This window comes from Shimia haliotis (genome assembly GCF_900114415.1).
Classification (GTDB): domain Bacteria; phylum Pseudomonadota; class Alphaproteobacteria; order Rhodobacterales; family Rhodobacteraceae; genus Shimia; species Shimia haliotis.
On sequence record NZ_FOSZ01000001.1, the window covers coordinates 169,400 to 226,016 of the forward strand.

The 56,617-nt window shown below is 58.6% G+C and carries 52 protein-coding genes and 1 tRNA gene (2 of these 53 cut by a window edge); 30 read left to right on the forward strand and 23 right to left on the reverse strand.

What is annotated here, in order from left to right; genetic code table 11:
* The 8 genes from ptsP to BM069_RS00845 all read right to left on the reverse strand — a co-directional run.
* On the reverse strand, window positions 1-1,200 hold the 5' portion of the coding sequence (ptsP, locus tag BM069_RS00810) for a phosphoenolpyruvate--protein phosphotransferase (RefSeq protein ID WP_093319089.1). The gene continues 1,044 nt to the left of window position 1, outside the view; the window shows 1,200 of its 2,244 coding nt (coding positions 1-1,200); the start codon lies at window positions 1,198-1,200; the stop codon falls past the left edge of the window.
* A gap of 203 nt (window positions 1,201-1,403) precedes the next feature.
* On the reverse strand, window positions 1,404-2,639 hold the full coding sequence (locus BM069_RS00815) for an aspartate kinase (protein WP_093319091.1): 1,236 nt from the start codon (window positions 2,637-2,639) through the stop codon (window positions 1,404-1,406).
* Between the two features lie 100 nt (window positions 2,640-2,739).
* Complete coding sequence (locus BM069_RS00820) at window positions 2,740-3,699, reverse strand: alpha-L-glutamate ligase-like protein (RefSeq protein ID WP_093319094.1); 960 nt, start codon at window positions 3,697-3,699, stop codon at window positions 2,740-2,742.
* Complete coding sequence (locus BM069_RS00825; protein WP_170846638.1) at window positions 3,699-5,231, reverse strand: UUP1 family membrane protein; 1,533 nt, start codon at window positions 5,229-5,231, stop codon at window positions 3,699-3,701. The genes BM069_RS00820 and BM069_RS00825 overlap by 1 nt, the downstream gene beginning before the upstream one ends.
* A 1-nt stretch (window position 5,232) precedes the next feature.
* On the reverse strand, window positions 5,233-5,769 hold the full coding sequence (locus tag BM069_RS00830) for an ATP-dependent zinc protease family protein (protein ID WP_093319099.1): 537 nt from the start codon (window positions 5,767-5,769) through the stop codon (window positions 5,233-5,235).
* Window positions 5,770-5,923: 154 nt separating this feature from the next.
* On the reverse strand, window positions 5,924-6,568 hold the full coding sequence (locus BM069_RS00835) for an SDR family NAD(P)-dependent oxidoreductase (protein WP_093319102.1): 645 nt from the start codon (window positions 6,566-6,568) through the stop codon (window positions 5,924-5,926).
* A gap of 42 nt (window positions 6,569-6,610) precedes the next feature.
* Entirely contained in the window at window positions 6,611-7,081 is a 471-nt protein-coding gene (locus BM069_RS00840) for a DUF1178 family protein (protein WP_093319105.1), read from the reverse strand.
* Between the two features lie 63 nt (window positions 7,082-7,144).
* Entirely contained in the window at window positions 7,145-7,630 is a 486-nt protein-coding gene (locus tag BM069_RS00845) for an NUDIX hydrolase (RefSeq protein WP_244503489.1), read from the reverse strand.
* Between the two features lie 672 nt (window positions 7,631-8,302).
* Between BM069_RS00845 and mraZ the strand changes: the two genes are divergently transcribed.
* From mraZ to BM069_RS00890, 9 genes are all read left to right on the forward strand, one after another.
* Window positions 8,303-8,794 carry a division/cell wall cluster transcriptional repressor MraZ gene (gene mraZ / locus BM069_RS00850; protein ID WP_093319107.1) on the forward strand — a complete coding sequence of 164 codons (492 nt, stop codon included), beginning with the start codon at window positions 8,303-8,305 and terminating at the stop codon, window positions 8,792-8,794.
* A gap of 2 nt (window positions 8,795-8,796) precedes the next feature.
* Complete coding sequence (rsmH, locus tag BM069_RS00855; protein WP_093319110.1) at window positions 8,797-9,783, forward strand: 16S rRNA (cytosine(1402)-N(4))-methyltransferase RsmH; 987 nt, start codon at window positions 8,797-8,799, stop codon at window positions 9,781-9,783.
* The gene (ftsL, locus tag BM069_RS00860; RefSeq protein ID WP_093319112.1) at window positions 9,783-10,130 is read left to right on the forward strand and encodes a cell division protein FtsL; all 348 of its coding nucleotides are present in this window, start codon (window positions 9,783-9,785) and stop codon (window positions 10,128-10,130) included. Before rsmH ends, ftsL begins: the two co-directional genes overlap by 1 nt.
* Entirely contained in the window at window positions 10,127-11,911 is a 1,785-nt protein-coding gene (locus BM069_RS00865; protein ID WP_093319115.1) for a peptidoglycan D,D-transpeptidase FtsI family protein, read from the forward strand. Before ftsL ends, BM069_RS00865 begins: the two co-directional genes overlap by 4 nt.
* Window positions 11,912-11,929: 18 nt before the next feature.
* Window positions 11,930-13,411 carry a UDP-N-acetylmuramoyl-L-alanyl-D-glutamate--2,6-diaminopimelate ligase gene (locus tag BM069_RS00870; RefSeq protein ID WP_093321157.1) on the forward strand — a complete coding sequence of 494 codons (1,482 nt, stop codon included), beginning with the start codon at window positions 11,930-11,932 and terminating at the stop codon, window positions 13,409-13,411.
* Window positions 13,408-14,850 carry a UDP-N-acetylmuramoyl-tripeptide--D-alanyl-D-alanine ligase gene (locus BM069_RS00875; RefSeq protein ID WP_093319117.1) on the forward strand — a complete coding sequence of 481 codons (1,443 nt, stop codon included), beginning with the start codon at window positions 13,408-13,410 and terminating at the stop codon, window positions 14,848-14,850. The genes BM069_RS00870 and BM069_RS00875 overlap by 4 nt, the downstream gene beginning before the upstream one ends.
* Window positions 14,851-15,933 carry a phospho-N-acetylmuramoyl-pentapeptide-transferase gene (mraY, locus tag BM069_RS00880; protein WP_093319120.1) on the forward strand — a complete coding sequence of 361 codons (1,083 nt, stop codon included), beginning with the start codon at window positions 14,851-14,853 and terminating at the stop codon, window positions 15,931-15,933.
* Between the two features lie 163 nt (window positions 15,934-16,096).
* Window positions 16,097-17,503, forward strand: coding sequence for a UDP-N-acetylmuramoyl-L-alanine--D-glutamate ligase (gene murD, locus BM069_RS00885; protein WP_093319122.1), 1,407 nt, complete (start codon window positions 16,097-16,099; stop codon window positions 17,501-17,503).
* Window positions 17,504-17,662: 159 nt separating this feature from the next.
* Complete coding sequence (locus BM069_RS00890) at window positions 17,663-17,983, forward strand: HPF/RaiA family ribosome-associated protein (protein ID WP_244503490.1); 321 nt, start codon at window positions 17,663-17,665, stop codon at window positions 17,981-17,983.
* An 86-nt stretch (window positions 17,984-18,069) separates the two neighbouring features.
* On the opposite strand, the gene BM069_RS00895 is transcribed toward BM069_RS00890, so the two are convergent.
* Window positions 18,070-19,254, reverse strand: a complete 1,185-nt coding sequence (locus BM069_RS00895; protein WP_093319124.1) for a BaiN/RdsA family NAD(P)/FAD-dependent oxidoreductase — start codon at window positions 19,252-19,254, stop codon at window positions 18,070-18,072.
* A gap of 188 nt (window positions 19,255-19,442) precedes the next feature.
* Between BM069_RS00895 and ftsW the strand changes: the two genes are divergently transcribed.
* From ftsW to BM069_RS00970, 15 genes are all read left to right on the forward strand, one after another.
* Window positions 19,443-20,609 (forward strand): putative lipid II flippase FtsW, encoded by a 1,167-nt coding sequence (gene ftsW, locus BM069_RS00900; RefSeq protein ID WP_093319126.1) that lies wholly within the window; start codon window positions 19,443-19,445, stop codon window positions 20,607-20,609.
* On the forward strand, window positions 20,606-21,700 hold the full coding sequence (gene murG, locus BM069_RS00905; protein ID WP_093319129.1) for an undecaprenyldiphospho-muramoylpentapeptide beta-N-acetylglucosaminyltransferase: 1,095 nt from the start codon (window positions 20,606-20,608) through the stop codon (window positions 21,698-21,700). Before ftsW ends, murG begins: the two co-directional genes overlap by 4 nt.
* A gap of 4 nt (window positions 21,701-21,704) precedes the next feature.
* Window positions 21,705-23,111, forward strand: a complete 1,407-nt coding sequence (murC, locus tag BM069_RS00910) for a UDP-N-acetylmuramate--L-alanine ligase (RefSeq protein WP_093319131.1) — start codon at window positions 21,705-21,707, stop codon at window positions 23,109-23,111.
* Between the two features lie 159 nt (window positions 23,112-23,270).
* A complete protein-coding gene (locus tag BM069_RS00915; protein ID WP_093319134.1) occupies window positions 23,271-23,528 on the forward strand; it encodes a DUF2484 family protein in 258 nt (85 codons plus the stop codon).
* Window positions 23,525-23,770 (forward strand): DUF2484 family protein, encoded by a 246-nt coding sequence (locus BM069_RS00920; protein ID WP_093319136.1) that lies wholly within the window; start codon window positions 23,525-23,527, stop codon window positions 23,768-23,770. The genes BM069_RS00915 and BM069_RS00920 overlap by 4 nt, the downstream gene beginning before the upstream one ends.
* Complete coding sequence (locus BM069_RS00925; protein ID WP_093319138.1) at window positions 23,770-24,081, forward strand: hypothetical protein; 312 nt, start codon at window positions 23,770-23,772, stop codon at window positions 24,079-24,081. Before BM069_RS00920 ends, BM069_RS00925 begins: the two co-directional genes overlap by 1 nt.
* Window positions 24,082-24,150: 69 nt before the next feature.
* Window positions 24,151-25,077 (forward strand): UDP-N-acetylmuramate dehydrogenase, encoded by a 927-nt coding sequence (gene murB / locus BM069_RS00930; RefSeq protein WP_093319140.1) that lies wholly within the window; start codon window positions 24,151-24,153, stop codon window positions 25,075-25,077.
* 160 nt (window positions 25,078-25,237) lie between these two features.
* The gene (locus tag BM069_RS00935; RefSeq protein ID WP_244503491.1) at window positions 25,238-26,116 is read left to right on the forward strand and encodes a D-alanine--D-alanine ligase; all 879 of its coding nucleotides are present in this window, start codon (window positions 25,238-25,240) and stop codon (window positions 26,114-26,116) included.
* Complete coding sequence (locus BM069_RS00940; RefSeq protein WP_093319145.1) at window positions 26,104-26,973, forward strand: cell division protein FtsQ/DivIB; 870 nt, start codon at window positions 26,104-26,106, stop codon at window positions 26,971-26,973. The genes BM069_RS00935 and BM069_RS00940 overlap by 13 nt, the downstream gene beginning before the upstream one ends.
* A gap of 1 nt (window position 26,974) precedes the next feature.
* Window positions 26,975-28,309 (forward strand): cell division protein FtsA, encoded by a 1,335-nt coding sequence (ftsA, locus tag BM069_RS00945; protein WP_093319148.1) that lies wholly within the window; start codon window positions 26,975-26,977, stop codon window positions 28,307-28,309.
* A gap of 354 nt (window positions 28,310-28,663) precedes the next feature.
* On the forward strand, window positions 28,664-30,307 hold the full coding sequence (gene ftsZ, locus BM069_RS00950) for a cell division protein FtsZ (RefSeq protein WP_093319151.1): 1,644 nt from the start codon (window positions 28,664-28,666) through the stop codon (window positions 30,305-30,307).
* Window positions 30,308-30,517: 210 nt separating this feature from the next.
* Entirely contained in the window at window positions 30,518-31,441 is a 924-nt protein-coding gene (lpxC, locus tag BM069_RS00955) for a UDP-3-O-acyl-N-acetylglucosamine deacetylase (protein ID WP_093319153.1), read from the forward strand.
* Window positions 31,442-31,550: 109 nt separating this feature from the next.
* Complete coding sequence (locus BM069_RS00960) at window positions 31,551-32,405, forward strand: outer membrane protein assembly factor BamD (RefSeq protein ID WP_093319156.1); 855 nt, start codon at window positions 31,551-31,553, stop codon at window positions 32,403-32,405.
* Window positions 32,406-32,431: 26 nt separating this feature from the next.
* Window positions 32,432-34,078, forward strand: a complete 1,647-nt coding sequence (gene recN, locus BM069_RS00965) for a DNA repair protein RecN (protein ID WP_093319158.1) — start codon at window positions 32,432-32,434, stop codon at window positions 34,076-34,078.
* 98 nt (window positions 34,079-34,176) lie between these two features.
* The gene (locus BM069_RS00970; RefSeq protein ID WP_093319161.1) at window positions 34,177-35,865 is read left to right on the forward strand and encodes a chloride channel protein; all 1,689 of its coding nucleotides are present in this window, start codon (window positions 34,177-34,179) and stop codon (window positions 35,863-35,865) included.
* Window positions 35,866-35,871: 6 nt separating this feature from the next.
* Here the strand turns inward: BM069_RS00970 and BM069_RS00975 are convergent, their stop codons facing one another.
* The 7 genes from BM069_RS00975 to metF form a co-directional block, all read right to left on the reverse strand.
* Window positions 35,872-36,525 carry a DUF3299 domain-containing protein gene (locus BM069_RS00975; RefSeq protein WP_170846640.1) on the reverse strand — a complete coding sequence of 218 codons (654 nt, stop codon included), beginning with the start codon at window positions 36,523-36,525 and terminating at the stop codon, window positions 35,872-35,874.
* Window positions 36,526-36,561: 36 nt separating this feature from the next.
* The gene (locus BM069_RS00980) at window positions 36,562-37,812 is read right to left on the reverse strand and encodes an ABC transporter permease (protein WP_212611501.1); all 1,251 of its coding nucleotides are present in this window, start codon (window positions 37,810-37,812) and stop codon (window positions 36,562-36,564) included.
* Window positions 37,806-38,546: an ATP-binding cassette domain-containing protein gene (locus BM069_RS00985; protein WP_093319166.1), complete on the reverse strand. Its 741-nt coding sequence runs from the start codon at window positions 38,544-38,546 to the stop codon at window positions 37,806-37,808. Before BM069_RS00985 ends, BM069_RS00980 begins: the two co-directional genes overlap by 7 nt.
* A 5-nt stretch (window positions 38,547-38,551) precedes the next feature.
* Entirely contained in the window at window positions 38,552-38,893 is a 342-nt protein-coding gene (locus BM069_RS00990) for a DUF427 domain-containing protein (RefSeq protein WP_093319168.1), read from the reverse strand.
* A gap of 66 nt (window positions 38,894-38,959) precedes the next feature.
* Window positions 38,960-40,768: an aminopeptidase P family protein gene (locus BM069_RS00995; protein WP_093321165.1), complete on the reverse strand. Its 1,809-nt coding sequence runs from the start codon at window positions 40,766-40,768 to the stop codon at window positions 38,960-38,962.
* A 169-nt stretch (window positions 40,769-40,937) separates the two neighbouring features.
* On the reverse strand, window positions 40,938-41,432 hold the full coding sequence (locus BM069_RS01000) for a PaaI family thioesterase (RefSeq protein WP_093319170.1): 495 nt from the start codon (window positions 41,430-41,432) through the stop codon (window positions 40,938-40,940).
* A gap of 70 nt (window positions 41,433-41,502) precedes the next feature.
* On the reverse strand, window positions 41,503-42,369 hold the full coding sequence (gene metF, locus BM069_RS01005) for a methylenetetrahydrofolate reductase [NAD(P)H] (protein ID WP_093319173.1): 867 nt from the start codon (window positions 42,367-42,369) through the stop codon (window positions 41,503-41,505).
* Between the two features lie 98 nt (window positions 42,370-42,467).
* On the opposite strand from metF, the gene BM069_RS01010 reads away from it, so the two are divergent.
* Together BM069_RS01010 and BM069_RS01015 are read left to right on the forward strand one after the other, a co-directional pair.
* Window positions 42,468-43,373 (forward strand): LysR family transcriptional regulator, encoded by a 906-nt coding sequence (locus tag BM069_RS01010; RefSeq protein ID WP_093321168.1) that lies wholly within the window; start codon window positions 42,468-42,470, stop codon window positions 43,371-43,373.
* 151 nt (window positions 43,374-43,524) lie between these two features.
* A complete protein-coding gene (locus BM069_RS01015) occupies window positions 43,525-44,559 on the forward strand; it encodes a Hint domain-containing protein (RefSeq protein WP_093319176.1) in 1,035 nt (344 codons plus the stop codon).
* 128 nt (window positions 44,560-44,687) lie between these two features.
* Here BM069_RS01015 and BM069_RS01020 read toward each other — a convergent pair whose 3' ends face one another.
* Complete coding sequence (locus BM069_RS01020; protein WP_093319179.1) at window positions 44,688-45,728, reverse strand: NADP-dependent oxidoreductase; 1,041 nt, start codon at window positions 45,726-45,728, stop codon at window positions 44,688-44,690.
* A gap of 182 nt (window positions 45,729-45,910) precedes the next feature.
* On the opposite strand from BM069_RS01020, the gene BM069_RS01025 reads away from it, so the two are divergent.
* A complete protein-coding gene (locus BM069_RS01025) occupies window positions 45,911-46,702 on the forward strand; it encodes an inositol monophosphatase family protein (protein WP_093319182.1) in 792 nt (263 codons plus the stop codon).
* 71 nt (window positions 46,703-46,773) lie between these two features.
* Here BM069_RS01025 and BM069_RS01030 read toward each other — a convergent pair whose 3' ends face one another.
* Genes BM069_RS01030 through putA form a run of 3 tightly spaced genes read right to left on the reverse strand, consistent with a single transcriptional unit; the run spans window position 46,774 to window position 51,342 of the window.
* Entirely contained in the window at window positions 46,774-47,139 is a 366-nt protein-coding gene (locus tag BM069_RS01030; RefSeq protein ID WP_093319185.1) for a GFA family protein, read from the reverse strand.
* Window positions 47,136-47,882 carry a rhomboid family intramembrane serine protease gene (locus BM069_RS01035; protein ID WP_093319188.1) on the reverse strand — a complete coding sequence of 249 codons (747 nt, stop codon included), beginning with the start codon at window positions 47,880-47,882 and terminating at the stop codon, window positions 47,136-47,138. The genes BM069_RS01030 and BM069_RS01035 overlap by 4 nt, the downstream gene beginning before the upstream one ends.
* Window positions 47,883-47,913: 31 nt before the next feature.
* Window positions 47,914-51,342 (reverse strand): bifunctional proline dehydrogenase/L-glutamate gamma-semialdehyde dehydrogenase PutA, encoded by a 3,429-nt coding sequence (gene putA, locus BM069_RS01040; RefSeq protein ID WP_093319191.1) that lies wholly within the window; start codon window positions 51,340-51,342, stop codon window positions 47,914-47,916.
* Window positions 51,343-51,446: 104 nt separating this feature from the next.
* Between putA and BM069_RS01045 the strand changes: the two genes are divergently transcribed.
* From BM069_RS01045 to BM069_RS01055, 3 genes are all read left to right on the forward strand, one after another.
* A complete protein-coding gene (locus BM069_RS01045; RefSeq protein WP_093319193.1) occupies window positions 51,447-51,920 on the forward strand; it encodes an Lrp/AsnC family transcriptional regulator in 474 nt (157 codons plus the stop codon).
* Between the two features lie 36 nt (window positions 51,921-51,956).
* A complete protein-coding gene (locus BM069_RS01050) occupies window positions 51,957-52,511 on the forward strand; it encodes a tetratricopeptide repeat protein (protein WP_093319196.1) in 555 nt (184 codons plus the stop codon).
* Between the two features lie 66 nt (window positions 52,512-52,577).
* Window positions 52,578-52,665: transfer RNA gene (locus BM069_RS01055), tRNA-Leu, on the forward strand.
* Between the two features lie 47 nt (window positions 52,666-52,712).
* On the opposite strand, the gene BM069_RS19600 is transcribed toward BM069_RS01055, so the two are convergent.
* The 3 genes from BM069_RS19600 to metG form a co-directional block, all read right to left on the reverse strand.
* Entirely contained in the window at window positions 52,713-54,755 is a 2,043-nt protein-coding gene (locus BM069_RS19600; protein ID WP_139216111.1) for a calcium-binding protein, read from the reverse strand.
* A 233-nt stretch (window positions 54,756-54,988) separates the two neighbouring features.
* Window positions 54,989-55,135, reverse strand: coding sequence for a hypothetical protein (locus BM069_RS19725; RefSeq protein WP_170846641.1), 147 nt, complete (start codon window positions 55,133-55,135; stop codon window positions 54,989-54,991).
* A 151-nt stretch (window positions 55,136-55,286) separates the two neighbouring features.
* On the reverse strand, window positions 55,287-56,617 hold the 3' portion of the coding sequence (metG, locus tag BM069_RS01070) for a methionine--tRNA ligase (protein ID WP_093319201.1). 385 nt of this gene lie beyond the right edge of the window; only the last 1,331 of its 1,716 coding nucleotides appear in the window; its start codon lies off the right edge, out of view; it ends in the stop codon at window positions 55,287-55,289.

The following is a 56,617-nucleotide window of genomic DNA, read 5'->3' on the forward strand; positions in this document are numbered from 1 at the left end:
GCCTTGATCGCCGTCCACCATGACGTGGTCGCCGTTGAGCGCCTCGGTGGTGATGCGGTCGGCATGGATCACCAACGGGATCGCCAGGGCGCGGGCGACAATGGCGGCGTGTGAGCCGACGGAGCCTTCCTCAAGGATAATGCCGCGCAGGTTCCGACCATATTCCAGAAGCTCACCGGGACCGATGTTGCGGGCGACCAGAACTGGATCGGCGGGCATGTCGGCACCGGTCTCATTGCCCTGACCAGTCAAAATGCGCAGCAGGCGATTGGAGAGATCATCCAAATCATGCAGGCGCTCGCGCAGGTAGGCATCGGTGACTTCTTCCATGCGTTTGCGGGCGGAAGATTGTTCTTTTTCGACAGAAGCTTCGGCGGACAGGCCGCGTGAGATGTCCTGCTCCATCCGGCGCATCCAGCCTTTGGAGTTGGCAAACATCCTGTAGGCTTCAAGAACTTGAAGCTGTTCTTTGTCGCCGGTGTTGGCGCCTTCAAGCATGCGGTCCACGCCGACGCGCAAGGTTTCGACCGCCTCGTTGAGGCGTTGAAGTTCGACTTCGGGGTCATCGGCCACAGGGTTTGTGACCACGACGCGGGGTTCATGCAGCCAGATATGGCCTTCGGCCGCGCCTTCTTGTGCGCAGGCACCGCGGAACATGACCGATTGCTGGTGCAGGGCCGACATGGCCGCGCCTTCGCCGACAAAAGCGCCGAGTTCCGTCATTTCCGCCAGAACCATTGCCACCACTTCGAGGGCGTAGACCTCGTCAGGCGAATAGGTGCGTTTGTCTTTGGACTGCACCACCAGAACACCGAGGTTGTCCCCTAGCCGCTGCACCGGAACGCCGCAGAAAGACGAGTAAATCTCTTCGCCGGTTTCCGGCATGTAGCGAAACCCCTTGGCGGAAGGGGCGTCGTCGGTGTTCACCACTTTGGATGACTTGGCCACGCGACCCACAAGGCCTTCGCCGATGCGCATGCGCGTCTGGTGGACGGCTTCGGCGTTCAGGCCCTCTGTGGCACAGAGTTCGAGTGTGTCGTCGTCGCGGAATAGATAGATCGAGCAGACCTCTGTGCCCATGGATGTGGCAATCAGATGTGTGATTTTGTCCAGACGCGCCTGTCCGGCGCTGTCCTCGGCCAGCGCGTCGCGCAACCGTTGGAGCAGTTTACGGCTTTCGGTTTGCGTGTCTTGCGCCATGTGGGTTCTTCCCGGTCCTTGCTGCCGGTCGAATAGAACACAAGCAGGGGAAAAGAAAAACGGAAAATACCAGATGCCTCCGCGACAGGAGGTGTTTTCGCCTCTCGCAAAGTGGCGTGTTGCTTAAATTTTTGTCTGTCACGCCACAATGAGAAAGGCTCCCGCCGTTTCGGGCGGGAGCCTGTTCTTGCAAAAGGGTCGGTTCAGGCTTTTTCGAGTTCGAACGCGTCGTGCAAAGATTGCACTGCCAGTTCCATATACTTGCGGTCGATCAAGACGGAGATCTTGATTTCCGAGGTGGTGATCACCTTGATGTTGATGCCTTCATCCGAAAGCACCTTGAACATTTTGGCCGCCACACCGGACTGGGAGCGCATGCCGATACCGACAACTGAGACTTTGGCGACGTCTTCGTCGATCACCAATTCCTGGAAGTTCAGTCCGCCGTCGTTTTTCAAAACGTCCAGCGCCTGTTCGGCGCGTTTCACCTGATCGGTGGGCAGGGAGTAGGTCATGTCGGTGCGGCCATCTTCGGAGATGTTTTGCACGATCATGTCGACGTTCACTCCGGCGTCGGACAGGCAGCCGAAAATGATGGACGCGATGCCCGGACGGTCGGCAACCGAAAGAAGGGTCATTTTCGCTTCGTCGCGGGAGTAGGCCACACCGGCCACAACATTGGATTCCATGATTTCCTCCTCATCGCAGACCAGCGTGCCGGCCTCGTCGGATTGTTCTTCAAATGAGCTGAGTACGCGCAGTTTCACTTTGTAGCGCATGGCAAGCTCGACAGAGCGGGTTTGTAGGACTTTGGCGCCAAGCGAGGCCAGTTCCAGCATTTCCTCAAAAGCGATCTTGTCCAATTTGCGCGCTTTGGGAGAGATGCGCGGGTCGGTGGTGTAGACGCCGTCCACATCTGTGTAGATGTCGCAGCGCTCGGCCTCGAACGCGGCTGCAAAGGCCACGGCCGTCGTGTCAGAGCCGCCACGGCCCAGCGTGGTGATGCGGCCTTCGGGGCTGAGACCCTGAAAGCCGGCCACGACAGCGACACGCATACCTTCGCCGAATTTGGCGTTCAGGTTGTCGGTCGGGATTTCTTCGATGCGTGCCTGAGAATGGGCGGAGGTGGTCAGAAGTGGCACCTGCCAGCCTTGCCAGCTGCGGGCGGGCACATCCATTTCCTGCAACGTCAACGCCATCAGGCCGGCGGTGACGTTTTCGCCGGAGCTGACAATCGCGTCGTATTCGCGGGCATCATAGAGGGGGCTGGTTTCGTCCACCAAACCGACAAGTTTGTTGGTTTCTCCCGACATGGCAGAGACAATGACGATCACGTCATAGCCCTTGGCCACCTCCACGCCCACACGTTTGGCGGCGCGGCGGATGCGGTCGAGATTGGCGACAGAGGTGCCGCCGAATTTCATCACGAGAACGGGCATAATCTATACCTTGGTCTTTTGTTCGGTGGCGGTGTACGCGGTTGGCTTTGGTGACGCAAGCGCGGATACGTCGCAGGTGCAGGCACTGAGTTGTTGCGCGTCAGAGTTTTGCGAGCACATCCATCGACCATTGGGCTCTTCCGGTCGGTGTATTGGGGGCGCCTTCTGTGCGCAACAAGGCCTCGATGGCTGCCACACGTGGCGCCATTCCACGCCCGTTTGCGACCTGAATCGCCAACCCCGGGCGGGCGTTGAGTTCAAGCACTTGCGGCCCCTGCGTGCGGTCCAGAACAACATCGACGCCGAGATAGCCCAATTGGCTGCTTTGATAGCATTGCGCGGCCAGCTCGACGATGTCGCGCCAAAGCGGCACGGCGATCGATGTGAGGTCGGCGCCGGTGTCGGGGTGAGTGTGGACGGGGCGGTTGAATTGCACCGCGCGCATCGCGAGTCCGGTGGCAATGTCGAGGCCAACGCCGACCGCGCCTTGGTGCAGGTTGGCCTTGCCATCAGATTGCGCGGTGGAGAGGCGGGTCATGGCCATCATCGGGAAGCCTTTGTAGACGATGACCCTGATGTCGGGCACCCCTTCAAAGGAGTAGTCGTCAAACACCGGATCAAAGTCGATCATGGCCTCAATCATGGCTGCGTCGGGTTTGCCACCCAGAGAAAACAGGCCTGAAAGGGTGTTGTTCACGTGACGCGCGACTTCGGCGAAGGGCACTGTCTTGCCCGAAGGTTTGACGTAGCTGTCTCCGTCGCGTCCAGTGATCACAAGGATGCCTTTGCCGCCGCTGCCCTGAGAGGGTTTCATGACAAAGCTTGGAAAGGCTTTCAGAAAGGCTGGCAGCTCTTTGATCTGACCGGTTTGGCGTACCACGCCCAGTAGTCTAGGCGCAGCAATGCCATCTTTGCGCAGCAGCGCTTTGGTTTTGAGCTTGTCATCCACCAGTGGAAACATGGACCGCGGGTTGTTTTCTGCGATCAGTTCCACGTTGCGGCGGTTCATGCCAACGATGCCCGCGCGCTTCAGGCGCAAAGGTGAGGCCAGCCGCAGCATCACTCTTTCTCCGAGGCCAGAGGCTCAAACCGGCGCAGTTCTGACAGGCGGAAACCGGTGTATTGGCCGATCACCAGAATGATTGCCAGAACCACCAGCAGAAGCTCGGGGAAGGCAAAGGTGAGGAAGCTGACTTGTTGATTGATCATCAGCAGGTAGGCAATCGTTGCGGTCAGCAAGCTGCCGAAGCTTTGTACAAACACATCCCACATGCCTTCTTCTTCGGCCAGAACGGACATGCGCTCGATGGTCCATGCGATGATGATCATCGGGAAGAAGGTTACGGACAGCGCGGCTTCGATGCCGAGTTTGAAGCCGACAACGGCCAAAAGCAGATATAGCGTGGTGACAACGATTAGTACCGCCGCGATCCTTGGCACAAGGAGCAGGTTAAGCGATGTCAGATAGCCACGGATCACAAGGCCAGCGCCCACCACAACAATGAAGAGGGCCAGCCCCACCAGCAGATCGGTTTGCACAAACACCATAGCGATCAGAATTGGCATGAAGGTGCCTGACGTTTGCAGGCCGACAAGGTTGCGCATCACGACCACAACGAGTGCTCCGATTGGGATCAGCAGCAGCGTGGCGAAGGTGTTTTGCACATCCACAGGCAAGGCGAAGACGGAGAAATCGATCAGGCCTGCACCGGTTTGCTGTCCCATTTGCACCGCAAGCTGGCGCGAGGAAATCTTGTCAACAATCGTGGCAAAGGACACTTTGGAGTCCGTGCCCCCGTCCACTTGCATAAGAAATTCGCCATTGGATTGCCACGGTAGGAAATCCTCGGGCATGCCTTTGATGCCTTCTTTGGGCACCACCACCTGCCATTCGGTTCCGTCCCAGAGTTCAATCAGATGCTCCATCGTGACAGAGCGGCTGTTGTCTGTCAGATAAAAGCCGGTGAGCTCATGTGCAGGCACGTCGCTGGCGTGCAGGAGTTTCAAAAGAAGTTTTGTGCGGCTGGCGTTGGTCGATTTTTGTCCCAAAAGGGTTTCACGCACAGGTTTTGCCGCATCGCCCCAAAGCGACCTTGCCAAGCGCAGGGCAAGTCCTGTGGCGTCTGCGGAATGGGCATAAGCATCGGCCAGAAGCGCGTCGGCGGCCGCGGCCTCGGGCTCGGCAAATATCGGTTTGGCTGGCGGGTCAGATGGCGGTGGAAGCTGCGTCGCAATACCGCCGCCTTTGTAGACGCGCGCGCGGAAAAACAGGCGCTGGTCACCGGTGGGTGCGCGGGCTTCCCAGACGGCCATGCGTTGGGAGCCGACCTGTTCCACATGATAGCCATAGCCGCGTGGCGCAATGCCCTCGGGCACCACATAGAGGTGTCGAGTCATGTCAGGCAGGTTGAGCTGCGCTTTGACCGGATCGCCCTGAGCGCGGAAGGTCATCTGAGCCTGAACAGTCCAGATGCGGGAGCTTTCTCCGGGTGTCAGTGGAAAGCCGAGAACGAGATGTTTGTAGGCCGTGGCGCCCAGGCCGATGATCAGCAGGACTGCGACAAGAATGCGAAGCTGTGTTTTGGCTGTCATATCAGCGCTCTTCCTTGGCTGGCGCATGGACGTAGGCGCGGCTCACATCAATCAACATCTTGCCGGAGAGCACATTGCGTCCGATCAGGACCGGAAATTCGAAATCTGTTCGGTCGGTCAGGTTGACCTCGGCCATTTGGGAAACACTACCGATTTTGATTTCCATCAGGACAACAGGGCGGGAGGACACGGCTTCGCCGCCGCGCCGTTTGATTTGGGCTGTGCGGACCACCTTTCGTTCCAGAGCGATTTCGCTGCCGAGGGCTTCGTTTCGGGTTTTGAAACGGATCCATTTGTCGCCGTCGCGCTCAAATTCCTCGATGTCGATCGCATGGAGAGAGGTGGTGGTGGCGCCGCTGTCAATGCGGCCGCGCCACGCAACGTCCAGTTCGGGCATTGTGATCAACTCGGCCTCGCCAACCACGAGAAGGTCGCCGAATTCGAGACCATCCTCAAGTCGCGCGACTGTCGGCGCGTTCTCGGCGATGGCCGGAAGGCTTGTTATAAGGGCGAGTGCTAAGGCGACGACTTTTTGCATAATGCCTCTTTTCCGTGTGTCCGAGCGGCGTTGTTCATAATACAATTACTATTGCTCGGGGCGAAAATGTCCACTGTTGAGGGCATTTGTGCTGTGCCGGCGGCAGATTACCGCAAGCAGGAAATTGGAGCTGGGGCACGGATTTTGTCGCCTATCAGTAGGGATGCGCGCGCCCGTCCCAGGTTTCAAAACAACCGGTGGTCTCGAGGCTCAGTGCTTGGAAGCGGTTAGCGAGGCCTTCAGCGCTTTCGGTGACGGTGATGTCACCGTCGGGGCCGCCCATGTCCGTTTTTACCCAGCCCGGATGATACACGCCCACGGCGATGCCGATGTGTTTCAGGTCAGTTGCGAGGTTGCGTCCAAGGTTGAGGGCGGCGGCCTTTGACGCGCGGTAGATGTAGGAGCCGCCGGGTGCGCGGGTGTCGCTGCCCATTTGCGAGGAAATGATCGCGATCTTGGGGGTGGCGGAGAGTTGCAGATTGGGTAGCAGTGATTGCACGGTCAAAAACACGCCGGTGACATTGGCCGCGAAACTTTGGGTCCACATGTCGGCCGGAAATCCGTCTGCGAGGTTTTGGCCCTTGTCCAAGTAGACGCCGGCGTTGCACACCAGAAGGTCGATCGGCTTGGCATCCAATGCGCGGGCGGCTTCTGCCTGACTTTCAGGCGAGGTAACGTCGAGTTTGAGGAATTCCGCCTCATTTCGGGCGGTGCCGGTCACGTCATGGCCGAGCGCGCGAAAGCGGTGATCAAGGGCCTGTCCAATGCCTCGATTGGCACCTGTGATAACGACGTGCATGAGAGCCTCCTGATTTGTCTCGTAAATTCCGTTTAGGACAAATCAGTTGGTTTTGCGACCAATATTGAACGGGAGGGGAGCCACGGGAACACCGTCTTCGATCAAGGCCTTGGCCTCGTCAAGCTTGGCTTCTCCGTAGATGGCGCGCTCCGGTGCTGTGCCCTCATGCATGGCGCGGGCTTGGGTGGCAAAATCTTTGCCAACATAGTCGGAGTTCTCTTCCACCTGTTTGCGCAGTTTGGCGAGCGCGGCCTCGGCCTTGGTTGCAGGCTGTGTCAGAGAAGTTGGCTCGGGCGCCGCTGGCTCGGCGTTTACAGGCTTCTCGGAGGGTTTTACCGCAGCCGATCGGGCAGGGCGAACGCGAGGGGCCATCATGGCCTTTTCCACCTGAGTGTCTCCGCAGGTGGTGCAGGTGACCATGTTGGCACCTTTGAGTTTGTCAAAGGCGTCCGCGGATTTGAACCAGCTGTCAAAGCGGTGGTCGTTTGAGCATTTTAGCGTGTAGTTGATCATGCCTGCGTCGTATCCTGCGTGGTCAGCCGAACATATGGAGGCGCGGGCGCGGGATCAAGCGGCTCAGTCGCCAAGCCTGGGATCAAATTTGCGCACGATTTTCGCGAGTTCGGGCATGACGATGCGCTTGGCGGCCTTCTTGGGAGACAGCCACTTGCGCTGGCGTTGCCCGCGTTCGGGGAATTTTCCGGTGCTGTTGGCCACTTCCAGCGGAAAGACCAATACCGTGAATTTCTTGCCGCGATGGGCGCCGCGGGATTTGCGGTAGGTGTAGATGCCAACGCAATGCTTAGAAGGCTTGCCGGTGACACCGGCCTCTTCCCAAGCTTCTTGAGCGGCTGCCTTGTGCGGTTTGAGATTTTCCATCGGCCAGCCCTTGGGCAGTAGCCATTGTTTGGTGCCGCGTGAGGTTATTAGCAGGATCTCCGGTTTGCCCTTGCGCAGACGATAGGGCAGCGCCGCAAATTGAATGCGGGAGCCTGATTTGGAGGCTTTGCGCAGCATGGTAGCCACGGCTTTGGGATCTTGAAGGCCCATAACGGTGCTCATTTTGCCTCTGCTCTTTGTCTTAGTTTAACGGATTGGTGGGCGGACTTCCACGGTTTGCCGTCTGAAATGTGAGGCGATTTGGGAAATCTTGGGGGATGTGGGAAATCATGGGACCCATTTGGAAAAATTTGGATTTGTCGGTGAATCTTGCTGGATTCCTTTTCTAGAATCGCAGTAATCGTGCCATCTGGCTAGAATCGAGAAAGTTTTTTGGGATTTTCTGGCCTGCGCGAAATTTTCTTGGTTTTGTCGATATGTGGGGCAAATTTTGCCATCAATACCTATATGTGGTGTTTCGAGGTGGCCTATTGACCACATCATCTTGTTTTTGGGGTCTCTTCAGAACAAGATTTAGGGTCTGGTGGCGAAAATTCCTGTTGATTTCCATGATTTCCCATGGCATCCCTAGTTACACGATGAGGACGGGAATTCAGGGGCACCAAACGACCCCGCATAAAAATTCCAAAGTCAGGTTTCATACAGGCCCCGCCTTCATCGAAATTAGAGATCCGGCGCGCGGGCGAGCAGAACATCCCCCCAGGTGGCGCGCGCAGCTGGACACCCGCAAAAAGCGGGACGAGGGCGGCGGATTGATCAGTGGCAGCAGATCAATCCGCCGTTTCGCTTCCCGCACCCAGTTAGGCAGAGAGAAGGGCCATATCAGTGGCGCTTATGTTCAGAGGCGAGAGCCGCAACAAGGTGGATACGAAAGGTCGGATGTCGATTCCGGCCAAGTTTCGCCGCGTGCTCGAAGCTGGTGATCCTGACTGGAAAAGCGGTGAAAACCCAAACATTGTGATTGTATACGGCGGGCGCACACGGGAGTTCCTTGAGTGCTTTACCGTTGAGGCGATGGACGACGTTGTGGCTCGCATCATGAAGATGCCGCGCGGCAGCAAGAAACGTCTGGCGCTGAGCAAGCTTTATCTGACGCAGTCGATCGAGGCCTCGGTGGATGACACCGGCCGTTTGGTCCTGCCGAAAGAGCAGCGTGACAAAATCGGCCTTGAGGACATGGCGTTTTTCGCCGGCAAGGGCGACACCTTTGAAATCTGGAACCCCGAGACCTATGACGCCGCAGAGGCCGAGGCTTTGGAGGCGGATGACGACTTTGATCCGGATGCTGATCCGTCGATCTATCTGGACGGGGATGAGGATTTCTGACGATGAGCGGACAAGAAGGTTCAGCGCGTCCTCACATTCCGGTTCTTCTGGCCCCACTGCTACGTGAAGTTTCTCCAGTTTTTGGCACATGGCTTGACGGCACTTTTGGGGCCGGTGGCTATAGTCGTGGGTTGATTGAGGCGGGGGCGACAAAAGTAATTGGCGTGGATCGTGATCCATTGGCCTTTGAGATGGCGAAACCCTGGATTGGCGACTACGACGGTAAGATCGAGATGGTCGCGGGCGTGTTTTCCAAGATGGACGACTATGCTCAGGGCCTTGATGGTGTCGTTCTGGACCTCGGGGTGAGCTCGATGCAGCTTGATCTGGCCGAGCGCGGATTTTCGTTCATGCGGGACGGGCCTTTGGACATGCGCATGAGCCAAGACGGGATGTCGGCGGCGGATATCGTGAATGAGGCGACCGAGGTCGAGATTGCAGATATTCTTTATCAATATGGTGAGGAGCGGGCGAGCCGGCGCATTGCGAAGGCAATTGTGCGCGAGCGTGCGATCGAGCCGATCACCAACACGCTGCGGCTGACCGAGATTGTCGAAGGCTGCCTGCCGCGCCCGAAACCGGGGCAGAGTCATCCGGCGACGCGCTCCTTTCAAGGGCTGCGGATCGCGGTGAATGACGAATATGGAGAGCTGTTTCGCGGGCTGATGGCGGCGGAGCGGGCGCTTAAACCCGGTGGGCTGTTAGCGGTCGTGACGTTTCACTCGGTTGAAGACCGGATGGTGAAGCGGTTCATGCAGGCCCGCGCGGGCAAGCAGGGCAACGTCAACCGATATGCGCCGGAAGCTGAGAAAGTTCAGCCGGCATTCGAACTGATCACACGCAAGGCTGTGGGACCGGATCCGGAGGAGTTGGACGACAACCCGCGGGCACGGTCGGCGAAGTTGCGCGTAGCGCGGCGCACAGATGCGCCAGCGGGAGATGTGAGCGGCAAGGCCATTGGAATGCCAACGGTTGGGGGAAAGCAGTGATGCGGACACTTATGTTCATTGTGACCGTGATTGGCGTGATTTGCGTGTCTGTCTGGGCGTATCAGGAAAACTACTCTACCCAGCGGATCATCAAAGAAACAGAGAAACTGGAACGTGAGATCGGGGCAGCACAGGCGCGCTTGGCGGTGCTTCGGGCCGAATGGGCGTATTTGAATCGCCCCGACCGCCTACGCGATCTGGCCGAGATCAACTACAACGATTTGCAGCTGCTGCCGTTGCGCCCTGACCAGTTCGGCATTGTCGAGCAGGTGGCTTATCCCTCTGATGACCTTCTTCAAGGGGTTGAAAACGCAACAGAAGTTATTGCCGATGGAGAGCGTCCATGACCCGCAAACCGCTTCGGCCTCTGGCGTCGATCCTTAAAGCGCGCAAAGACGGTGAAAGCGCCGAGGCGATTGAGCGCGCCAATTTGCGTGAACGTCATGACGAAATGCAGAACAAGGCGCGTGTGCGGGCTGAAGGGCGGCTTTTGGTGATGTCGTTCCTGTTCCTTGCGGCCTTTGGCGCTGTGGGAACGCGGATGGGCGCGGTTGCGATGACCGACGCCACAGAACCGCGTCGGAGCTATTCTGCGAGCCATATTCAGGCCGAGCGGGCGGACATTGTTGACCGCAAGGGGCGCATTCTGGCGACCAACCTTGAGACACATGCGCTTTATGCTCAGCCGCCGCATATGATCGACAAGGAACGTGTGGCGCGGGAATTGGCGGCGATTTTCCCTGATCTTGATGAAGACCGGCTGGTGAAGGATTTCACCGGCAAGCGTAAGTTCCTTTGGGTGAAGAAAAAACTGAGCCCCGAGCAAAAACAGGCTGTGCACGATATTGGCGACCCGGGGTTGCAGTTTGGTCGCCGCGAGATGCGGCTATATCCCAACGGGCAACTGGCGGCGCATGTTTTGGGCGGCTCTACGTTTGGCGAAGAAGACGTTCATGCGGCGGAGTTGGTCGGTGTGGCCGGTGTCGAGAAGTACTTTGACGAAGTGCTGCGGGATCCGGCCAATGGCGGGCGCGCACTGACGTTGTCGCTGGATCTGACGGTTCAGGACGCCAGTGAGCGGGTGCTTTATGGCGGCATGAAGCTGATGAACGCCAAAGGCGCGTCTTCGGTTTTGATGGATGTGCACACGGGTGAGATCATTTCGATGGTGTCGTTGCCGGATTTTGATCCCAACGATCGCCCGCGCGTTTTGACCGAAGGCAATGCCGGCGACAGCCCGTTGTTCAACCGGTCTGTGCAAGGGCTTTATGAGCTTGGCTCTACCTTCAAGATTTTCACAGCGGCGCAGTCGATGGACCTTGGGTTGGCCAACCCGTCGACTTTGATCAATACGGCAGGGCCGTTGCGGTGGGGCAAGTTCAAAATTCGTGACTTCCGCAACTATGGTTCTGAACTGACCGTCACAAAGATCATTGTGAAGTCTTCCAACATCGGCACCGCACGTATGGCGCAGGTGATTGGCGCGGTGCGGCAGCAAGATTTCCTTGGCAAGCTGGGCTTTCTTAAGCCAACCGAAGTGGAGTTGGTTGAGGCCAAGGGGGCGCAGCCGCTGTTGCCCAGAAACTGGTCGGAACTGTCCACTATGACGATTTCTTATGGCCACGGCATGTCCGCGAGCCCGCTGCATCTGGCGGCTGGCTATGCGGCGATTGCAAATGGTGGCACTCAGGTGTCACCTACGATCCTGAAGCGGGATCGTGTTCAGGAGGGTGCGCGCGTCATGAGTGCATCGAGCGCTGCTGCGGCGCGCAAGATGCTGCGCAAAGTGGTCAGCGAAGGCACAGCCTCTTTTGGCGAAGTGCCGGGCTATGCGGTGGGCGGGAAAACCGGCACGGCGGACAAACCCAAAGAGCGCGGCGGCGGATACTATGAAGACAAGGTGATCGCGACCTTTGCGGCAATGTTCCCAGCGCACGCACCGAAATACGTTCTGATTGTTTCGTTGGACGAGCCGGTTGAAACATCCGGCACTGAGCCACGCCGCACGGCGGGTTGGACTGCTGTACCGGTGGCCGCCGAAATGATCGCACGCGTGGCGCCTTTGTTGGGGCTGCGGCCTCAAGTTGAACCGGCGGAGCTTGCTGATATAACGCTGACATCAAACTAAGCCGGAAAGGCGATGCAGATGGCAGCGGGCAAAAAACAGCTTTCGGATCTAGGACTTGCGGCCACTGGCGGTGCGAATCCCGAAATTTCAGGTTTGGCGGTAGACAGTCGCGAGGTGCGTGACGGGTTCTTGTTTGCCGCCCTTCCGGGCACGCGCGTGCATGGGGCCGAGTTCATTCAATACGCTTTGAGACAGGGCGCGGTTGCGGTTCTGACCGACGCCGAAGGAGCGCGGATCGCGTCTGAAGAGATGGCGGCCAATGGCACTGTGGTTGTTGTCACCGAAGACCCGCGCATGGCGTTGTCTTATGCCGCTGCGCTGTGGTTTGGCGCGCAGCCCGGTGTGATGGCAGCGGTCACTGGCACCAACGGCAAAACCTCGGTGGCAACCTTTTTGCGGATGATCTGGCAAGCCTTGGGGCTTGAGGCAGTGAACCTTGGCACAACCGGCGTTGAGGGCGATTTCACCGCACCGTTGAACCACACCACACCGGAGCCGATCACCCTGCATCGCACGCTGGCCGCGGCGGCCGAGGCGGGGATTGCCTTTGGCGCGATGGAAGCGTCGTCACACGGGTTGGCGCAACGGCGGCTGGACGGGGTGCATCTGAAGGCGGCGGGGTTCACAAACTTCACGCAGGACCACCTTGATTACCACACGACCTTTGATGAGTATTTTCAGGCCAAGGCGGGGCTGTTTGACCGCGTCCTTGCCGATGACGGTACGGCTGTGATCAACATTGATGATCCGCGTGGGCCCGAGATGGCCATGATAGCACAGAGCCGTGGTCAGCAGGTGATCACAGTTGGGCGCCAAGGCGCGGATCTGGAACTGCTTGGGCAGAGATTTGACGCGACCGGACAAGACATCCGTTTCGCCTTCCGTGGAAAAACCTATATGGCGCGGCTGAATCTTCTGGGCGGGTTTCAGGCGGAAAATGTGCTGCTCGCCAGTGGGTTGGCGATTGCTTGCGGGGCAGAGCCCGAACGGGTGTTTGAGGTCTTGGGAGAGTTGAGCACAGTGCGCGGCCGGATGCAGCTTGCGGCGACGCGGGAAAATGGCGCGGCGGTTTTCGTCGACTATGCCCATACGCCGGATGCGGTTGAGACCGCATTGAGGGCGATGCGGCCGCATGTGATGGGACGGCTGATTGCGATTGTCGGCGCGGGCGGAGATCGTGATCCGGGCAAGCGGCCTTTGATGGGCGCAGCGGCGGCGGAAAACGCTGATGTGGTTTTTGTGACCGATGACAATCCGCGCACCGAAGATCCGGCTTTGATCCGCGCTGCTGTGATGTCTGGCGCGCCGGAGGCGACCGAAGTTGGGGACCGGGCCGAAGCGATTTTGCGTGCGGTGGATGCTTTGCAAGCGGGAGATACATTGTTGATCGCGGGCAAGGGGCATGAGAGCGGGCAGATCGTAGGTGACGATGTTTTGCCGTTTGATGATGTCGAGCAGGCAAGCGTGGCTGTGGCTGCTTTGGATGGAGGCTTCGCATGAGCTTGTGGACAGCAGCGGAGGCGGCAGAGGCCACGGGCGGGCGTGCGGTCGGGAATTGGGCCGTTGACGGCGTGTCAATTGACACCCGCACGATAGACGCGGGTGATCTGTTTGTGGCCTTGAAGGCGGCGCGCGACGGGCACGAATTTGTCGCTCAAGCGCTGGAGAAAGGCGCGGGGGCGGCCTTGGTGAGCCGAGTGCCCGAAGATGTTGCGCAAGATGCGCCTCTGTTGATTGTGGATGACGTGCTGGCGGGGCTTGAGGCTTTGGGGCGGGCGGGACGTGCGCGCACGGCTGCGCGGGTTCTGGCGGTGACGGGCTCGGTCGGCAAGACCTCGACCAAAGAAATGCTGCGGGCAATGTTGTCGCCGCAGGGGCGGACGCATGCCTCTGTCGCGAGCTATAACAACCATTGGGGTGTGCCTCTGACGTTGGCGCGGATGCCTGCAGACACAGAGTTTGCCGTGATCGAGATCGGCATGAACCACCCGGGTGAGATCGGTCCGCTGGCCAAAATGGCGCGGCCACACGTGGGATTGGTGACAACGGTTGCGGCGGTGCATCTGGAGGCGTTTGAGAACGTCGCGGGGATCGCGGCCGAGAAGGCCGCGATTTTTGACGGACTGGAGCCGGATGGCGTGGCCGTTTTGAACGCGGATATTGAAACCGCAGATGTATTGCGTGCGCATGCCGATGCGCTTGGCTTTGCCAAGGTGGAGTTTGGCGAGAGTTCGGACACATGGACGTTGCGAGATGTTCAGTTGAGCGGCGATGTGACCGTGGCGCGGGCTTCGGTTGAGGGTGCGCCTTTGGTGTTTAAGGTGCAAAGCGCGGGTCGGCATTTCGCGATGAATGCGCTTGGCGCTTTGGCGGCTGTGGACGCGCTGGGTGCGGATCTGGCGTTGGCGGCGGCGGATCTTGGCAAATGGACGCCTTACGTGGGGCGCGGCGCTCGTGAGATCATTGTGCTTGATCCGGTGGAAACCGATCGGGTGATCGACCTGATAGATGATGCGTATAACGCGAACCCGACATCGCTTGGCGCAGCGTTGGAGGTTCTGGCGGCGGCAGATGTGCAACATGACATTGGCCGGATTGGCAAAGGACGCCGGATTGCTTTTGTCGGGGACATGAAAGAATTGGGGCCGCAAGAGGCCGCAATGCACGCGGCCTTGGCGCTACATCCCGCGATTGAGAAAATCGACACGGTGCATTGTGTTGGCCCACTGATGCGGCACCTTTATGAGGCGTTGCCTGAGATTAAGCGCGGGCGGTGGAGCGAAACCAGCGCTGAAATGGCTGCCGATGTGCGCCGACTTGTAGACGCTGGCGATGCGGTTTTGGCCAAGGGCTCTCTCTCGATGGGGCTGGCCAAGGTGGTTGACGCTGTGCGCAAACTGGGTCATCCCGCCGCGATCACTGAGAATGAGGACGTTTAAATGCTGTATTGGTTGACCCAACTTTCGGAAGGCGGGGATTTTTTCAACCTGTTCCGCTATATCACTTTCCGTGCGGGCGGGGCGTTTATGACGGCCTTGATTTTCGGGTTCCTGTTCGGGCGACCGCTGATTGATGTGCTGCGCCGCAAGCAGGGCAAAGGTCAGCCGATCCGCGATGACGGACCTGAGGGGCATTTCGTCAAAGCAGGTACGCCGACGATGGGCGGTTTGCTGATTGTGGGGGCCTTGGTGACATCGACGCTTTTGTGGGCGCGCTGGGACAACGGCTTTGTCTGGTTGGTGTTGTTTGTCACGCTGTCCTACGGCCTGATCGGGTTTGCCGATGACTATGCCAAGGTAAGCAAGCAAAACACCAAGGGCGTGTCGAGCAAGGTGCGCCTGCTGTTGGGCTTTCTGATTGCGATGGTGGCGGGCGTCTGGGCGACTTATTTGCAGCCTGATCTCTTGCAGAACAAGCTGGCGGTGCCGGTCTTCAAAGAAGTGCTGTTTCATATGGGCATTTTCTATGTGCCCTTTGCGATGTTCGTGATTGTTGGTGCGGCCAATGCGGTGAACCTGACAGACGGTCTGGACGGCCTTGCAATTATGCCGGTGATGATCGCGGCCGGAGCACTTGGCGTGATTGCCTATGCGGTCGGACGGGTCGACTTCACGGAATATCTGGATGTGCATTATGTACCTGGCACCGGGGAGATCCTGATCTTTGTGGCCGGATTGATCGGCGGCGGTCTCGGCTTTCTGTGGTACAACGCCCCTCCCGCTGCGGTGTTTATGGGCGACACAGGTTCGCTGGCTTTGGGCGGCGCTTTGGGCGCGATTGCGGTGGCCACCAAGCACGAGTTGGTGCTGGGCATCATTGGCGGTCTGTTTGTGGTTGAGGCGCTCTCGGTGATCATTCAGGTGCTGTACTTCAAACGCACCGGAAAGCGCGTTTTCCTGATGGCGCCGATCCATCACCACTATGAGAAAAAGGGTTGGTCTGAGCCGCAGATCGTGATCCGGTTCTGGATCATCGCGGTTATTCTGGCGATGGTTGGGCTGGCAACACTGAAGTTGCGCTGAGGCTTTGGCGGGCGCTCCCGCCATCTTCGAGGCCTAACGGCCTCTGCCAGATGTTGGGCCGGGCCCGCGCGATGCGCGGGCTTTGGTCGTTTCAGGAGGCACGGCTTGTGTGTGAGCGCTGGCCAAGGCAGTCTGTGCGCAAAGACGAAATGGGGTATGAGCGATGATTCCGGTTCAGGGATATGAAGGTGCGCAGGTGGCGGTGCTGGGGCTAGGCCGTTCGGGTTTTGCCACGGCGCGGGCGTTGCGAGACGGTGGGGCCGAGGCGATCTGTTGGGACGACAACCCTGTTGCGCGAGAGAAGGCGGAGGCCGAAGGATTTGTCTGTCGGGATTTGCTTAAGCAGGGAGCGTTCGAAGGCGTGGCGGCGTTGATTGTCAGCCCTGGCATTCCACATCTTTACCCAGAGCCGAACCCAGTGGTGAAGGCCGCACTGCTGGCAGGGGTGCCAGTGGACAATGACATTGGTCTTTTCTTCCGGTCGTTTGCGACGCGGGAGTGGGATATGTATGAAACCACGCCGCAGGTTGTGGCAGTGACTGGCTCAAACGGCAAATCGACCACCTCGGCGCTTATTCATCACGTTCTGACCGAGGCCGGGCGGCGCACGCAATTGGCGGGCAATATCGGGCGTGGTGTGCTTGATTTGGAACCAGCTGAAGACGGCGAAGTCGTGGTGCTGGAGCTGTCGAGCTATCAGACCGATCTGGCGCGCAGTCTGACGCCGGACATCTGCGTCTTTACCAACTTGAGTCCAGATCATCTGGATCGACATGCGGGCATGGGTGGGTATTTTGCCGCCAAGCGGCGCCTGTTTGCTGAAGGCGGGCCGGATCGGGTCGTTGTGGGGGTGGATGAGGACGAGGGGCTGTATCTCGCGGGGCAGTTGAGCGAAGGCGCGGCGGATGATCGGGTGATCCGCGTGTCGATTGAGCGCAAGCTGACCGCGGCGGGGTGGAACGTGTTCGCCCGCAAAGGGTTCCTGAGTGAATACCGCAAGGGTCGACAGGCAGGTTCGATTGATTTGCGCGCGATCAAGGGGTTGCCCGGTGCGCACAACCATCAGAACGCCTGTGCTGCCTATGCCGTGTGTCGCGCGTTGGGATTGGCCCCCAGAGTGATCGAGGCGGCCTTTGCCAGCTTTGGCGGCTTGCCCCATCGCAGTCAGATCATCGCCGAAGCTAACGGCGTGACTTTTGTAAATGACAGCAAGGCAACAAATGTAGATGCCGCAAAGATGGCGTTGTCTGCCTTCAAGCGGATCCGCTGGATCTGTGGCGGGCTTGAGAAGGAAGGTGGGCTCGGGGATCTCGGTGCCAGCGCGTCAGAGGTCGAGAAAGCCTATGTCATCGGACGAGAAGCGGCGGGCTTTGCCATGCAGCTCAAGGGGGTTGAGACCGAGGTTTGCACCACAATGGGGAAGGCTGTGGCACGGGCCATTGAAGACGCTCAGGAGGGGGAGGTTGTTTTGCTGGCCCCAGCGGCGGCGAGCTTTGACCAATATGACAGTTTCGAGAAACGCGGAGATGATTTCTCGGCCCGCGTGAAAGGGTATTTGGCTCAAAGGTGACGCGTTTTTGAATGACAATGTCCGTGGCGTTTTGACCTCGGTCAAAGTGGTTGAAATGGCGGAAAAATAACATCGGATCGAACAGAAAATTTCCCAGTTCAAACCTTGTTTTGGCAAGGGCCTGACCATAGGTCAGTAGGGAAGCAAAGAAAGGATCTGATGATGCAAATTCAGGTGAACACCGACAACTTCATTCATGGTGACGCGCGGGTGATCGAAGTGGCCGAACAGGCCGTTCAGAACGACCTTGAGCACTTGGGTGAACGGTTGACCCGCGTGGAAGTTCATTTGAAGGATCAGAATGCGGACAAGCACGGTCCGGATCATATCCTGTGCACCATGGAAGCGCGTCCCCGCGGCGAGGGCCCGATGTCGGCGCACCACGAAGCGGAAGATATACAGGCGGCTCTGAAAGGCGCGGCGAAGAAGCTGAAAACCCGTTTGTCGAGCCATTTTGACAAGGCAAACGCGCACCGTTAAGGCGGCGTGGAACTTAGACGAAGTGACGGCCTCTCTGGATCGGAGTGGCCGTTTTTATTATTGCGTGGTAGGAATTGGGGGCGGGGTTAGCTTTGGGCTTCGCGAATGGCTTGGCCCGCGGCCCAGCCGGAACTCCAGGCCCATTGGAAGTTGAACCCGCCAAGCCACCCTGTGACGTCGGCCGCTTCGCCAATAACGTAGAGGCCGGGGACGGTCTTGGCTTCCATGGTTTTTGACGAGAGGCAGTCGGTATCGATGCCGCCAAGTGTGATTTCGGCGGTGCGGTAGCCTTCGGTGCCGGAGGGACGCAAATGCCAGTTTTGCAACCCGTCACACAGCGCGCGCAGGGCGGTGTCGGATTGATCGGCGAGATTTCCTGTGAGGTCGATGGTCTTGGAAAGGTGCTCGACCAGTCGTGCGGGCAGGAGCGTGGCGAGTTCTGTGGTGAGGTTGCGGCGGCCTTGGGCTTGCCGGCGGGTGCGGAGTTCCTCAAACGGATCGCTGTCGGGGAAGAGGTTGATCGATATGTCCTCGCCCTCGTGCCAAAAGGAGCTGATTTGCAGCATCGCGGGGCCAGAGAGGCCGCGGTGTGTAAAGAGCATGGCCTCGTCAAAGGTGGTGCCGCCCGAGGTTGCGCGCACCGGATGGGCAACACCGGAGATGTCTTTGAACCGCTGATCGGAGAAGGTGAACGGCACAAGCCCCGCGCGGGTGTCGGTGATCCGCAGGCCAAATTGGCGGGCGATGTCGTAGGCAAGGCCAGTGGCCCCCATTTTCGGAATGGATTTGCCGCCGGTTGCCAGCACGAGGTTGGCGCAGGTCAGGCGCTGCCGATTGCCGTTGCGCTCAACGTCCACGGAGAAGGTGGTGCCGTCATGGGAGACAGCGGCGATTGTGGTTTCCAGCCAAAGATCCGCGCCGGCCTTGGCCATTTCCGCCCGCAACATGGCGACGATGTCTTTGGCGGAGGTGTCGCAAAAGAGTTGGCCGAGGGTTTTCTCGTGGTAGTGGATGCCGTGGGCGGCCACCATGTTGATGAAATCCCATTGCGTGTAGCGGCTAAGTGCGGATTTGCAGAAGTGGGGGTTGCCGGACAGAAAGTTCTCGGGGCCGGCGTACATATTGGTGAAATTGCAGCGCCCGCCGCCGGAGATGCGGATCTTTTCCCCCGGTGCCTTGGCATGGTCAAGAACCAGCGTGCGCCCGCCGGTTTGCGTCGCGCACATCATGCCAGCAGCACCGGCGCCCAAAATGATCGTGTCCCATGTCATGCCTGCGAGGTGCCTCAACGGTGGCGGGGCGTCAAGAGGAGCGCAATGATCAACTTATCGGGTTCTCTTTACTTTCCTTGAAAGGTTTTGAGTGTTAGAGTCCCGCCTAGACCCGGCAAACGGGCAGCTTGTGGAGAGGGCTTAAGTCATCCCATGGGCAAACAGAGGCAGAGTTCGGCGGTTATCCGATGACAGAGATGGTGTATGGTGCGCTTCCGGCGCACGAGCGTGAGCCCGTATTGCCCAAGTGGTGGCAGACGTTGGACAAATGGACGATGACGTCCATTCTTTTGCTGTTTGTGATTGGCATTATGCTTGGCATGGCAGCCAGCCCGCCTCTTGCGGCAAAAAATGGCTTTGAGCCTTTCCACTATGTAAAAAAGCAGGCGATTTTTGGTGGCGCGGCTTTGGTGGCGATGATGCTGACGTCAATGATGTCACCGAAGCTGGTGCGACGTTTGTCGGTGCTGGGCTTTGGCGTGACCATGGTCGCACTGGTGATGTTGCCATTCTTTGGCACCGATTTCGGCAAAGGCGCGATGCGGTGGTATTCGCTGGGGTTCGCCTCGCTTCAGCCGTCCGAGTTCCTGAAACCCGGGTTCGTGGTGGTTTGCGCCTGGATGATGGCGGCAAACGAGGAGATCAACGGACCTCCCGGGCGGATGTGGTCATTTCTGCTCATGGTGACGATCGTTCTGATCCTTGCGTTGCAACCGGACTTTGGTCAGGCCTGTCTGATCCTGTTTGGCTGGAGCGTGATGTATTTTGTGTCCGGCGCGCCGATGATGCTGATTGGTGGCATTCTTTTGGCTTTGGTGCCTGCGGCACAGTTGGCCTATTCCAGTTCGGAACACTTTGCGCGCCGCATTGACGGATTTCTGGATCGCTCGCTCGATCCCACAACCCAGATCGGCTATGCCACAAATGCGATCCGCGAAGGCGGCTTGTTTGGTGTGGGCGTGGGCGAGGGTACGGTAAAATGGTCGCTGCCCGATGCGCATACGGATTTTATTATCTCGGTGGCGGCTGAAGAATACGGATTGATCCTCGTTCTCGTGATCATCGCGCTTTATGCGACCGTGGTTCTGCGCAGCTATTTCCGTTTGATGCGGGAGCGTGACCCCTTCATTCGTCTGGCTGGCACAGGATTGGTGAGCATTTTTGGCGTGCAGGCGATGGTCAATATGGGCGTTGCTGTGCGGCTTTTGCCGTCCAAAGGCATGACTTTGCCGTTTGTGAGCTATGGCGGGTCTTCCTTGATTGCAGGGGGGATTGCAGTCGGCATGATTTTGGCGTTTACCCGCAGCCGGCCTCAGGGCGAGATCGGTGATATTCTGCGGGGACATGTGAGATGAGTAAACAGCCACTTCTGGTGATTGCAGCCGGCGGAACGGGCGGACATATGTTCCCTGCGCAGGCTCTGGCCGAGGTGATGTTGCGCAAGGGGTGGCGGGTGAAACTGTCCACGGATGCGCGCGGTGCACGGTATACGGGCGGCTTCCCCCATACGGTTGAGATTGAACAGATGAGTTCCGCGACGTTTGCGCGGGGCGGGGTGTTGTCCAAGCTGGTGGTGCCGTTCAGGATTTTGGGCGGCGTGCTGGGCGCGGTGGTCAAAATGCGCAAAGACCGGCCCGATGTCGTGGTCGGCTTTGGCGGATATCCGGCCATTCCGGCAATGGGCGCCGCTTGGCTGATGAAGCTGCCGCGGATGATCCATGAGCAAAATGGCGTTCTGGGGCGGGTAAACGAAGTTTTCGCAAAGCGCGTTGATGTCGTGGCCTGTGGCACGTGGCCGACGGCTTTGCCGGACGGCGTGGAGGGTCAGCACACCGGCAATCCGGTGCGCAAGGCGGTGATGGAACGCGCAGGCGCGGGCTATATCGAGCCGGGTGATTACCCGATGTCGATGCTGGTGATCGGCGGCTCTCAGGGCGCGCGCATTCTGAGCGATGTGGTGCCCGCGGCGATTGCGGCGCTGCCAGAGGCGATCCTGAAGAACCTGCGGGTGAGCCATCAGGCGCGAGACGAAGATTTTGACCGCGTAACGGCGTTTTATGCCGAGCATGGCATCGCCGCGGATGTGCAACCGTTTTTCAACGATGTGCCGGCACGCATGAGCGAGGCGCAGTTGGTTGTGTCGCGGTCAGGGGCAAGTTCGGTGGCGGATATCTCGGTGATCGGGCGGCCCTCGATCCTGATCCCGTTTGCCGCGGCGACGGGCGACCATCAGACGGCCAATGCCCGCGGGCTTTCTGAAGCGGGTGGGGCGATAGTGATCCCTGAAAGCCTGCTGACACAGGAAAGTATGACGGAACAAATGGCGCTTATTCTGGGCAACCCTGAGGGGGCAAACCAGATGGCGCGCGCCGCGTTGAGTGCGGGCAAGCCGGACGCCACCGATACGTTGGTGGCGTTGGTCGAGGCGCTGGCGAGCAAGGAATAAGAGTATGAGTGCAGCAACCAAACTTCCCGGTGACGTGGGCGCAATCCATTTTGTCGGCATCGGCGGCATTGGTATGTCGGGCATCGCTGAAGTGTTGATCAACCACGGCTATCAGGTGCAGGGATCGGATTTGAAATCCACCAAAATCACCGAACGGCTTGCCGGCATGGGCGCGACGGTTTTTGAAGGCCAGCGTGCCGAGAATTTGGAGAATGCCGAAGTCGTGGTGATTTCATCCGCGATCAAGCCGGGCAATCCGGAGTTGGACGAAGCGCGACTGAAGGGTTTGCCGGTGGTGCGCCGTGCGGAAATGCTGGCAGAGCTGATGCGTCTGAAATACAACATTGCGGTGGCAGGAACGCATGGCAAGACAACCACCACGACGATGGTTGCGGCGTTGCTGGATCACGGCAAATTTGACCCCACTGTCATCAATGGCGGGATCATTCACGCCTATGGATCAAATGCCCGTGTCGGGGATGGCGAGTGGATGGTTGTAGAAGCTGATGAGAGCGACGGCACGTTCAACCGCCTTCCGGCCACCATTGCGATTGTGACCAACATTGATCCCGAACACATGGAGCATTGGGGCACCGAAGAGGCGCTGCACAAAGGGTTTTATGACTTTGTGTCCAACATTCCTTTCTACGGTCTGGCTGTGTGCTGTACCGATGATCCGGACGTGCAGACATTGGTGGGCAAAATCACCGACCGTCGTGTTGTGACCTTTGGGTTTAACGCGCAGGCCGACGTGCGGGCGGTCAATCTGACCTACAAGGCAGGCGTGGCGCATTTTGATATTGAGCTGCATGCCGAAGACAAAGTGATTGAGGGGTGCACCCTTCCGATGCCAGGAGATCACAACGTTTCCAATGCGTTGTCGGCCGTAGCGATAGCACGGCATCTGGGAATGAAGCTGGATGAAATCCGCGAGGCGCTGGCGAGTTTTGGCGGCGTGAACCGCCGGTTTACCAAAGTCGGCGAGATCAAAGGTGGCGTGCCGGTGATTGATGACTATGGCCACCATCCGGTAGAAATTGCCGCGGTTTTGAAAGCCGCGCGTCAAGCGATCGGCGACAGCGGAGGGCGCGTCATTGCCGTGCATCAACCCCACCGTTTTAGCCGCTTGCATTCGTTGTTCGAAGATTTCTGCACCTGCTTCAACGAAGCAGATGTTGTCGGTATTGCGGATGTGTTTGCCGCAGGCGAGACCCCGATTGAAGGCGCGAGCCGCGATGATCTGATTGCCGGTTTGGTCGCACACGGACACCGTCACGCGGTCCCGATTGGCTCTGAGGATGACCTCGTTGCGTTGGTGGACGCCACCGCGAAGACAGGTGATATCGTGGTCTGTTTGGGCGCTGGTTCGATCAGCGCATGGGCCAATGGCCTGCCAAAACACATCAACTAACTAAAAACTTCTGGAAATTCCGTTCCGTTTGCCCTCTCTTTGACAAAAGACTTGAGGGCAGACGTGACAGGACATTTTGAGCGCAGTTCAGGCATGCCTCTGCGGCGCGCTATGGGCGCGGATCTGGTGTCATTGTCGCGTAAAATAGGGGTGATCTGAATGAGCCTTTCGTTGGTGTTTGGCTGTTTCTGGGTTCTGGCGGCGACGGGCGTGGCCATGCTGCCGATGCGGCATCAATACATTCCGGGAGTGACGCTGTTGATTGCCGCGCCGGTTTTGGTTGGCGTGATCTGGTATGAACACGGTTGGATGTTCGGTGCGGCGGCCCTTTTTGGGTTTGTGTCGATGTTCCGTCGTCCGTTGATGTTTTTCGGGCGCAAGGCCTTGGGGTTGCCAACCGAGGAGGTGCCCAAATGACAATCTCGTTGGGTTTGGCCTGCGTTTGGTTGGTTGCCGCGAATTTTCGGGCGATGTTTCCCAGCAAAGATCACCTGTGGTCGTTTGCCTATGTCATGATCGCCCTTGGGTTGCCGATCTTGGTGGGCGTCTATATTGAAAACGGGATCTGGGCCGCTGCGATTGTGTTGGTCATGGGAGGCTGGATCATGCGCTGGCCGGTCTATTACGCTTGGCTTTGGCTGAAGAAGCGGGTGAGCTGATGCTGGATTTGGCCCTTGGGATCAGTGCTTTGATCTGGTTTTGCGTGTTCGTGTTTCCAGTTTATGGCTTTGTTGCAGGGCGACGGGACCGTGCCGAGCATTTGAAACGCGCTCAGGGGATTGTTTTGAGCCTGACGGCTTTGTTGCTGTTGTTTGATTTCACACTCGGCGTGATGATCAACGAGGACGCGGAAATGGCGGAACTAGAGCGCTTGCAAAGCTATCGCTGGTGGTTGATTGGCGCGGTGGCGGTTTCGCTTGGGCTGGCATGGGCGATGTTTGGTCTTGGGCAGAAAAAGCGTGCTAACTAAACCGCCTGTGGCTTGCCCAACGTCGCGGGCTTCGCTATCGCTGACGCCCACGTTTACAGGAGTTTCGCCATGACACAGATGCCCCAGCCGCGCGGGAAGCTGACAGAGAACCGTGTGTTGTCTGATCTGACATGGCTGCGCGTGGGCGGTCCGGCTGACTATTTGTTTCAGCCAGCGGATGTGCAGGATTTGGCGGCCTTTTTGCGGGATTTGCCGGATGATGTGGCCGTGTTTCCCATGGGGGTAGGCAGCAATCTGATTGTCAGGGATGGCGGTATGCGGGCCGTGGTGATCCGATTGGGGCGTGGATTCAATGGTATTGAAATCACTGACAATCGTGTTCGTGCCGGTGCGGCCGCGCTGGATGCGCATGTGGCGCGCAAAGCGGCTGCGGAAGGCGTTGACCTGACCTTTTTGAGAACCATTCCTGGCGCAATCGGCGGAGCGGTGCGCATGAATGCTGGTTGCTATGGCAGCTATACGGCGGATGTGTTTGTCGAGGCGACGGCAGTGACGCGGGACGGGGAGATTGTGACCCTGACGGCGCAGGATTTGCAGTTTCAGTATCGCCAGACCGAATTGCCGGAAGGCTGGGTTCTGGTTGAGGCGATTTTTGAAGGGCCCAGCGGTGATCCGGAGGCCTTGGAGGCGCGGATGGCGGACCAATTGGCCAAACGCGATGCCAGCCAGCCCACAAAAGAACGCAGCGCGGGCAGCACGTTCCGAAATCCGGCTGGGTTTAGCTCTACTGGCAAGGCGGATGACATCCACGATCTGAAGGCGTGGAAGGTGATTGACGACGCCGGAATGCGCGGCGCGCGCGTGGGCGGAGCGCAGATGAGCGAAATGCACTCCAACTTTATGATAAATGCAGACAATGCAACTGCGGCGGATTTGGAGAATCTGGGCGAGGAAGTGCGAAAAAAGGTTTTCCAAAACAGCGGAATAGATCTACAGTGGGAAATTATGCGTGTCGGGGAACCGGCGAGCGTATGAAGCTTATCTGAACCGGCAGCAGGCAAAATCATAGCCGGACAGATAGCAGGTAACGGGCGTAAAGCCCTCTAATAACAAGAGCCGGTCAAAAGAAACGGTTCGGGACATTGAGGCACGTAGGGTTATGTCGAGCAGGGCAAACCCCAAAGTGGCGGTATTGATGGGTGGACCCAGCGCGGAGCGCGAGGTGTCGCTGTCGACAGGGCGTGAATGCGCGGCCGCACTGCGGGAAGCAGGCTATGAAGTGGTTGAGGTCGATGCTGGCCCCGATCTTGCTGTGCGCCTTGCTGAAATTTCTCCGGATGTTGTTTTCAACGCGCTCCACGGGCGGTGGGGCGAGGACGGCTGCGTGCAGGGCGTGCTGGAATGGCTGCGCCTGCCTTATACGCATTCCGGAGTGCTGGCCTCCGCATTGGCGATGGACAAGCAGCGCTCTAAGGATGTTTTCAAGCAAGCCGGTCTGCCGGTCGTTGAGAGTTTGATCGCTCCCAAGGCCGAAGCAGCCGCGCGTCATGTGATGGAGCCGCCCTATGTGGTGAAGCCCAACAACGAAGGCAGCTCGGTCGGAATTTACATCGTCAAAAAGGGCGCGAACACGCCGCCGCAACTTGCCGAGAGCATGCCTGATGAGGTGATGGTCGAAACCTATGCGCCTGGGCTTGAGTTGACGACCACAGTGATGGGGGATCGGGCCATGGGCGTGACCGACATCATCACCGATGGCTGGTATGACTATGAGGCAAAGTATGCCGAGGGTGGATCTCGCCATGAGATTCCGGCGAACATTCCGAAAGAGATTTATGACGCCTGCATGGACTATGCGGTGCGGGCCCATCAGGCGCTTGGCTGTCGTGGTGTTACGCGCACCGATTTCCGTTGGGATGAGGCGCGCGGTCTGGACGGGCTGATCATTCTGGAGCTGAACAACCAGCCGGGTATGACGCCGACATCGCTTACACCTGAGCAGGCCGCCCATGTCGGGATCGGCTTTCCTGAATTCTGTAGCTGGATCGTGGAGGATGCCTCATGCGATCGGTGACACGGCGCGCAGATCCGGCGCCATCGCGCTGGAAGTACCGTATGGAGCGGCTGTTTCTCACGCCGCTGTTCCGCCTTGCGCTGCGGACTGTTTTGCCATTCGGGCTTGTGCTTGGGGCCGGCTATTGGTGGCTTTCGGATGAAGGCCGTCGTGAGCAGTTGAACCTTGCCGTGGTGGAGTTCCGCCAAGAGCTTGCGTCGCGGCCCGAGTTCATGGTGAACGCGATGGCGATCGACGGGGCTTCCGAAGGCACAGCCGAGGACATCCGTGAGATCCTGTCGCTCGACTTCCCGATCAGCAGTTTTGATCTTGAATTGGAACAAATTCAGGAGCGCGCGGAAGAGCTTCCGGCGATTGCAGACGTCGCGGTGCGTATCCGTCCGGGTGGCATTTTGCAGTTCAACGTGGTGGAGCGCACGCCGGTGGCTTTGTGGCGCACGCATCACGGTCTGGCGCTGGTCGATGTTGAAGGCAATATCACCGAGCCGATGGTGGCGATGCTGGATCATCCCACCAAACCCCTGATTGCAGGCGAGGGCGGTGACGCGCAGGTCGGAGAGGCCATGCGTTTGTTTGCGGCTGCTAAGCCGTTGGGGGATCGGGTGATTGGCCTGGTGCGCGTTGGCGAGCGGCGCTGGGATCTGGTTCTGGATCGCAAACAGCGCATTCTGTTGCCGGAAAACGGCGCGGTGCAAGCGCTTGAGCGGGTGATAGCCCTGAACGGCGCGCATGACATGTTCGAGCGCGACCTTGTGGTGGTGGATATGCGTCTTGCTGCGCGGCCGACAATTCGGCTGACCAAGGCGGCGGTAGAAGAATGGTGGCGGATCAGCCAGCTCTCTGTGGGGAATAATTGATATGGTAGAGCTTTACGAATCCCAGCGGGCAATGCGCAATATGCGCAGAGCAGCAATGCAGCGTGGCGTGGTGGCCGTGTTGGATGTGGGCAGTTCCAAGATCGCCTGTCTGGTGCTGCGCTTTGATGGCACGGACCGGTTGAGCAATGCCGAGGGCATCGGATCAATGGCCGGCCAAAGCGGGTTTCGCGTGATTGGTGCCGCGACCACCCGGTCGCGTGGTGTGCGGTTTGGCGAAATCAATGCGATGCAGGAAACCGAGCGCGCAATCCGCACCGCCATTCAGGCGGCTCAGAAGATGGCGAAAATCCGTGTGGATCACGTGATTGCCTGTTTCTCAGGTGCCGAGCCGCGGTCCTATGGGTTGGACGGCAGCGTCGAAGTTGAAACCGAGGTGGTGTCCGAACAGGACGTGGCCCGCGTACTGGCGGCTTGTGATGTGCCGGATTATGGCGCGGGGCGTGAGGTGTTGCATGCTCAGCCTGTGAACTTTGCGTTGGATCATCGTTCGGGTCTGGGGGATCCGCGCGGGCAGGTGGGGCAGACCTTGACCACGGACATGCACATGTTGACGGTGGACGAAGTGGCCATTCAGAATTTGGCCTACTGCGTCAAGCGCTGTGATCTTGAACTCGCAGGGATCGCCAGTTCTGCCTATGTGTCTGGCATGTCCGCTCTGGTTGAAGATGAGCAGGAACTTGGCGCGGCCTGTATTGATATGGGCGGCGGCGCGACGAGCCTGTCGATCTTTATGAAGAAACACATGATCTATGCCGACACCGTGCGGATGGGTGGCGAGCATGTGACCAGCGACATTTCGATGGGGCTTCAGGTGCCAACCGCAACCGCGGAACGCATCAAGACGTTTTATGGCGGGGTGCATGCCACAGGTATGGACGATCGCGAGATGATCGAGCTGGAAGGTGACACGGGCGATTGGGAGCATGACCGCCGCACCGTGAGCCGTGCCGAATTGATTGGCATCATGCGCCCGCGGGTCGAGGAAATCCTTGAAGAGGTGCGCGCGCGTCTGGACATTGCAGGCTTTGAGCATCTTCCGAGCCAGCAGATTGTTTTGACGGGTGGTGGCAGCCAAATTCCGGGGTTGGATGGTCTTGCGACGAAAATTCTGGGCCAGCAAGTGCGCCTGGGACGTCCGATGCGAGTGCATGGCCTGCCGCAGGCGGCGACCGGTCCGGCCTTTGCTAGCGCGGTCGGCATGTGCCTGTTTGCGACACATCCACAAGATGAATGGTGGGATTTTGACCTGCCTGTTGAGCGCTATCCGGTGCGGTCTTTGAAGCGTGCGGTGAAGTGGTTCAAGGACAACTGGTGAGACCGCATTTTCGGGGGTGACGCCGGTTTTGCCTTGGGATAAGCTTGTGGATAACCGTGTATAAGTGCGGCAAGCAGGCCGGGCAGTGGCCTTCGAAAACGATAATTGAGTCTCTCCGTTCGGGTATTTTCCAGCGGCGGTCTCAATTGTGCTTGTGTCAGGATGGTCGCGGTCCCCCAAATGTACGCATTTGAGCGAAATGCCGCGAATTTCCCCGCTTTTTTCGCTATATTTTGTGGTGTTTCGCGCTTTTGGGGATGACGGTTCCTGAAAGCGTGGGTAATAATATCCTTTGAGAAGGCAGAAAAAGTCCCTGCGGGTCAGCGGGGAATACAAAAACAGGCGGACAGTTCTATGGCTTTGAATCTGACAATGCCCGATGAGGGTGATCTGAAACCCCGTATCACCGTGTTTGGTGTTGGCGGTGCTGGTGGTAACGCGGTCAACAACATGATCGCCAAGGAGCTAGAGGGCGTTGAGTTCGTCGTAGCCAACACCGATGCGCAGGCCCTGCAGCAAAGCGACGCGGACAAACGTGTTCAGCTTGGTGTGAAAGTCACCGAAGGCCTTGGTGCTGGCGCGCGCCCCTCGGTGGGTTCCGCCGCGGCGGAAGAAAGCATTGAACAGATTGTTGACCATCTCGCGGGCGCACACATGTGCTTTATCACCGCGGGCATGGGTGGCGGCACCGGCACCGGCGCAGCCCCTATCATCGCGCAAGCCGCGCGTGAGCTTGGCGTTCTGACGGTTGGTGTTGTTACCAAGCCGTTCCAGTTTGAAGGCGTGAAGCGGATGCGTCAGGCCGAAGAAGGCGTTGAGCAGCTTCAGAAGATGGTCGACACGCTGATCATCATTCCGAACCAGAACCTGTTCCGTCTTGCGAATGAAAAAACTACCTTTACCGAAGCGTTCTCGATGGCAGACGACGTTCTGTATCAGGGTGTGAAGGGTGTGACCGACCTGATGGTTCGTCCGGGCCTGATCAACCTCGACTTTGCGGACGTGCGCGCCGTGATGGACGAGATGGGCAAAGCCATGATGGGCACCGGTGAAGCCGAAGGCGAGAACCGCGCCATTCAGGCCGCCGAAAAGGCGATCGCCAACCCGCTGCTCGACGAAATCTCGCTGCGCGGCGCGAAGGGCGTACTGATCAATATCACAGGCGGCCACGACCTGACCCTGTTCGAGCTTGACGAAGCGGCCAACCGTATCCGTCAGGAAGTGGACGAGGATGCCAACATCATCGTGGGCTCCACGATGGACAGCGTTCTGGAAGGCGGCATGCGCGTGTCTGTTGTCGCAACCGGCATCGACGCAATGGAAAGCACCAGCCCGATGCCGCTGCCCCGTCGCAGCATGGCTGCGCCTCTGCCAACCGCAGAAGCAGCGGCTCCGGTCGCAGCGCCGGCTGAGCCGACTGTGACCGTGGCGGCTCCGGTCGTTGAAACAGCAGAAGCGCCCGCAGTTTCTGGCGAACTTGGTTTGTTTGACGCAATCGATCCGCAAGCGGCGGCTGCGGAAGACCAGATGGAGCATATCTTCGAGGAAGAGGCACCTGCATCTCCGGTGTTTGACGCAACCGCAGCAGGCGGCGACGAAGTACCGGCACCGGCTTATCAGCCGGCTCCGGCAGAGACAGCTGCGATGCAGGCTGAGGAGACCGACGAGTTTGTTGCGCCTCAGCGTCCTGCACCGGGTACGCCAACTCCACAGTTGATGGCGCGTTTGCAGGCCGCTGTTGAAAAAGCTCCGGCCGCTCCGGCGCGTCCGGCAGCAGATGTCGCCCCCGAAGCCCCAGAGGGCGATGAGCGTCCGCGCTTTGGCATCAACAACCTCTTCAACCGCATGTCAGGCAACCAGCAGGCCGAGGCGCAAGCCGCACGGCCCGCCGCCCAGCCACGCGTGCAGCCCTCGGTTCAGGCCGAGCCGGCACCGCAAGCGGATGCAGAGCAGGAACGGATCGAAATTCCCGCCTTCCTGCGTCGTCAGGCAAACTAAATCTGACAAGAAAATTTGCGAGGCCGTCCCAAATTTGGGGCGGCTTTTTCTTTTTAAATACAAATGGTTATTTTGTGTTGCGCGATCTTTCGCCTGTCTGTTGCAGGCATGTTTCAGACCGTTACAAAGATTGAGTTGTGATGACAGCACAGAGCTTTTAATTCAATGATGCGGCCAAATGGGGTGTGCCGCGTCACTTAGGGGCAACCTGTGCAAGCCACGCTTAAATCAAATGTAGTCTTCTCCGGCACCGGCCTTCATTCCGGGCAGAACGTACGCATGACCGTACAACCTGCCTCTGCGAATTTTGGCATCTGGTTCCGGCGTATCGATGTGATCGGCAAAGACGCTTTGGTGCCTGCACGTTGGGATGTGGTTGAACAAACCGCCTTGTGCACGCGCATTGTGAATGACGCCGGCGTAACCGTTGGCACAATCGAACATCTGATGGCTGCGCTTGCGGGCTGTGGTATCCACAACGCTTTGATCGAGATCGACGCTGAAGAAGTGCCGATCATGGATGGCAGCGCGGCGGAGTTTGTACGCGGGTTTTTGCGGACCGGCATCATCCAGCAAGGCGCGCCAGTGCGTGCCATTCGTGTTCTGAAACCTGTTTCTGTTGAGCGCGGCGATGCGCGTGCGGAACTGGTTCCTGATCGTGACATGCAGATGGAATTCCACATTGATTTTGAGGATGCCGCAATTGGTCAGCAGACCAAAGGTATCACGCTGTCAAATGGCAGCTTTGTGCGCGAACTGAGTGACAGCCGCACGTTCTGTCGTCAGGCAGATGTTGAGGAGATGCAGGCCAATGGCCTCGCTCTTGGTGGCAATCCGGCGGAAAATGCCGTGGTGTTTGATGGCGACAAAGTGGTGAGCCCAGGCGGGCTGCGTCACCTGGACGAGCCTGTACGCCACAAGATGCTGGACGCTGTCGGCGATCTGTTTCTGGCGGGCGCACCGATTCTGGGACGGTATCGCGGCGTGCGCGCGGGGCATTCCTTGACCAACGAATTGCTGCGCACTCTTTTTGCCGATCCCGACGCTTGGTGCTTTGAAGATTGCACCCCTGAAATGGCGGCGCGTTTGCCCGGTGCAGGCGTGCATTTTGGCGAAATTCCGGCGGTCGCCTGAACCAAGTTTCCCAAATGACGCCAAAGGCGTTTTGCACCGCAATTTTCTGTGTTAACAGCTTGTGTAAGGATGGCGAACTGTCATCAGCAAGATCAAGGGGTTGAGCACTATGTCAGGCATCAAGACACGCATTCGCATTGCCGGATCGATTCTTGCGCTCATGGTGGCAACGGCCTGCGGTGACACGACCACCGACAAAGTGAAGCGGGGCGACTTTTCGCTTGATGGCTTTACCGCGGAGCAAATTTATGGCCGGGCTGAATGGGAACTTGGTCGTGGACGCGGGCAGGATGCGGCGTTTTATTTCTCCGAGATCGAGCGCCTTTATCCTTATTCAGAGCTGACCGAGCGCGCGATCATCATGCAGGCTTTCGCTTACCATCAGGAAAAGCTCTATCCCGAAAGCCGTGCGGCGGCGCAGCGCTACATTGATTTCTATCCCGCATCCGAGGATGCGGCCTATGCTCAGTACCTTCTGGCTCTGAGCTATTACGACCAAATTGACGAAGTGGGGCGCGATCAGGGGCTGACATTTCAGGCTTTGCAGGAACTGCGCAAGGTCATCGAAATCTATCCCGATACGGAATACGCGCGGTCATCAGTCCTGAAGTTCGATCTGGCCTTTGACCATCTGGCGTCCAAGGAAATGGAGATCGGGCGCTTTTACTTGAAGCGTAAACATTATGGCGCGGCAATCAGCCGGTTCCGTGTTGTTGTCGAGGATTTCCAGACGACCACACACACGGCTGAGGCGTTGCATCGTTTGGTTGAGGCCTATCTGTCGCTTGGGTTGACCGCCGAGGCCCAGACTGCGGGCGCGATTTTGGGTCACAACTTCCAATCAACCTCTTGGTATGAGGACAGCTACAAGTTGCTTACCGGCCGCGGGCTCGAGCTTGAAGCGGCAAGCGATGGTTGGCTGAAACAGGTATACCGCCAGACGTTGAAAGGCACATGGCTCTAAGAGTGGCCCCGTGGGGATGACGGACAATGCTGCGCGCGCTTGATATTCGGGACATGCTGATTATCGATCGGTTGGAACTTGCGTTCCAGCCGGGTTTGAATGTGCTCACGGGCGAGACGGGAGCCGGTAAGTCCATTTTGCTGGACAGTTTGGGGTTCGTGCTTGGTTGGCGTGGCCGTGCGGAACTTGTGCGGGCGGGGGCCGAGCAAGGCGAAGTGGTCGCGGAGTTTGGCCTGTCCTCGGATCATCCAGCGCATGCCATTTTGGACGAAGCGGGACTGCCCGGCGGGGATGAACTGATCCTGCGACGTGTGAACCGCTCTGACGGGCGCAAGACGGCATGGGTCAACGACAGGCGCTGTTCTGGCGAGGTGTTGCGGCGTCTTTCAGAAACGCTGATTGAACTGCACGGTCAGCATGATGATCGCGGATTGCTTGATCCCAAAGGACATCGCGCCCTGCTTGATGCCTTTGCCGAAACAGATGCGCAGCGCGCCGAGGTCCGGATGCTGTGGTCTGCGGTCGGGAAGGCCCGCAAGGGGCTGGAAACTGCAGAGGCCGAATTGGCAGCTGTGCGGGATGAAGAAGATTTTCTGCGTCATGCGGTCGCCGAGTTGGACAAATTGGATCCCCAACCCGGAGAAGAAGCCGAATTGGACATCCGTCGCCGGATGATGCAAGGCGCTGAAAAAGTGCGTGAAAGCGTGGTACGGGCCCATGAGATCATGGGCTCGGGCGGCGCAGAGGGGGCAATGGGGGATGCCTTGCGCTGGCTTGAAGGCGCGATGGCGGACACCGAAGATCTTTTGACCGCGCCGGTCGCATCACTTGAGCGTGCGTTGAATGAGCTGAGCGAGGCCGTGGACGGGGTAGAGCGCTCGCTCGAGGCTCTGGAGTTCAACCCGCATGAGCTTGAACAGGTTGAAGAACGTCTGTTTGCGATCCGCGCGATGGCCCGCAAACATGATGTGGTCGCTGACGTACTTGGCACCTTCGCCGAGGAATTGCGCGGGCGGCTTGCGGCGCTGGACGCGGGAGAGGGCAATATCGCGGATTTGCGTGCGGCCCTGAACGCGGCGCAGGCCGATTATGACAAAGCCGCAGAGGCGCTGAGCGCCAAGCGCAAGGCCGCAGCGGCCAAGCTTGATGCTGCGGTGATGGGTGAATTGGCGCCGCTGAAGATGGAGCGGGCGGTTTTTGAAACCAGTGTCCGCGACGCGGAAGCCGGCCCAGATGGGCGCGATCAGGTGGAATTTGTGGTCGCAACCAATCCCGGCGCGCCTGCTGGCCCACTTGGCAAAATTGCGTCGGGCGGGGAGCTGAGCCGTTTTCTTTTGGCTCTGAAGGTGTGTCTGACGTCTGATGACAGCAATGTCACCATGATCTTTGACGAAATTGACCGTGGTGTCGGGGGGGCGACGGCGGATGCGGTCGGGCGGCGGCTCAAGGCGTTGGCGGATGGCGGACAGGTGCTTGTCGTAACGCACTCGCCGCAGGTGGCCGCACTCGGGGCGCATCATTGGCGCGTTCAGAAACGGGTCGAGAACGAAGCGACTCTGAGCGAAGTTGTGCCGCTGGACGCGGGTGCACGGATCGACGAGGTCGCGCGGATGCTGTCCGGAGATACGATCACGGATGAGGCGCGTGCGGCAGCGCGGGCGCTTTTGGGCTAAACGCGCGAAGAGGTGAGCACAGGCAAGGGGTTTCCTCTTTGCGCACACCCAATTTTCGGACTACACCGGAATAAGAAATCCGAAAATGCCGAGGCACTATGGCTAAGTCCGTTGGCTCCTTCCTGAAAGAAAGCGCGCACGAAGCGGCGGAAACCTGTCGTGGTGGCTGGCGTGTTCTGGTGACCAAGGGCCCAAGTCAGTTTCAATTCTGGCTCATCGCGCTGGCTATCGGGATTGCGGCGGGCTTTGCAGCGCTGGCATTTCGAAAAGGCATCCAGTTCCTGCAAGCAACGCTCTATGGCACGGAAGACCTGACGCATCTTCACAGTTTCGCGCATACGCTGCCGTGGTTCTGGCTGTTAGTCATTCCGACGGTCGGCGGGTTGGTTGTCGGGATTATTTTACATAATTTCACGCCTGACGGGCGGGTGCGGTCTGTGGCCGACGTTATTCAGGGGGCTGCACTTTACGAGGGGCGGGTCGAACGCAAAGCGGGGATCGCCTCGGCGTTGGCGTCTTTGATCACGCTGAGTTCGGGCGGCTCCACCGGACGGGAAGGCCCAGTGGTGCATATGGCAGGTGCCATTGCGTCATGGGTCAGCGACAGAATTCAGGCGAACGGTATCACTGGTCGCGATCTTTTGGGCTGTGCGGTGGCCGCAGCGGTGTCGGCGTCGTTTAACGCGCCCATCGCGGGCGCGCTGTTTGCCTTGGAAGTGGTGCTGCGCCATTTCGCGGTGCATGCGTTTGCGCCGATCGTGATCGCTTCGGTGGCGGGCACCGTGATCAACCGGCTGGAATTTGGCGATGTGACCGAATTTACCCTGCCGACAGCAACTGCGTTGCAGTTTTATCAGGAATTGCCGGCCTTTTTGATGCTTGGGGCGCTTTGTGGACTGGTTGCAGTGGCATTGATGTGGACCATTTTCTGGTCCGAGGACATGGCGAGCCATTTGCAGGAAGACCTACGCATTCCACGATGGCTTCGCCCTGCGATTTCAGGCGCCATGCTGGGCGGGATCGCGATCTTCTTTCCGCATATTATCGGGGTTGGATATGAGACCACGTCGGCCGCGTTGACCGGTCAGTTGGTGTTGCACGAAGCGGTTGTCTTTGCTGTGCTTAAGGTGATCGCCGTGTCGATCACCATGGCGGGCCGCATGGGGGGCGGTGTATTTTCTCCGGCGCTTATGGTTGGCGCGCTTACGGGGTTGGCCTTTGGGTATATAGCCACGGCTGTATTTCCGGACGTATCCGGCACCACAACGCTTTATGCGCTGGCAGGTCTGGGCGCAGTTGCGGCGGCGGTGCTGGGCGCGCCGATTTCAACCACACTGATCGTCTTTGAAATGACCGGAGACTGGCAAACGGGTCTGGCGGTTATGGTGGCTGTTTCCATATCCACCGCGTTGAGTTCGCGGTTGGTGGATCAGAGCTTTTTCCTGACGCAACTAGAGCGGCGTGGGGTGCATATCGCCGCTGGGCCGCAAGCCTATCTTTTGTCGATCTGCCGCGTCGCGGGGGTGATGCGGGACAAGGATGATCTGCAGGGAGCTCCTGAGGAGCGGTGTTGGGAAATGATTGCCGAGGGCAGCTATGTCGACCGCAACGCGACGCTGGAAAGCCTGATGCCAATGTTTGAGACATCCGGCGCTGCGTTTGTGCCGGTTGTGGCGCTTGGCGGAGAGGATCAGCCGCCGGACCTGTTGGGGGCGGTGTTTCATGTGGACGCATTGCGCGCTTTCAACAAAGCGCTCTCCGACACTGCCGCCGAGGAACATTCGTGACGTGCTTTATTGCGTGTCAGTATAGGGTTCGACCGTGGCGGCATCCATTGTGTAGGTGATATTGACCTTGGATTCCCCGTCCACCAGCCACAGAGATTTTTCTTGCGGATCGCTTTTGATCTGGCCGGAGATCCAGATCGGCGCATATAGGCCGGTTGCCTCGAAACCTTCGGGGTATGAGACATGTACAATCTGGTTTGCTGGCGGCGGCGGTACGTGAATGCAGGCACCGACGGTGGGCACCAAAAGAAACTCGACTGCTTTGCCGTCCTGTACATCCAGCGGCAGAATGTAGCCGGGTATACGCACTGTCTGGCCGACGATGGTCTCGTTGGGGGCGGTGGCGTCCTTCATGCGCAAGTCCATGATGCGCAGGCGTTCAGCAAACAGAAAATCCACGTCCAGCCCACTGTCGATCAGCTCTTGTCGCAGATTGGCAGCATCCTCTGCCGCATAGGCGTCAGTGCCGGTTTCCGCCAGCGTCTGCAGCTGCAACAGGTGGGACAGTCGCGACATGTGGGCGCTGGAGATGTCGGCAAACGGGTTCTCGTAAGCCGTATAGGGCGGGGCCAGATCGGCCCAGTCTACCTTGACGGGTTCAGAGGCCTGCGCGATTGCAGTCGACAAGAGCAATGCTGCTGGCAGAGCAAGGAATTTCATAGGCAACCTTTCGACAGTCATGCGCACTGAAACCGCTTAGAGACGTGTGGTCAAGCCATCAGCCAGCGTCATGCGGTACACGCGCCATGCTGGCAGAAGGGCGGCAAGGGCGGCAAAACAAAAAACCGCGAGCAAAATGCCCATCTCTTCACCGGTCGGCAAATGCAGACCCATGCGGAACCCGAAATTGGCTGACAGAATGGGGTTTGCGCTGGTCATGCTTACATAAAGAAGCACCAGACCCACTAGGATGCCTGCGGCTGTCACTGCCAACGCTTCGGTCACGATCAGGCCAAAAATCGTGCGCGGAGAGGCCCCGACCGACCGCAGGATTGCGAATTCTCGGCGACGGGCGTCAAGCGCGGCAGACAGCATCACGACCATTCCGATCAGGCTAGCGATTGCGACCGCGATTGACATCAGCCGAAGGGCGCCCTCAGCGGTGCCTGTGATCGACCACAACTGCAAAAGTGCGACATTGGGCATGACAGCGCTCAGGGCTTCGGATTGTGAGTCGCTCAGAGCCCGCTGAATACCAAGAATGGCCGTGCGCTGTGAAAGCCCGACATAGACGGCGTTGATCTGCTCGGGAGTGTAGGCTGCACCGTTGTCTTGGGGAGCATCGGCGGCGAAAGGATCAGCCGCCAGCGGGGCATAGCCCGCGTGCAGCGCGTCAAAGCCTTCCAGCGTCACAAAGACCATGCGGTCAACCACGGTGCCGGTAGGGGCGAGAACGCCAGATACAGTGAAAGGCGCATCGTCGTGCATTTCAAAAGACACGCTGCCTGCGCCGTGAGCATTGACCAGAACAGAGCCGACTTCATACCCGAACAGAGTGGCAATCTCGGCACCGATCACGGCGCTGTCGCGTGTCACGAAAGTTGATCCCTGCGCAAAGGCCAAAGGTGTGCCGCCGCTGTGGCGGAAATGCTCGAAATAGGCGGCCGTTGTGCCCGTCACCGGATAACCGCGGTGATTGTCGCCCATCATCAAAGGCACAGCCCAGCCAACGCCGGGCATGACGGCAATCTGTGTATAGCTGTCCCAGCGCATTGCCGCACCGGTGGAGCCTACGCCAAATACCGTGGACAACAAAATCTGAACGTCGTTGCCACGCGGCGCAACGATCAGGTCGATACCGCCCGCAGTATCCGCAAAAGACGCGCGCGCGCTGTCGCGCAGTCGTTCCACGCCGAGGATCAATGCAACACTCAACGCGATTGAAAGAACGGTGAGCGCGGCGACAAAACGCCGGTTCCAAAGGCTTTGCAGGGCAAAATTCAGCATGGGTCGACCTTTGGTGCGTTGATTTCACTCATTTGAATGACGCGGTCAAAGTGGTGTTCAAGACCCGGGTCGTGGCTGACAACCAGAAGCGCGGCGCCAGAGTGTGCCGCCTCGCGTGACAGCAGCGACAAAAAGCGGTCTTTGGCCTCAGGATCAAGAGCGGATGTGGGCTCATCCGCGAGGATCAGATCCGGCGTGCCGATCAATGCACGCGCGGCTGCGACACGCTGTTGCTGACCGTAGCTTAGATTTCCGGCAGGCGTGTCTGAATGCTCGGCAATGCCAAGCGCCACGAGCAATTTTTGCGCATCGTCCTGCGGTGTGCCGGAAAGACGCTGGCGGCGCTGCGCCGAAAACCGGCATGGCAGCACCACATTGTCGCGCACCGACAACCATGGGATCAGGTTAAAGCTCTGAAAAATCAGTCCGATGTGGTCCACACGAAATGCATCCCGGTGGCTTTGGGGCAGGGCGCCAACATCTGTTCCGGCGATCCGCACCGTGCCGGCCGGCACATCCACCACGCCGGACATTGCAGCAAGTAAGGTGGATTTGCCGCAGCCGCTTGGACCGCGCAACAAGACCCGCTCACCTGTGCGCAGACCAAAGCGCTCGATTGCCAGCGTTTGATCGGTCGCGCCGGACCAGTTGAACCGCAAATCGGCAATTGCTACGGCCAGGGCTTCGACACCTGCGGCCGCACCGGAAGAGTGGTTATATGAACTGGTCGACACAGGCCTTAAACGCGCTCAACCGCCACAAGGTCGTTGGTGTAAAACGCGATGTGATCCTTGATGCGCGAAACGTCCTCGATGGGGGTCTCATAGCTCCAGCCGGAATTCTGGATGGTCTGGCTTTTGGTGACGATCGAGAAGTAGGACGCATCGCCTTTATAGGGGCAATGGCTGGTGTGCTCGCTGGTGTCGAGGAACGCCATGGCGATGTCGCTGCGCGGGAAATAAATCACAGGCTCAAGATCGCCTTCGCTGAGCTCAAGGGCATTGCTGCTCTCGCCGATGACTGCGCCACCGGCACGCACGGTCCAGTTGCCCGGCGCTTTGCGGATGGTGATCTTTGTCATGCGGAGTCTCCTTTGAATGCGACCTGCGGTTGGCTGTCTATGGTCGCGCTATGTATCAGAACTGTGTCAGAGCGGCGCCGTTGCGCGATCCAACCATAGTTGCGCCTCGGCCGCCAGCCTTGGCTTCAAAACGTCGCGACAAGTGTCGTGATAGGCATTGAGCCAATCTACTTCGGCACGGGTCAGCATGTGCTGTACTAGGAGGTTGCGGTCAACCGGAACAAACGTCAGCGTCCGAAAGCGCAGCATCGCTCGGTGGACATCCGCCTCTTGGCCCCGGGGCGCACCTTCGACCACAACCAGATTTTCAATACGGATGCCAAAGGCGCCGGGACGATAATAACCGGGCTCGTTGGACAGGATCATGCCGGGCTCAAGGGGCACGTCACCGGCGCGCGACAGCCGCTGTGGCCCTTCATGAACACAAAGATAGGCCCCAACCCCATGGCCGAGCCCATGGTCAAAATCCTGACCGGCATTCCAAAGTGGCGCGCGGCCTATGGCTTCGATGTGGCTGCCCGCAAGGCCGGCGGGCCACTGTTGGCGTAACACGGCAATCATCCCCTGAAGCACACGGGTGAAGGCACGCTTGGCTGTGTCTTCTACAGAGCCAACCGCCAAGGTACGCGTGATGTCTGTTGTGCCATCGCGATACTGTCCGCCGCTGTCGAGCACGATCAAATCACCGGATTGCAACTGGCGATTGGTGTCCTCGGTCACACGATAATGCATGATTGCACCGTTGGGGCCGGCGCCGGCGATGGTGTCAAAGCTGATTTCAAGCAGGGCATTGGTGGCGCGGCGACATTCCTCGAGTTTTTGGACAAGGTCAATTTCGGTAAGCGTGGTTTTCTCCTGTGCGTCAAACCAGCTCAGAAATTCGACCACCGCAGCCCCATCGCGCAAATGGGCTTCCTGCATGCCTTTGATTTCGGTCTCATTTTTGCGTGCCTTTGGAAGTGCGCAAGGAGCAGGCCCATAGACATACTCCACGCCTGCCTCATCCAGCGCCTGTTTGACCGCCACCGGAACCGCCGCTTTGTCGAGCCGCACCGGACCCTTGACGCCCTGCAAAACTCCGGAGACGTCGCTCCAGAAAGCCGCCTGCGGATGTATGGTGACGTCCTCGCCGAGGTGCGTGCGCACCTCCGAGAGTTTCTCCGGCCCCATCCAGAGATCAACCAGCCCGCTTGCGTGCAACACGGCAAATCCTTGGGCCAAGGGATTGCGGGCAATATCTGTGCCGCGGATATTGAGAAGCCAGCAGATTTCATCTGGCAAGGTGATGACTGCAGCGCCATGTCCGTCCTGTTGCAGCCCCGCTCCGAGGCGCGCGCGCTTGTCGGCGTGGCTTTCCCCAGCAAAGTCCAAAGGCTGTTCCGAAACCATGCCAGATGGCGGAGCGGGGCGATCCTTCCAGACCCGGTCAACAAGGTTGTCACAGGGCACCAGCGCAATGTCAGTGCCTTGCAGGGCCGCGTCTATCGCCTCAATTTGCCCAACCGTATAAAGCGTAGGATCAAAACCGATGCGACCGCCTGAAAGCCGTTCCGCAAGCCAGGGTCCAGGAAGGACTTCGGGCCAGTCAACCGGCGTGAACACCGATGCAACCTGGTCTTTGACTTGCGTGCGGTACCGTCCGTCAACAAAAACCCCTGCTATTTCGTGCAGAACAATGCAGAATCCGGCAGATCCCGTGAACCCCGTCAGCCAGGAAAGACGCTCGTCGCAAGCAGCGACATACTCGCCCTGATGGGCATCTGCTCGGGGCACCATAAATCCGTCCAGTCCGGCCTCTGACATCGCGGCTCTCAAGTCGGCCAGACGCGTAGGGCCAAGGTCGGGGCGGGCGGTGGTGGTGAAATCCTGAAACATCGGCGAGGCTCCTTCAATTGGCGCCAGTTTTACGCGCCCTGCAACCAAAGGCCAATGCCTCCGGACATTTCTCATTGCGGCAAATACCTCGGGGTGAGGTCACAGCTTTGCGGTGGCCGAGGGGCAGCTCCCCTCAGGTTCACGCGGCTCTCGCGAGAGGTTGCGGGCTTCAGCCTTTGGGGCCGTCCATAATTATACAAGTGGTCGAGCCGGTAGCATATAGCCGTCCGTCTTCTTTGCCGCGGATTTCACCGTTGGACACGCCGGTTGAACGCCCGCTGTGTTGCACCCGACCGACCGCGTGTACCGTTGTACCGATTGGAATGGGGCGAATAATATTTACCTTGTATTCCAAGGTTGTATAGATCTGGCCTGCCTTCAGCATGGTCTGAATGGCGCAGGCCATGCAGCTGTCCAAAATTGTGCCATACCAGCCGCCGTGCACCGTTCCAAGCGGGTTCATGGTGCGAAATTCCGGCGTGCCTTCAAATGTCACCATGCCCTCTTCGGCGATGATGGGGCGAAATCCCAACGCCTGCCCGATCGGCGGGCCGGCAATTCGCCCATCAACAATGTCCTGCATGAACTCGAGGCCGGTTTTCGACAGAACGATGTCCAAAGTTGCCAAATCTTCCGGACCTTGGGCGTAGTGGTGTTGCGACATAAATGGGCCTCCTGCGTTGCCCGCAGAAGGCCGCAAATTCGGAAAGCTCGCAAGGGGGGCGTGTGTCGTGTTACGCCACGTTTTCCAATCGCACCTGTGGTGTAACGCCAAGCGCGTGGCAGACATCGCGCGTCAACTCGGGCCGGTTCAGGGTGTAAAAATGCAGCGCGTCCACACCTTCATCCATCAAATCCGAGCACAACTCGGTACAAACCGCCGTGGCCAAAAGGTCTTCGCGGTTGTCTCGTTCCGCTTTGGCAAAGGCGTCCTCAAGCCACGCCGGCACCGTTGTTCCGCAGCGCTTGGCGAAGCTGCGTACGCCTTTCCAGTTCTCGATCGGCAGAATGCCGGGGACAATTGGCGCTTTGATGCCCGCATCAGCGCAGGCGTCACGGAACCGCAGAAAACTCTCGGGTTCAAAGAAGAACTGGGTAAGCGCCTCGGTCGCACCGGCATCAATTTTCCGCTTGAGCCATGCAATGTCCGCTTGCATGTCCGAAGACTCGGGGTGCTTTTCCGGATATGCTCCGACGCGGATCGTGAAATCGCCCGTGGCAGAGAGCGCTTCGATCAATTCAACCGAATTGGCAAAGCCGTCTGGGTGGGCCACAAAACCAGAGGCACCTTTGGGCGGATCGCCGCGCAGAGCCACCAGTTCGCTCACGCCTGCGGCGGCAAAATCATTCGCAATTTTAAGGGTTTCTTCCTTGGAAGCGTTCACGCAAGTCAAATGTGCGGCAACGTTCAAACCAGAGGATTTGTGCAGTGTCGCCACCGCATCACGGGTCAAATCCCGTGTGGTGCCGCCGGCGCCATAGGTCACGGAAACAAAACGCGGATCAAGGGGGGCAAGGGTTTGTACCGTGTCCCAAAGCCGGAAAGACGCCTCCAGATTCTGCGGTGGAAAGAACTCGAAGGAAACTTGAGGCGTGGTCATAATCGGCAATCCCTAACTTGCGGTTGTCCTCAACTCCCACACATGGCAGATTTAGGCAAATTCATAATCCTCAAGAAGGTCATGAGCTTCACATGAAGATGCACATCGAATTCCGTCACCTGCGCACTGTTCGTGCGATCCACGAATGCGGCGGGCTGGCGCGTGCGGCGGAAAAGCTCAATATCACGCAATCGGCGCTGTCCCATCAGGTTAAGGGGCTTGAAGAACAGGCCGGTGTTGAGCTTTTTGTGCGTCGCTCCAAGCCGATGAAATTGTCAGCGGCGGGTATGCGGCTTTTGCGTTTGGCCAATCAAGTCCTTCCCGAGGTCGAAAAGCTTGAGGCGGAATTCAACGGTCTGCGTGACGGGCGGTCGGGCCGTCTGCACATTGCGATTGAATGTCACGCATGTTTTGAGTGGCTGTTTCCCGTGCTTGAGCAATTCCGCAAGGATTGGCCGGATGTGGACGTCGATATCCGTCCCGGGTTGGCGTTTGACGCAATGCCTGCCTTGCAAAAGGAAGAAGTGGATCTGGTGGTCAGTTCCGACCCTGAGAACCTGCCCGGAGTTTCGTTTTCCCACCTCTTTGACTACGCGCCTGTTTTTGTCGCCGCGGCCCAACACCCGCTGGCGCAGAAAAAGTGGATTGATGCAGAGGATTTCCGCGGAGAAACCTTGATCACCTATCCGGTGGAGCGGGCGCGGCTGGATGTGTTTTCGCAGTTGCTGACACCGGCCAAGGTTGAACCTGCTGCGGTGCGACAGGCGGAACTGACAGCGGTTATCCTGTTGTTGGTGGCGTCCAATCGCGGGGTTTCGGTGTTGCCGGACTGGGTGGTGCGCGAGGTCAAATATTCTTCGGACTATGTGACCAGACCCCTTACCCAGCAAGGGCTTACGCGGCAACTTTTTGCCGCGACCCGTGAGGATGACCTCAGCAAGCCCTATATGCTGGACCTGATCCGATTGGCCGGAATTGAGGCCCGCCGATTGCAGGGTACGTAACCCTTTATTGACGATTATTTGCGTATTCTCCCCCTGACGTAGGCTGTGCCTTTGCGGCACAAGAAGCCTGTTCTGTTTCATTAGGGGGAAGGAACGGATCGCTGTTGTGTCGCCTGTCAGCGGCCGGTGATCTGTGCCTTTTGGTTTGCGAATGCCGACAACGTTCAATGTGATCTCGATTGGCCAATTGGCTGACATAGATACCAACGAAGGTAACAATACCGCGGAAAACGCCAGTGCACTGGTCGGTCTGACGTTTGGTGGGCCGGGGGATGCGTTGGTCAACGACTTTGTCGAGTTGAGCCCCGTGGGAAACCCGGGCTCGTTTTACAACATGAACAACTCGCCCAATGATCGGTTCCGCATTGATGGCGGGCCTGTGCAAACCTTTGATGCGACAGCGCTTTATAGCGCCACGATCACTTATGTAGATGGCACCACTGCGACGTTTTCGGCGGTCGTGATGCAGGACGTCAACGGCAATACCTACATCGCGCCAGAGTTTTCAAACAACGCTGATCAGGCTGCGCTTGAGGCCGCGCCGATCCAGTCGATCAGCTTTGACGGGTTGTTGGGCAACCAATACAGCGGCACCACCGCAAACCGCGAAGAGTGGGATTTTGTGCCCTGTTTTACCGCGGGAACAGAGATCGTGACGCAAAAAGGCATGCAAAAAGTTGAGGATTTGCGCCCGGGCGATCTGGTTCTCACAATGGACCACGGCTATCAGGCTGTGCGTTGGGTTGGACAGCGGGATGTACCGGCCGTCGGGGCATTGGCGCCGATCCACTTTGATGCCGGCGCAATCGGAAACGAAGTGGCTCTGGAAGTGTCACCACAGCACCGCATGCTCGTAACCGGGTGGCGGGCTGAAATGAACTTTGGCGAAAACGAAGTTCTGGTTCCCGCGGTGGGCATGGTCAACGGAGAAGACGTGCGCCAGATCGAAGGCGGGCAGGTGACCTATGTGCATGTGATGTTTGACAGTCACGAGATCATCTATGCGGCAGGTGTCCCGAGCGAGAGTTTCATGCCAGGCGAAATGGGTATGACCGCCATGGGTCAAGCTGTTCGAGATGAGATTTTCGAAATCTTCCCCGAACTCAAAGTCGAGGGGCTTGCGGCCTATGGATCGGATGCGCGGCCAAGTTTGCGGGCCAGCGAGGGGCAACTGCTCCTCCATTGATCCCCCAATCCCGAAGGGGAGGGGGCGGGACACGCGTGACAGGTCAAGCCCACCCGACCGGCCACGCGGTATGCCCCGCCCTGCAAATAAGAACGCGGCACCCCAAAAGGCGGTGCCGCTTTTTGTTTCTAGATCAGCTTGACGAGCTGCTTGCCCTTGTTGCGGCCCTTGAGGAGGCCGCGGAAGGCTTCGGGTGCGTTTTCCAGACCCTCGGCAATGTCCTCGACAAAGGCGATCTTGCCTTGCGCCATCATCGGGCCGACGTCGCGCAGGAAATCCGGGTATTTGTCAAAGTGGTTGGAGATGATGAACCCGTTCACCGATAGGAAGTTCACCAGAATCGAGCGCCACATACGCGGCCCTGTAAGCGCTTCTGCGGAGGCATCAGAGCCCGGCGCGCCTGCGTTGTACCAGGCAATCATGCCACAAAGCGGAATGCGGCCAAACGGGTTCATCATCGGCAGAACCGCATCCAGAACCTTGCCGCCGACATTTTCGAAATAAATGTCGACACCCTTTGGGCACTCGGCTTTGAGCCCGCGCCGCAGATCGCTTGCGGTTTCATAGGCATAGTGGTCGATGCAGGCGTCAAACCCGTAGGTTTCAACCGCCATCGCGCATTTTTCTGCGCCACCCGCAATGCCCACGACACGCAGACCAAGGTTTTTGGCAACCTGACCCACCATAGACCCGACGGGTCCAGTGGCGGCGGCGACGACCAGCGTTTCTCCGGCTTTGGGTTTGCCGTATTCCATCAGCCCGAACCAGCCAGTGAAGCCCGGCATGCCCAACACACCAAGAGCCGTGGTGATGGGGGCCAGTTTGGGATCGAGCTTGCGCATTTCCACGCCTTTGCCGACGCCATGCGTGGCCCAGCCCAACATGCCGAACGCAAAGTCTCCGGGGGCAAAGCCCGGATGGTTGGAGGCCAGTACCTCGCCAACTGTGCCGGCTTCCATGGTGCCACCGATAGGCACGGGCGCGGCATAAGATTTGGCGTCATCCATGCGACCGCGCATATAGGGGTCAAGAGACATATAGTGGTTGCGCACCAGTACTTCGCCTTCGCCAATCTCCGGCAGATCGACCGTTTCCAGTTTGAAGTTCTCGTCGCTTGGCTCGCCCACCGGACGACTTGCCAACGTGATCCGCTGCATTTGTTCTGACATGGGTCTCTCCCTTTTTGCTGGTGAAAACTGTGCGGCCGGGGCGGGTTTTGCGCAAGCTTGGGCGCGAATTTGCGCGGTTTCGTGACGCCGCGTTCCAATTGGGTGTTGCCAGCCCCGTTATGGCCTTGGCAAAAGAGGTTTGGGGGCGTATACGCGCGCTCTGAGCCAAAAGGAGCCGTTCCATGCCCACGAGCGCAAACCTCAACATCATGATGAAAGCCGCCCGCAAAGCCGGTCGGTCACTGGTCAAAGACTTTCGCGAGGTGGAAAACCTGCAAGTCTCGATGAAGGGGGCCGGCGATTTTGTCAGTCGCGCCGACATTGCGGCCGAGAACACGCTCAAGGAAGAACTGCTGGGTGCCCGTCCGACCTATGGTTGGTTGGGCGAAGAAGGCGGTGAGATCGCGGGCAAAGACCCGACACGCCGTTGGATCGTGGACCCGCTCGATGGCACGACCAACTTTTTGCATGGCATGCCGCATTGGGCGATTTCGATCGCTCTGGAGCATAAAGGCCAGATTGTTGCCGGTGTGGTGTTTGATGCCGCAAAAGACGAAATGTTTTACGCGGAAAAAGGCGAAGGCGCGTGGCTAAACGACAGCCTTCGTTTGCGCGTGTCAGGACGTCACCGGATGGTTGAGTCTGTGTTTGCGACCGGCCTGCCGTTTGGCACACGTCCCGGATTGCCTGAGACCCTGCAGGATTTGGCGCGGGTTCTGCCGGCGACCGCCGGTGTGCGTCGCTTTGGCTCTGCGGCTCTGGATTTGGCTTATGTCGCGGCTGGACGCTACGAAGGATATTGGGAGCGTGGTCTGCATTCCTGGGATCTGGCGGCTGGCATGTTGATCGTCAAAGAGGCCGGTGGGCTCGTGGAGCCGATCAATCCGGGGGCGGACATCCTTGAGGATGGTGAAATCCTCTGCGCGAACGAGCCTGTGTTCAGCCAGTTCGCAAAAGTCATTCGCAACAAATAATCCTGTTGGGGGCTTAGCCCTCGCCCTGGCTATTTGCTGCGCCCCTAGGGTGGCTTTGGCCTGAACGAAGGTCAGTCCCCGTCGGAAGGATGATTGACGCCATCTACCCATCCAATATCGCCAAGGTCGCGAGGGTTAACGCCTTCGAGCGCGCCGAGGTTGACGCCGAATTCATTGGGGTTTGAGCGGCGTTTGTGGTGCGTGTAAATTCCGCAAGTATTGCAGAAATAGTGCTGCGCTGTGTTGGTGTTGAACTGATAAAGTGTCAGGTTTTCCGCACCTTTGACAATGGTCACGCCATCAATCGGCGCGCTGACGGCAGCGGCGCCGCGGCGGCGGCAAAAGGAGCAGTCACAGCGTCGGGCGGTTGTCAGGCCCTCAGTCAATGTAACTTGCAGTTCCACGGCTCCGCAGTGGCAGGTCAACTTATGCGTCATTTGCGTCTCCTGACTGTTGGCACCGAGGTTCGGGCGTAGCTGTATTTGGTTTCTGGGTGCGGTGGGTGTCCGGCTGTTTGGCTCCAGTAGGCGCGGGCGCCTCTCTTGAGCCACAGCGGCAAACACAGGATCGCACCGATGATAAAGCCACCTGCATGGGCCCAATAGGCGACGCCACCCCCTGCCGCGTCGGATGCGATCCCGTTGAACAGTTGTAGCCCAAACCACAGGCCTAGCATCAACCAGGCGGGGACAGTGAAGATCCTGAAAATGATGATCAGAATCAGCAGGATATCCACGCGCGCTTTGGGGAAGAGCAGAAGGTAGCCCCCCATAACACCGGCAATTGCACCGGACGCGCCGACCATTGGGATTTGGCTGGATGGATCTGCCATAATCTGGGCCAGAGCGGCGCCGATGCCGGAGGCGAGGTAGAAAATCAGAAACCCGACATGCCCCATTTCGTCTTCGAGGTTGTCGCCAAAGATCCACAAAAACAACATGTTACCCGCGAGATGCATCCAACCACCATGCAGAAACATCGAGGTGATCATGGTGTGCAAATCTATGCCATGTGTGACCTCATCGGGGATCATCGCCCATGTATTCCAGAAGGCATAAAGCTGTCGATCGTCGCCCATAATTGGTTGATAGGACAGGAAAATTACGATGTTGAGCGCCATGAGCGCATAGACGACATAGGGCGTGCGGCCGGACGGGTTGTGATCGCGGATCGGGAACATGTGGCCACCGTGGTATGGTCTTGGCGGGAGGTCAACCCGTCCCGCCAAGAAGCGCAGCGTTGCCGCCGGCGGCCGTGGTGTCCACGCATATGTGACGCTCTGCCATGACGCGGGTCACGTCGGGGCGCGCGGTGATCAGCGGCACCAATGGGCCCTCGCGATTTGCCAACGCCAGGTCGTAGGCGCGTGCGGCATCGGCATCTCCCCAGAAAATTGCTCCGGAAAACCCTTCAATAGTTTCAAGCGCTTGTGGGTCAACGGAGCCGGTGGCGGGTAGGGCGGTGCCGCCGAGCGCCTCAACAGCCGCGACTTGCTCGCGCACGGCATCCGGCCCCGGTCCCAGACAGAGCAACGGCGGTTTGGGTGAACTTGTCAGCGCATTGGATTCCCCTGTTGGGCCGGGCAGGACGGTTGTCTCCTCTAGACCCGCGTTTTTGACCGACCGGAGGCGGGTTTGCAGATCGGTAACAGACATGGTTTCTGACCAGTCGGCATCACGTCGGTATTGCGTCGGTATTTCTTCGGTGCAAAAGCGTCGCAAATAGTTGGGGCCGCCAGCTTTGGGCCCCGTGCCGGAGAGACCCTCACCGCCGAAGGGCTGGCTGCCGACGATGGCGCCGATCTGGTTGCGGTTGATATAGATGTTGCCGGCGTGGATGCGCTCGGACACGTGCTGAACGCGGTCGTCAATTCGCGTCTGAAGCCCGAATGTCAGGCCGTAGCCTGTCGCATTGATGGCGTCGATTACGGCGTCCAGTTCGTCGGACTTGAAGGTCGCCACATGCAGGACCGGACCGAAGATTTCCCGCTCAAGATCGCCGATGCCCGCGACTTTGATCAAGGTGGGCGCGACAAAGGTGCCCTCTTGCGGAATGGGCAGTTGGAAGAGCAGGCGGCCGTCGGATTTGGCCTTTGCGATGTGGTCGGCGATGGTGGCCTGAGCGGCGGTGTCGATAACGGGACCACTGTCGGTGGCAAATGCCCACGGATCCCCAAGGCACAGCTCTTTCATCGCGCCCTGCAACATTTCCAGTAGCCCTTCGGCAATGTCTTCCTGCACATAAAGGCAACGCAGGGCAGAGCAGCGCTGACCGGCGGACTGGAAGGCGCTTTCGATGATGGCGGTGACGGCCTGTTCGGGAAGGGCGGTGCTGTCCACGATCATGGCGTTCAGCCCGCCGGTTTCGGCAATCAGCGGCGCGCCAGGCGCGAGATTGGCCGCCATGGCGCGACGAATGCGTTGTGCGGTGGCGGTGGAGCCGGTGAAGGCCACACCGTTGACGCGGGGATCCGAGGTCAGCGCGGCACCAACGGTGGTACCGTCGCCGGGCAGGAGTTGCAAAGCCGTGCGCGGTACGCCGGCCTCATGCAAAAGCGTCACAGCCTCAAAGGCGATCAGTGGTGTCTGATCGGCCGGTTTGGCCAATACCGCGTTTCCGGCAGCCAGAGCGGCGGCGATTTGGCCGGTGAAGATCGCCAGAGGGAAGTTCCATGGCGAGATGCACGTAAAGGTGCCGACGGGCGCGGCCTCGGGGATGCGGGCGGCGTAGTAGCGCAGGAAGTCCACCGCTTCGCGCAGTTCCGCCACCGTATCCATTGGCGTTTTGCCCGCCTCGCGGGCCAGCAGGGCAAACAGCTTTCCGAAATTGGCCTCATAGAGATCAGCGGCCTGATTGAGGGCTTGAGAGCGCAGCGAAGGTTGAGCGTCCCACGGGGCGGCGTTGGAAAGCGCCGTTTCTACGTCTGCCGCGCTGGCCTCGGCCACGCTACCTGCACTGTCGATGGTTGAATATGGGTTGGTAACAAATTGGAACGGCTTGGGTTTTGCCTCTTTCGCAAGAAGCGGCGCCGCCTGAATTTGTGTCGTCCGAAAGGGCGCGCGGGCGGCGTCGATCGCGTCCAGTGTTGGCACGTCAGTCAGGTCAAACCCTTTGGAATTCGGTCGCTCCGGCAAAAACAACTCTGGTCCGCGAGCGAGTGCTGGCGGGGCGTCGGACACGGCCTGAAACGGATCGCGTGCCACAACTTCGGCCGGAACGTCTTCGTCGACAATCTGGTTCACAAAGGAACTGTTGGCGCCGTTTTCGAGCAGGCGGCGCACAAGATAGGCCAAGAGATCGCGGTGGGCGCCAACAGGGGCATAGATGCGGCAGCGCGTGCTGTTTTGGGTCAGCACAATGTCATGCAAAGCCTCGCCCATGCCGTGCAGGCGTTGGAATTCAAAGGAGGATTTGTCTTCGGCCATATGCAGGATGGCGGCGACGGTGTGGGCATTGTGGGTGGCAAATTGCGGATAGATCCGATCGGTCATTGCCAGCAATTTGCGGGCGTTGGCGATGTAGGAGACATCGGTCGCCGCCTTGGAGGTAAACACAGGAAAGCTCTTCAGACCTTCGACCTGTGCGCGTTTGATCTCGCTGTCCCAATAGGCACCCTTGACCAGTCGGACCATGATTTTGCGGTCCAGCTTTGTGGCAAGTTCATAGAGATAGTCCAGCGTTGCACCTGCACGTTTGCCGTAGGCCTGGACCACCACGCCAAAGCCATCCCATCCGGAGAGGGCCGGTTCGGCAAGGACGGTTTCGATCACATCCATCGACAGCGACAGGCGGTCGGCCTCTTCGGCGTCGATGTTGAGCCCCATGCCGGCGGATTTTGCCAGCAGGGCGAGGGAACGCAGACGGGGTACCAGTTCGGTCATGACGCGGTCCCGTTGCGCGATTTCATAACGTGGATGCAAGGCAGAGAGTTTGACCGAAATGCCGGGGTTGTCGCGGATGTCATCACGGGTGCAGGCAGTGGCAATGGCGGAAATCGCGCGCGAATAGGCCAGATGATACTGCATCGCATCGGCGTCGGTCTTGGCCGCTTCGCCAAGCATGTCGTAGGAATAGCTATATCTCTTTTTTTCCATCCCCTCAGCCCGTTGCATGGCGGAGTTGATGTTTTCACCAAGAACAAACTGACGGCCCATCTCTTTCATCGCACGGGCAACGGCGGTGCGGATCACAGGTTCTCCCAACCGTTTGACCGCGCCGCGCAGCGTGCCGATCAATCCACCGTCGCCTTCATCCATAACGCGACCCGTCAACATCAGGGCCCAAGTGGAGGCATTGACCAGTGAAGAGGTGGACTGCCCCAGATGTCGGCCCCAATTGGACGGCGCGATTTTGTCTTCGATCAGCGCATCAATGGTGTCCGCATCCGGCACCCGCAAGAGCGCCTCGGCGAGGCACATGAGCGCCACGCCTTCGTCGGTGGAGAGACCGTATTCGGCAAGAAAGACCTCCATCAGTCCGGGATTTGTCGTGTTGCGAATGTCGCCGACAAGGGTTGCCCCTTTGGCGCAGATGGCTTGGCGGTCCGTGTCTGACAGAGCCGCCCGTTGGATCAGCGCGTCGATAAGCGTGCTTTCGTCGGCATAGGTTGTGGTGTCGATCAGCTGGCGGTGTTGAGACATTTTGCGCTCCTTCGTTTCGGGGAGTATACAAGGGTATCTGGGGGCGAAATCACTGAAAGGCTGTGATATCGTAGTGAAAATGGTCAGCAAGGTTGGAAAATTGAATGCAAAATGATCAGATGGCGATGGATCGGTATGACCGTGCGATTCTGGATGTTCTCGCGCGGGACGGGCGGATTTCGATCACAGATTTGGCGCAGGAAATCGGCCTTTCCAAAAGTCCGACGCAGGCGCGGCTGCGGCGGATGGAAAAAGACGGCGTCATCAAGGGCTATCGTGCAATGCTGGATCCAATCCGGTTGGGGCTGGATCATGTGGCCTTTGTGGAGGTGAAATTGTCAGAAACGCGGGAGAAGGCGTTACAGGCCTTCAACGCCGCAGTGCGCGAGGTGCCGGAAATTGAACAGGCCCATATGATCGCCAGCCATTTTGACTATCTTCTGAAGGTGCGCACTGCGTCGATGTCGGCCTATCGCATTGTTCTGGGAGAGAAAATTTCGACGTTGCCCTATGTCGCGAGCACCTCGACCTATGTGGCAATGCAGGCGGTGAAGGAAGCCGGCCTCGCAGAGATGTGACTTTGGCGGGCCTGAGGTTCGTGGCAGCCTAGGGGCATGAAACACCTAGTATTGCTTGCTCTACTCGCATCGCCAGCCGGAGCGGAGACCTGTCCGGCGGCCCCTGATCACACCACTCCCGTGGCGGAGCTGTTGCTGCAGGTGCAACGTGCGACCGATGAAACAACTGCCAAGGTCATTTCCAACAGGTTGTGGGAATACTATGCGGATGCGCCGGACGCCGCCGCGCAGGAAATCTTGGACCGTGGTATGCGCAAACGCGCGGCGTGGGATTTGCTGGGCGCGCGCGACGATTTTGACGCGCTGGTTGCGTACTGCCCGAACTATGCCGAAGGGTACAACCAGCGGGCGTTTGTGAATTTCCTTCGCAGCGATTTCGCGGCTGCCCTGCCTGATCTGGAGCAGGCGATTTCCCTGTCACCGCAACATGTTGCCGCCAAATCGGGGCGGGCGCTGGTGCTGATAGGGCTGGGCCGTCACGATGACGGGCAGGAGGCGCTGGCCGAGGCGCTGGAGCTCAATCCCTGGCTGCCCGAGCGGGCGTTGCTCCAGGGTGCCGATGCGGGCGGCGACAAGGGCGAGGATCTCTGATTTCCTGACTTTACACGCGGGCGCGAGGCGCTATGGTCGCGCGGCTGGCAGGCGATGCCTGCTGCGGCCCGCGTGGTGGAATGGTAGACACAGGAGACTTAAAATCTCTAGGCCGATTATGGCCGTGCCGGTTCGAGTCCGGCCGCGGGTACCACCTTGGAAAGTTGGGCGTTTGGCCACATGTTCGGGCGGGCTTTGGCGCTAAAACACAAAGTCTGCGTGGCTCAGGTCGTCGAGCAATACGCCGATAAGCGTCACACCGCTGTCTGCGCCGGTTGAGATGTGTAGGTCGCCGTTGCCATCCGTGGAGAGGTGGTTGGCGATCAGGTCCGCAAAATCGGTGATGGTTGAAATGGATGAGAAATCGATGTGTTCGCTAGCATTCGCTGCGTGAAAATCGTTGATGGTATCGTTTCCGTGGCCATCAGAAAACACAAAGACATCCGCGTTCTGGCCGCCGGAAAGAAGGTCGTCTCCTACGCCGCCGAGCAACGTGTCAAAGCCGCTTCCGCCATATAGCGTGTCATTGCCGCCGCCCCCTCTCAGGGAATCGTTTCCGCTTTCGCCCCACGCACGATCAGCGCCCGCAAACCCAGAGAAAGTGTCACTTCCGCCACCGCCCCAAAAGCGGTCGTCGCCGTTGCCGCCGTCGGCTAAATCATTGCCGGTTCCGCCAAAAAGTCGATCCTGACCGCCGCCGCCCAGCAAAGTGTCGTTGCCGCTGCGCCCGTAAAGGTTGTCAGCAAATGTGCCGCCATCCAACCGGTCGTGGCCTGTGCCGCCATCCAGATAATCAAAGAGGTTGCCACCGATGAGGATGTCGTTGCCTTCTTCCCCCATCAAGGTGTCGTTTCCCCCGTTTCCACGCAGAAGGTCGTTGCCGGTGCCTCCCCACAAACGGTCCAGACCGAAGCCGCCCAAAAGTGTGTCAGACCCGCCTTCTCCGAAAAGGCGGTCGTCGTCGGTGTCTCCAAGCAGGCGGTCGTTGCCAGTGCCGCCCTCAAGGGTGTCGTTGCCAACACCTCCCATAAGCGTATCGTTGCCATAGTTCCCAAAGAGGCTGTCTCGGCCAGCTCGACCTGCAATCACGTCATCTCCTGCCGACCCGTCGATGGTGTCAGCGCTGGTTGTGCCTTCGATTGTATCATGGCCGGTGGACGGGAACGATCTGCCGGGGTGTTCCAACAACTGGGCCAGTGTGAGGGTGATGTCGCTGAACTGAAAAAACTCTACTCCGTGGAAGATGTCCGTACCGTCCAAAGAAACGATCTGGGCGCTGCCATCCCCGAGGTCGGTCGCGACGATGTCGGAGAAAGCGGCATTTATGACAGCAGTGTCGTGTCCGTCGCTCCCTTCGACCACGTCGTCCCCGAGCCCGCCGATCAACGAGTCGTCGCCGTTGCCTCCGGTAAGGTCGTCATTTCCGGTGCCGCCGAACATGGTATCGTTGCCGAGACCGCCGAGCAGGGTGTCGTTGCCTCCCCGGCCGTCAAACCAGTTGCCTTCTACAAAGTTCCAGACATCGCTCGCGTGAATTCGATCGTCCAATGAATCGCGGCCGATCAAAGTCAGGCCGTCGCCTCGGACGCTGATGCCGTCGATGTTGGTATGAACGATGCGCAAGTCACCGATAGTGAATTCTTCGTTCAGATCGAGAACTGTTCCTGAAGCAAGTGTAATGCCGTTGAAAGAGAAGTTCAGAAATTCATAGCCGGACGTACCGGTAATATTCACTGTTCCAACATAGTCATTTTGATAAAAAGCCACTTCATCTCCATCCCTCAGGAAAATATTTTCGGGGGTGAAGCTTTCATGAAAGTAAATAGCTGGATTGCCGCTTGAGGGATACAAACCTTGGGAAATGTAGGTGGTGACGGTCCCTTCTATTTCCGCTTGAAGGCGCGCGATCACGGAGTCGTCTCCCCGCGAAACCCAATCCATGTCACTGGCGAGTGATGATGCTGAAAGGCTTAGGCCAGTGATCTGGGTGTAAGTATCGCCGGACCGACCGGAAAGGCGCATGGTTTCAACGGTGCCGACCAGTTCTCCGTCGACTTCTCGAAGGGTGGAACCTTCAATTTCCATTCGGGCGTTTGTGTAGGTTACGCCTTGATAAACAAAAGTTTCCTCGAAAAAGAAAGTGTCTCCGTTCCATCCTTGTGTATGGGTAACGTTGACCGCCCTGTTTCCATCGTATGCAGACAAAAAAGACCCAACGGCATCATAGCCTGTGAGAATGCTCATCAAAAAAACCCTTGGGAAACAGTCGGTGGGACGTTAGCCGAAAAGGCGCATTGAGTTCAACTTAAGATAATGTAGACCGCTCGGATTTCTCCGATGCGTGTGGTCGAGATAGGCGCGTATGCGATATGAGAGACGGCTTTCGCAGTGGAAATACGAACGCGCGTTTGTTTTGTGTTTTTTGATAAGGGATTTACGTGCGATAAAAGGCGCTCAGAGAAAGACCTGAAAGCCCTCTATTGCTTGCGCAACGCAATTGCTCCGACAAAAAACAGCAGTATCAGGGCGGCGAAGGCGCTGATGCCGAACATCATAATGGATGCGGTCAGGAGCGGCGGAAGGGCGTCGATAAGGCCCCAGAAAAGGTTCAGAATTGATTCCATTGCGCGATGTCCTTCTGGATAGCTGGCTGTGACAAGACTGTTGCAGAAGAATTTAGCCGCCAACACCGTCCCTGTCACTGACGTAAATCAAATGCGGGTTTTGCTTTGGGAAACGAAAACAGGCTCCGAAGGGCCTGAGATCGTCTGAGGGTCAGCTGTCGCGTTTGCCAGCGAACCGGCCTTGCCAGTCTTCCCTTTCGTCATCCGAGACCTTGCGGAAGGTGACATCCGGTACTGTGAAAGCATGGCCAGGGGCCAAGGCCTCCAAGGAGGCTGCGACGTCGTCGGGCCAGCTTGTGTTCTCGGTCTTCATGGCCGCCAGCAAGCTCGCGGAGGCGTCCGGAATGAAGGGTGCGGAAATCACCGCATAGAAGCGGATCAGGTTCAGCGCGAGGCGGATCTGGGCAGCGGCTTTCTCAGGGTCTTCCTTGAAGGTTGACCACGGGGCGGCGGTTTGCAGGTATTCGTTGCCCGCGACCCAAATGGCGCGCAGCTCTTGTGCCGATTTGCGCACTTCCATGTCCTGCATGTGCTGCTCATAGGCGCGCATGCGGGTCGTCAGATCAGCGATAAGCGCTTGTTCTGTTTCACCAAAGTCACCGCCTGCGGGGACTTCTTCACCGAACTTGGAGCGGCAGAATTTGGTGACGCGGCTGACAAAGTTGCCAAGCACGTCGGCGAGGTCTTTGTTCACCGATTGCTGGAAGTTTTCCCAAGTGAATTCACTGTCCGAGCTTTCCGGCGCGTGGCTCAGAAGCCACCAGCGCCAATAGTCGGACGGCAGGATTTCCAACGCCTGATCCATAAAGACGCCGCGCCCGCGCGAGGTGGAGAACTGGCCGCCGTCATAGTTCAAGTAGTTGAAAGACTTGATGTAATCGACGGCTTTCCACGGTTCCTCAGAGCCCAGAATGGTGGCGGGGAAGGAGAGCGTGTGGAAGGGGACGTTGTCCTTGCCCATGAACTGGGTGTAGGTGACGTCGTCTGCACCTTTGTCGGTGCGCCACCAGCGTTCCCAGTCGTCGCCTTTACCGGCATCGACCCATTCCTGAGCGCAGGCGATGTATTCGATGGGGGCGTCAAACCAGACGTAGAAGACCTTGCCTTCCATGCCGGGCCAGTCTTCGCCGCCTTTTTTCACGGGCACACCCCAGTCCAAATCCCGTGTGATTCCACGGTCTTGCAGGCCGTCGCCGTCGTTCAGCCATTTGTTGGCGATCGAGGTCGTGAGCACGGGCCAGTCGGTTTTGCTGTCGATCCATGCCTGCAGTTTTTCGCGCATTTGCGACTGACACAGGAACAGGTGTTTGGTCTCGCGCTCCTCCAGATCGGTGGAGCCGGAGATGGTGGAGTAGGGGTTGATCAGGTCGGTTGGATCAAGCTGTTTGGTGCAGTTGTCACACTGGTCGCCGCGCGCGCTCTCAAAGCCGCAGTTGGGGCAGGTTCCCTCGATATAGCGGTCCGGCAGGAAACGGCCGTCGG

What these genes read in the sequence shown, in the direction of transcription:
- BM069_RS00815 (WP_093319091.1), bottom strand. Translation starts at nt 2,639, where the DNA reads ATGCCCGTTCTCGTGATGAAATTCGGCGGCACCTCTGTCGCCAATCTC.
- BM069_RS00820 (WP_093319094.1), bottom strand. Translation starts at nt 3,699, where the DNA reads ATGCTGCGGCTGGCCTCACCTTTGCGCCTGAAGCGCGCGGGCATCGTT.
- BM069_RS00825 (WP_170846638.1), bottom strand. Translation starts at nt 5,231, where the DNA reads ATGACAGCCAAAACACAGCTTCGCATTCTTGTCGCAGTCCTGCTGATC.
- BM069_RS00830 (WP_093319099.1), bottom strand. Translation starts at nt 5,769, where the DNA reads ATGCAAAAAGTCGTCGCCTTAGCACTCGCCCTTATAACAAGCCTTCCG.
- BM069_RS00835 (WP_093319102.1), bottom strand. Translation starts at nt 6,568, where the DNA reads ATGCACGTCGTTATCACAGGTGCCAATCGAGGCATTGGACAGGCCCTT.
- BM069_RS00840 (WP_093319105.1), bottom strand. Translation starts at nt 7,081, where the DNA reads ATGATCAACTACACGCTAAAATGCTCAAACGACCACCGCTTTGACAGC.
- BM069_RS00845 (WP_244503489.1), bottom strand. Translation starts at nt 7,630, where the DNA reads ATGAGCACCGTTATGGGCCTTCAAGATCCCAAAGCCGTGGCTACCATG.
- mraZ (WP_093319107.1), top strand. Translation starts at nt 8,303, where the DNA reads ATGTTCAGAGGCGAGAGCCGCAACAAGGTGGATACGAAAGGTCGGATG.
- rsmH (WP_093319110.1), top strand. Translation starts at nt 8,797, where the DNA reads ATGAGCGGACAAGAAGGTTCAGCGCGTCCTCACATTCCGGTTCTTCTG.
- ftsL (WP_093319112.1), top strand. Translation starts at nt 9,783, where the DNA reads ATGCGGACACTTATGTTCATTGTGACCGTGATTGGCGTGATTTGCGTG.
- BM069_RS00865 (WP_093319115.1), top strand. Translation starts at nt 10,127, where the DNA reads ATGACCCGCAAACCGCTTCGGCCTCTGGCGTCGATCCTTAAAGCGCGC.
- BM069_RS00870 (WP_093321157.1), top strand. Translation starts at nt 11,930, where the DNA reads ATGGCAGCGGGCAAAAAACAGCTTTCGGATCTAGGACTTGCGGCCACT.
- BM069_RS00875 (WP_093319117.1), top strand. Translation starts at nt 13,408, where the DNA reads ATGAGCTTGTGGACAGCAGCGGAGGCGGCAGAGGCCACGGGCGGGCGT.
- mraY (WP_093319120.1), top strand. Translation starts at nt 14,851, where the DNA reads ATGCTGTATTGGTTGACCCAACTTTCGGAAGGCGGGGATTTTTTCAAC.
- murD (WP_093319122.1), top strand. Translation starts at nt 16,097, where the DNA reads ATGATTCCGGTTCAGGGATATGAAGGTGCGCAGGTGGCGGTGCTGGGG.
- BM069_RS00890 (WP_244503490.1), top strand. Translation starts at nt 17,663, where the DNA reads ATGATGCAAATTCAGGTGAACACCGACAACTTCATTCATGGTGACGCG.
- BM069_RS00895 (WP_093319124.1), bottom strand. Translation starts at nt 19,254, where the DNA reads ATGACATGGGACACGATCATTTTGGGCGCCGGTGCTGCTGGCATGATG.
- ftsW (WP_093319126.1), top strand. Translation starts at nt 19,443, where the DNA reads ATGACAGAGATGGTGTATGGTGCGCTTCCGGCGCACGAGCGTGAGCCC.
- murG (WP_093319129.1), top strand. Translation starts at nt 20,606, where the DNA reads ATGAGTAAACAGCCACTTCTGGTGATTGCAGCCGGCGGAACGGGCGGA.
- murC (WP_093319131.1), top strand. Translation starts at nt 21,705, where the DNA reads ATGAGTGCAGCAACCAAACTTCCCGGTGACGTGGGCGCAATCCATTTT.
- BM069_RS00915 (WP_093319134.1), top strand. Translation starts at nt 23,271, where the DNA reads ATGAGCCTTTCGTTGGTGTTTGGCTGTTTCTGGGTTCTGGCGGCGACG.
- BM069_RS00920 (WP_093319136.1), top strand. Translation starts at nt 23,525, where the DNA reads ATGACAATCTCGTTGGGTTTGGCCTGCGTTTGGTTGGTTGCCGCGAAT.
- BM069_RS00925 (WP_093319138.1), top strand. Translation starts at nt 23,770, where the DNA reads ATGCTGGATTTGGCCCTTGGGATCAGTGCTTTGATCTGGTTTTGCGTG.
- murB (WP_093319140.1), top strand. Translation starts at nt 24,151, where the DNA reads ATGACACAGATGCCCCAGCCGCGCGGGAAGCTGACAGAGAACCGTGTG.
- BM069_RS00935 (WP_244503491.1), top strand. Translation starts at nt 25,238, where the DNA reads ATGGGTGGACCCAGCGCGGAGCGCGAGGTGTCGCTGTCGACAGGGCGT.
- BM069_RS00940 (WP_093319145.1), top strand. Translation starts at nt 26,104, where the DNA reads ATGCGATCGGTGACACGGCGCGCAGATCCGGCGCCATCGCGCTGGAAG.
- ftsA (WP_093319148.1), top strand. Translation starts at nt 26,975, where the DNA reads ATGGTAGAGCTTTACGAATCCCAGCGGGCAATGCGCAATATGCGCAGA.
- ftsZ (WP_093319151.1), top strand. Translation starts at nt 28,664, where the DNA reads ATGGCTTTGAATCTGACAATGCCCGATGAGGGTGATCTGAAACCCCGT.
- BM069_RS00960 (WP_093319156.1), top strand. Translation starts at nt 31,551, where the DNA reads ATGTCAGGCATCAAGACACGCATTCGCATTGCCGGATCGATTCTTGCG.
- recN (WP_093319158.1), top strand. Translation starts at nt 32,432, where the DNA reads ATGCTGCGCGCGCTTGATATTCGGGACATGCTGATTATCGATCGGTTG.
- BM069_RS00970 (WP_093319161.1), top strand. Translation starts at nt 34,177, where the DNA reads ATGGCTAAGTCCGTTGGCTCCTTCCTGAAAGAAAGCGCGCACGAAGCG.
- BM069_RS00975 (WP_170846640.1), bottom strand. Translation starts at nt 36,525, where the DNA reads ATGAAATTCCTTGCTCTGCCAGCAGCATTGCTCTTGTCGACTGCAATC.
- BM069_RS00980 (WP_212611501.1), bottom strand. Translation starts at nt 37,812, where the DNA reads ATGCTGAATTTTGCCCTGCAAAGCCTTTGGAACCGGCGTTTTGTCGCC.
- BM069_RS00990 (WP_093319168.1), bottom strand. Translation starts at nt 38,893, where the DNA reads ATGACAAAGATCACCATCCGCAAAGCGCCGGGCAACTGGACCGTGCGT.
- BM069_RS00995 (WP_093321165.1), bottom strand. Translation starts at nt 40,768, where the DNA reads ATGTTTCAGGATTTCACCACCACCGCCCGCCCCGACCTTGGCCCTACG.
- BM069_RS01000 (WP_093319170.1), bottom strand. Translation starts at nt 41,432, where the DNA reads ATGTCGCAACACCACTACGCCCAAGGTCCGGAAGATTTGGCAACTTTG.
- metF (WP_093319173.1), bottom strand. Translation starts at nt 42,369, where the DNA reads ATGACCACGCCTCAAGTTTCCTTCGAGTTCTTTCCACCGCAGAATCTG.
- BM069_RS01010 (WP_093321168.1), top strand. Translation starts at nt 42,468, where the DNA reads ATGCACATCGAATTCCGTCACCTGCGCACTGTTCGTGCGATCCACGAA.
- BM069_RS01015 (WP_093319176.1), top strand. Translation starts at nt 43,525, where the DNA reads ATGCCGACAACGTTCAATGTGATCTCGATTGGCCAATTGGCTGACATA.
- BM069_RS01020 (WP_093319179.1), bottom strand. Translation starts at nt 45,728, where the DNA reads ATGTCAGAACAAATGCAGCGGATCACGTTGGCAAGTCGTCCGGTGGGC.
- BM069_RS01025 (WP_093319182.1), top strand. Translation starts at nt 45,911, where the DNA reads ATGCCCACGAGCGCAAACCTCAACATCATGATGAAAGCCGCCCGCAAA.
- BM069_RS01030 (WP_093319185.1), bottom strand. Translation starts at nt 47,139, where the DNA reads ATGACGCATAAGTTGACCTGCCACTGCGGAGCCGTGGAACTGCAAGTT.
- BM069_RS01035 (WP_093319188.1), bottom strand. Translation starts at nt 47,882, where the DNA reads ATGTTCCCGATCCGCGATCACAACCCGTCCGGCCGCACGCCCTATGTC.
- putA (WP_093319191.1), bottom strand. Translation starts at nt 51,342, where the DNA reads ATGTCTCAACACCGCCAGCTGATCGACACCACAACCTATGCCGACGAA.
- BM069_RS01045 (WP_093319193.1), top strand. Translation starts at nt 51,447, where the DNA reads ATGCAAAATGATCAGATGGCGATGGATCGGTATGACCGTGCGATTCTG.
- BM069_RS01050 (WP_093319196.1), top strand. Translation starts at nt 51,957, where the DNA reads ATGAAACACCTAGTATTGCTTGCTCTACTCGCATCGCCAGCCGGAGCG.
- BM069_RS19600 (WP_139216111.1), bottom strand. Translation starts at nt 54,755, where the DNA reads ATGAGCATTCTCACAGGCTATGATGCCGTTGGGTCTTTTTTGTCTGCA.
- BM069_RS19725 (WP_170846641.1), bottom strand. Translation starts at nt 55,135, where the DNA reads ATGGAATCAATTCTGAACCTTTTCTGGGGCCTTATCGACGCCCTTCCG.